General features: G+C 68.7%; 55 protein-coding genes (1 of these 55 running past the window's edge). 35 read left to right on the top strand and 20 right to left on the bottom strand.

From position 1 onward, the window contains the following. Both JHD82_RS08360 and JHD82_RS08355 read right to left on the bottom strand, forming a co-directional pair. Window positions 1-501, bottom strand: partial view of an AMP-binding protein gene (locus tag JHD82_RS08360; protein WP_199135957.1) — the 5' end (the start) only. The gene continues 1,161 nt to the left of window position 1, outside the view; only the first 501 of its 1,662 coding nucleotides appear in the window; the start codon lies at window positions 499-501; its stop codon lies beyond the left edge, outside the window. Then, window positions 498-1,481: a cyclase family protein gene (locus tag JHD82_RS08355; RefSeq protein ID WP_013804533.1), complete on the bottom strand. Its 984-nt coding sequence runs from the start codon at window positions 1,479-1,481 to the stop codon at window positions 498-500. Before JHD82_RS08355 ends, JHD82_RS08360 begins: the two co-directional genes overlap by 4 nt. Before the next feature lie 373 nt (window positions 1,482-1,854). Here JHD82_RS08355 and pyk point away from each other — a divergent pair, with 373 nt between their 5' ends. After that, window positions 1,855-3,291 (top strand): pyruvate kinase, encoded by a 1,437-nt coding sequence (gene pyk / locus JHD82_RS08350; protein WP_012202862.1) that lies wholly within the window; start codon window positions 1,855-1,857, stop codon window positions 3,289-3,291. Window positions 3,292-3,366: 75 nt separating this feature from the next. Here the strand turns inward: pyk and JHD82_RS08345 are convergent, their stop codons facing one another. Next, window positions 3,367-3,936, bottom strand: coding sequence for a phosphatase PAP2 family protein (locus JHD82_RS08345; protein WP_034389851.1), 570 nt, complete (start codon window positions 3,934-3,936; stop codon window positions 3,367-3,369). A 12-nt stretch (window positions 3,937-3,948) separates the two neighbouring features. Further along, on the bottom strand, window positions 3,949-4,725 hold the full coding sequence (locus JHD82_RS08340; protein WP_199135956.1) for a phosphatase PAP2 family protein: 777 nt from the start codon (window positions 4,723-4,725) through the stop codon (window positions 3,949-3,951). Window positions 4,726-4,818: 93 nt separating this feature from the next. On the opposite strand from JHD82_RS08340, the gene JHD82_RS08335 reads away from it, so the two are divergent. From JHD82_RS08335 to fba, 3 genes are all read left to right on the top strand, one after another. Next, window positions 4,819-5,517 (top strand): response regulator transcription factor, encoded by a 699-nt coding sequence (locus tag JHD82_RS08335; protein WP_043783171.1) that lies wholly within the window; start codon window positions 4,819-4,821, stop codon window positions 5,515-5,517. Next, window positions 5,514-6,884, top strand: a complete 1,371-nt coding sequence (locus tag JHD82_RS08330; protein ID WP_012202866.1) for a sensor histidine kinase — start codon at window positions 5,514-5,516, stop codon at window positions 6,882-6,884. The genes JHD82_RS08335 and JHD82_RS08330 overlap by 4 nt, the downstream gene beginning before the upstream one ends. A gap of 129 nt (window positions 6,885-7,013) precedes the next feature. Further along, window positions 7,014-8,078, top strand: a complete 1,065-nt coding sequence (fba, locus tag JHD82_RS08325) for a class II fructose-bisphosphate aldolase (protein WP_013804528.1) — start codon at window positions 7,014-7,016, stop codon at window positions 8,076-8,078. A 56-nt stretch (window positions 8,079-8,134) separates the two neighbouring features. On the opposite strand, the gene JHD82_RS08320 is transcribed toward fba, so the two are convergent. Further along, on the bottom strand, window positions 8,135-8,971 hold the full coding sequence (locus tag JHD82_RS08320) for a sulfite exporter TauE/SafE family protein (protein WP_012202868.1): 837 nt from the start codon (window positions 8,969-8,971) through the stop codon (window positions 8,135-8,137). A gap of 132 nt (window positions 8,972-9,103) precedes the next feature. Beyond that, complete coding sequence (locus tag JHD82_RS08315; RefSeq protein WP_199135955.1) at window positions 9,104-9,889, bottom strand: nucleotidyltransferase family protein; 786 nt, start codon at window positions 9,887-9,889, stop codon at window positions 9,104-9,106. Window positions 9,890-10,006: 117 nt separating this feature from the next. Here JHD82_RS08315 and tkt point away from each other — a divergent pair, with 117 nt between their 5' ends. From tkt to JHD82_RS08295, 4 genes are all read left to right on the top strand, one after another. Continuing rightward, on the top strand, window positions 10,007-12,052 hold the full coding sequence (gene tkt, locus JHD82_RS08310; RefSeq protein WP_199135954.1) for a transketolase: 2,046 nt from the start codon (window positions 10,007-10,009) through the stop codon (window positions 12,050-12,052). A 109-nt stretch (window positions 12,053-12,161) separates the two neighbouring features. Next, window positions 12,162-13,163, top strand: coding sequence for a type I glyceraldehyde-3-phosphate dehydrogenase (gene gap / locus JHD82_RS08305; protein WP_199135953.1), 1,002 nt, complete (start codon window positions 12,162-12,164; stop codon window positions 13,161-13,163). A gap of 124 nt (window positions 13,164-13,287) precedes the next feature. Further along, on the top strand, window positions 13,288-13,824 hold the full coding sequence (locus JHD82_RS30280; RefSeq protein WP_012202872.1) for a hypothetical protein: 537 nt from the start codon (window positions 13,288-13,290) through the stop codon (window positions 13,822-13,824). Window positions 13,825-13,878: 54 nt separating this feature from the next. After that, window positions 13,879-14,238: a tRNA-binding protein gene (locus tag JHD82_RS08295; protein WP_016449831.1), complete on the top strand. Its 360-nt coding sequence runs from the start codon at window positions 13,879-13,881 to the stop codon at window positions 14,236-14,238. A 28-nt stretch (window positions 14,239-14,266) separates the two neighbouring features. Here the strand turns inward: JHD82_RS08295 and JHD82_RS08290 are convergent, their stop codons facing one another. From JHD82_RS08290 to JHD82_RS08280, 3 genes are all read right to left on the bottom strand, one after another. Continuing rightward, complete coding sequence (locus JHD82_RS08290) at window positions 14,267-15,241, bottom strand: tripartite tricarboxylate transporter substrate binding protein (protein ID WP_199135952.1); 975 nt, start codon at window positions 15,239-15,241, stop codon at window positions 14,267-14,269. Continuing rightward, a complete protein-coding gene (locus JHD82_RS08285; protein ID WP_199135951.1) occupies window positions 15,238-16,491 on the bottom strand; it encodes a M20 aminoacylase family protein in 1,254 nt (417 codons plus the stop codon). Before JHD82_RS08285 ends, JHD82_RS08290 begins: the two co-directional genes overlap by 4 nt. A gap of 142 nt (window positions 16,492-16,633) precedes the next feature. Continuing rightward, window positions 16,634-17,527 carry a LysR family transcriptional regulator gene (locus JHD82_RS08280; RefSeq protein WP_199135950.1) on the bottom strand — a complete coding sequence of 298 codons (894 nt, stop codon included), beginning with the start codon at window positions 17,525-17,527 and terminating at the stop codon, window positions 16,634-16,636. Window positions 17,528-17,667: 140 nt separating this feature from the next. Between JHD82_RS08280 and dkgB the strand changes: the two genes are divergently transcribed. Continuing rightward, a complete protein-coding gene (gene dkgB, locus JHD82_RS08275) occupies window positions 17,668-18,489 on the top strand; it encodes a 2,5-didehydrogluconate reductase DkgB (protein ID WP_199135949.1) in 822 nt (273 codons plus the stop codon). A gap of 156 nt (window positions 18,490-18,645) precedes the next feature. Beyond that, a complete protein-coding gene (locus JHD82_RS08270; protein WP_012202878.1) occupies window positions 18,646-20,325 on the top strand; it encodes a long-chain-fatty-acid--CoA ligase in 1,680 nt (559 codons plus the stop codon). 68 nt (window positions 20,326-20,393) lie between these two features. On the opposite strand, the gene JHD82_RS08265 is transcribed toward JHD82_RS08270, so the two are convergent. Further along, window positions 20,394-20,591 (bottom strand): hypothetical protein, encoded by a 198-nt coding sequence (locus JHD82_RS08265; protein ID WP_192812337.1) that lies wholly within the window; start codon window positions 20,589-20,591, stop codon window positions 20,394-20,396. Window positions 20,592-20,608: 17 nt separating this feature from the next. Between JHD82_RS08265 and JHD82_RS08260 the strand changes: the two genes are divergently transcribed. From JHD82_RS08260 to JHD82_RS08235, 6 genes are all read left to right on the top strand, one after another. Continuing rightward, a complete protein-coding gene (locus JHD82_RS08260; RefSeq protein WP_307838081.1) occupies window positions 20,609-20,926 on the top strand; it encodes an Lrp/AsnC family transcriptional regulator in 318 nt (105 codons plus the stop codon). Window positions 20,927-21,111: 185 nt separating this feature from the next. Continuing rightward, on the top strand, window positions 21,112-21,642 hold the full coding sequence (locus tag JHD82_RS08255; RefSeq protein WP_016449821.1) for a cupin domain-containing protein: 531 nt from the start codon (window positions 21,112-21,114) through the stop codon (window positions 21,640-21,642). A 164-nt stretch (window positions 21,643-21,806) separates the two neighbouring features. Then, complete coding sequence (locus JHD82_RS08250) at window positions 21,807-22,661, top strand: alpha/beta fold hydrolase (RefSeq protein WP_199135948.1); 855 nt, start codon at window positions 21,807-21,809, stop codon at window positions 22,659-22,661. Window positions 22,662-22,683: 22 nt separating this feature from the next. Beyond that, the gene (locus JHD82_RS08245; protein ID WP_012202883.1) at window positions 22,684-23,490 is read left to right on the top strand and encodes an IclR family transcriptional regulator; all 807 of its coding nucleotides are present in this window, start codon (window positions 22,684-22,686) and stop codon (window positions 23,488-23,490) included. 54 nt (window positions 23,491-23,544) lie between these two features. Next, a complete protein-coding gene (locus JHD82_RS08240) occupies window positions 23,545-24,342 on the top strand; it encodes an aspartate dehydrogenase (protein ID WP_096914719.1) in 798 nt (265 codons plus the stop codon). 111 nt (window positions 24,343-24,453) lie between these two features. Further along, a complete protein-coding gene (locus tag JHD82_RS08235) occupies window positions 24,454-25,209 on the top strand; it encodes a 5'-methylthioadenosine/adenosylhomocysteine nucleosidase (protein WP_012202885.1) in 756 nt (251 codons plus the stop codon). Between the two features lie 367 nt (window positions 25,210-25,576). Here the strand turns inward: JHD82_RS08235 and JHD82_RS08230 are convergent, their stop codons facing one another. Then, the gene (locus tag JHD82_RS08230; RefSeq protein WP_012202887.1) at window positions 25,577-25,852 is read right to left on the bottom strand and encodes a hypothetical protein; all 276 of its coding nucleotides are present in this window, start codon (window positions 25,850-25,852) and stop codon (window positions 25,577-25,579) included. 808 nt (window positions 25,853-26,660) lie between these two features. Between JHD82_RS08230 and JHD82_RS08225 the strand changes: the two genes are divergently transcribed. The 12 genes from JHD82_RS08225 (at window position 26,661) to JHD82_RS08170 (ending at window position 39,139) form a co-directional block, all read left to right on the top strand. Next, the gene (locus JHD82_RS08225) at window positions 26,661-27,431 is read left to right on the top strand and encodes an SDR family oxidoreductase (protein WP_012202888.1); all 771 of its coding nucleotides are present in this window, start codon (window positions 26,661-26,663) and stop codon (window positions 27,429-27,431) included. 12 nt (window positions 27,432-27,443) lie between these two features. Then, on the top strand, window positions 27,444-28,355 hold the full coding sequence (locus JHD82_RS08220) for an IclR family transcriptional regulator (protein ID WP_065348025.1): 912 nt from the start codon (window positions 27,444-27,446) through the stop codon (window positions 28,353-28,355). Continuing rightward, window positions 28,348-29,145, top strand: coding sequence for an SDR family oxidoreductase (locus tag JHD82_RS08215; RefSeq protein ID WP_199135947.1), 798 nt, complete (start codon window positions 28,348-28,350; stop codon window positions 29,143-29,145). The genes JHD82_RS08220 and JHD82_RS08215 overlap by 8 nt, the downstream gene beginning before the upstream one ends. A 34-nt stretch (window positions 29,146-29,179) precedes the next feature. Next, window positions 29,180-30,886 carry a thiamine pyrophosphate-binding protein gene (locus JHD82_RS08210; protein ID WP_199135946.1) on the top strand — a complete coding sequence of 569 codons (1,707 nt, stop codon included), beginning with the start codon at window positions 29,180-29,182 and terminating at the stop codon, window positions 30,884-30,886. Window positions 30,887-30,921: 35 nt separating this feature from the next. Beyond that, window positions 30,922-32,397, top strand: coding sequence for an aldehyde dehydrogenase (locus tag JHD82_RS08205; RefSeq protein WP_012202892.1), 1,476 nt, complete (start codon window positions 30,922-30,924; stop codon window positions 32,395-32,397). A 12-nt stretch (window positions 32,398-32,409) separates the two neighbouring features. Next, window positions 32,410-33,372, top strand: a complete 963-nt coding sequence (locus tag JHD82_RS08200; RefSeq protein ID WP_199135945.1) for a VOC family protein — start codon at window positions 32,410-32,412, stop codon at window positions 33,370-33,372. Window positions 33,373-33,423: 51 nt separating this feature from the next. After that, window positions 33,424-34,401 (top strand): tripartite tricarboxylate transporter substrate binding protein, encoded by a 978-nt coding sequence (locus JHD82_RS08195; RefSeq protein ID WP_199135944.1) that lies wholly within the window; start codon window positions 33,424-33,426, stop codon window positions 34,399-34,401. Between the two features lie 38 nt (window positions 34,402-34,439). Then, on the top strand, window positions 34,440-34,661 hold the full coding sequence (locus tag JHD82_RS08190) for a recombinase-like helix-turn-helix domain-containing protein (RefSeq protein WP_012202895.1): 222 nt from the start codon (window positions 34,440-34,442) through the stop codon (window positions 34,659-34,661). A 24-nt stretch (window positions 34,662-34,685) separates the two neighbouring features. Next, window positions 34,686-35,711 carry an aromatic ring-hydroxylating dioxygenase subunit alpha gene (locus JHD82_RS08185; protein WP_012202896.1) on the top strand — a complete coding sequence of 342 codons (1,026 nt, stop codon included), beginning with the start codon at window positions 34,686-34,688 and terminating at the stop codon, window positions 35,709-35,711. Beyond that, on the top strand, window positions 35,708-36,667 hold the full coding sequence (locus JHD82_RS08180) for a PDR/VanB family oxidoreductase (protein ID WP_012202897.1): 960 nt from the start codon (window positions 35,708-35,710) through the stop codon (window positions 36,665-36,667). Before JHD82_RS08185 ends, JHD82_RS08180 begins: the two co-directional genes overlap by 4 nt. A gap of 79 nt (window positions 36,668-36,746) precedes the next feature. Further along, window positions 36,747-37,814 (top strand): porin, encoded by a 1,068-nt coding sequence (locus JHD82_RS08175; RefSeq protein ID WP_199135943.1) that lies wholly within the window; start codon window positions 36,747-36,749, stop codon window positions 37,812-37,814. Between the two features lie 29 nt (window positions 37,815-37,843). Continuing rightward, window positions 37,844-39,139: an MFS transporter gene (locus JHD82_RS08170; RefSeq protein ID WP_199135942.1), complete on the top strand. Its 1,296-nt coding sequence runs from the start codon at window positions 37,844-37,846 to the stop codon at window positions 39,137-39,139. Window positions 39,140-39,145: 6 nt separating this feature from the next. On the opposite strand, the gene JHD82_RS08165 is transcribed toward JHD82_RS08170, so the two are convergent. Continuing rightward, window positions 39,146-40,054, bottom strand: a complete 909-nt coding sequence (locus JHD82_RS08165) for a LysR family transcriptional regulator (RefSeq protein WP_199135941.1) — start codon at window positions 40,052-40,054, stop codon at window positions 39,146-39,148. 72 nt (window positions 40,055-40,126) lie between these two features. On the opposite strand from JHD82_RS08165, the gene JHD82_RS08160 reads away from it, so the two are divergent. The 3 genes from JHD82_RS08160 to JHD82_RS08150 are packed head-to-tail and all read left to right on the top strand — an operon-like array spanning window position 40,127 to window position 42,357. After that, on the top strand, window positions 40,127-40,801 hold the full coding sequence (locus JHD82_RS08160; RefSeq protein WP_199135940.1) for an HAD family hydrolase: 675 nt from the start codon (window positions 40,127-40,129) through the stop codon (window positions 40,799-40,801). Window positions 40,802-40,829: 28 nt separating this feature from the next. Next, complete coding sequence (locus JHD82_RS08155; RefSeq protein WP_199135939.1) at window positions 40,830-41,972, top strand: DSD1 family PLP-dependent enzyme; 1,143 nt, start codon at window positions 40,830-40,832, stop codon at window positions 41,970-41,972. Then, entirely contained in the window at window positions 41,962-42,357 is a 396-nt protein-coding gene (locus tag JHD82_RS08150; protein ID WP_012202904.1) for a RidA family protein, read from the top strand. Before JHD82_RS08155 ends, JHD82_RS08150 begins: the two co-directional genes overlap by 11 nt. Before the next feature lie 32 nt (window positions 42,358-42,389). Here the strand turns inward: JHD82_RS08150 and corA are convergent, their stop codons facing one another. The 4 genes from corA to tsaB form a co-directional block, all read right to left on the bottom strand. Beyond that, the gene (corA, locus tag JHD82_RS08145) at window positions 42,390-43,376 is read right to left on the bottom strand and encodes a magnesium/cobalt transporter CorA (protein ID WP_012202905.1); all 987 of its coding nucleotides are present in this window, start codon (window positions 43,374-43,376) and stop codon (window positions 42,390-42,392) included. Window positions 43,377-43,549: 173 nt separating this feature from the next. Next, entirely contained in the window at window positions 43,550-44,461 is a 912-nt protein-coding gene (locus tag JHD82_RS08140; RefSeq protein ID WP_199135938.1) for a uracil-DNA glycosylase family protein, read from the bottom strand. Continuing rightward, on the bottom strand, window positions 44,452-44,976 hold the full coding sequence (gene rimI, locus JHD82_RS08135; protein ID WP_013804496.1) for a ribosomal protein S18-alanine N-acetyltransferase: 525 nt from the start codon (window positions 44,974-44,976) through the stop codon (window positions 44,452-44,454). Before rimI ends, JHD82_RS08140 begins: the two co-directional genes overlap by 10 nt. Further along, window positions 44,973-45,713, bottom strand: a complete 741-nt coding sequence (tsaB, locus tag JHD82_RS08130) for a tRNA (adenosine(37)-N6)-threonylcarbamoyltransferase complex dimerization subunit type 1 TsaB (RefSeq protein WP_199135937.1) — start codon at window positions 45,711-45,713, stop codon at window positions 44,973-44,975. Before tsaB ends, rimI begins: the two co-directional genes overlap by 4 nt. A 102-nt stretch (window positions 45,714-45,815) precedes the next feature. Here tsaB and dacB point away from each other — a divergent pair, with 102 nt between their 5' ends. From dacB to JHD82_RS08115, 3 genes are all read left to right on the top strand, one after another. After that, the gene (gene dacB, locus JHD82_RS08125; RefSeq protein WP_233174666.1) at window positions 45,816-47,351 is read left to right on the top strand and encodes a D-alanyl-D-alanine carboxypeptidase/D-alanyl-D-alanine-endopeptidase; all 1,536 of its coding nucleotides are present in this window, start codon (window positions 45,816-45,818) and stop codon (window positions 47,349-47,351) included. A 252-nt stretch (window positions 47,352-47,603) separates the two neighbouring features. Continuing rightward, window positions 47,604-48,737 (top strand): SGNH/GDSL hydrolase family protein, encoded by a 1,134-nt coding sequence (locus JHD82_RS08120; protein WP_199135935.1) that lies wholly within the window; start codon window positions 47,604-47,606, stop codon window positions 48,735-48,737. Between the two features lie 31 nt (window positions 48,738-48,768). Continuing rightward, window positions 48,769-49,440 carry an OmpW family protein gene (locus tag JHD82_RS08115; protein ID WP_012202911.1) on the top strand — a complete coding sequence of 224 codons (672 nt, stop codon included), beginning with the start codon at window positions 48,769-48,771 and terminating at the stop codon, window positions 49,438-49,440. Window positions 49,441-49,504: 64 nt separating this feature from the next. Here the strand turns inward: JHD82_RS08115 and JHD82_RS08110 are convergent, their stop codons facing one another. After that, on the bottom strand, window positions 49,505-51,043 hold the full coding sequence (locus JHD82_RS08110; protein WP_013804491.1) for a CoA-acylating methylmalonate-semialdehyde dehydrogenase: 1,539 nt from the start codon (window positions 51,041-51,043) through the stop codon (window positions 49,505-49,507). An 82-nt stretch (window positions 51,044-51,125) separates the two neighbouring features. On the opposite strand from JHD82_RS08110, the gene JHD82_RS08105 reads away from it, so the two are divergent. Next, on the top strand, window positions 51,126-52,112 hold the full coding sequence (locus tag JHD82_RS08105) for a LysR family transcriptional regulator (RefSeq protein WP_199135934.1): 987 nt from the start codon (window positions 51,126-51,128) through the stop codon (window positions 52,110-52,112). Between the two features lie 13 nt (window positions 52,113-52,125). Here JHD82_RS08105 and JHD82_RS08100 read toward each other — a convergent pair whose 3' ends face one another. The 3 genes from JHD82_RS08100 to iolB are packed head-to-tail and all read right to left on the bottom strand — an operon-like array spanning window position 52,126 to window position 55,016. Further along, window positions 52,126-53,106: a tripartite tricarboxylate transporter substrate binding protein gene (locus JHD82_RS08100; RefSeq protein WP_199135933.1), complete on the bottom strand. Its 981-nt coding sequence runs from the start codon at window positions 53,104-53,106 to the stop codon at window positions 52,126-52,128. 42 nt (window positions 53,107-53,148) lie between these two features. Beyond that, window positions 53,149-54,168, bottom strand: coding sequence for a tripartite tricarboxylate transporter substrate binding protein (locus JHD82_RS08095; RefSeq protein WP_199135932.1), 1,020 nt, complete (start codon window positions 54,166-54,168; stop codon window positions 53,149-53,151). Window positions 54,169-54,212: 44 nt separating this feature from the next. Then, the gene (iolB, locus tag JHD82_RS08090) at window positions 54,213-55,016 is read right to left on the bottom strand and encodes a 5-deoxy-glucuronate isomerase (RefSeq protein ID WP_199135931.1); all 804 of its coding nucleotides are present in this window, start codon (window positions 55,014-55,016) and stop codon (window positions 54,213-54,215) included. Window positions 55,017-55,046: the final 30 nt, after the last annotated feature.

The following is a 55,046-nucleotide window of genomic DNA, read 5'->3' as shown; positions in this document are numbered from 1 at the left end:
ATCGCCGCGCGTCTGCCAGTCCAGCGCCGATGTGGTGACCACGGTGGCCAGCGGCAGGCCGCCGGCCGCATGCACTTCGCGGGCCACGTCCAGGAACAACTGGTCCAGGCACAGCAGGGCCTGGGCGCCCGCGTTGTGCAGGATGTAGTGCAGCTCGCGCTGCCGGTTCATGGGATTGACCGGCACGGCGATACCGCCCAGCTTCCAGGCCGCCACCAGGCCGATGACGAAGGCCGGATTGTTCTGCGTATAGAGGGCCAGCCGGTCGCCGGCCGCAAAGCCCCGCGCCTGCAGCGCATGGGCCAGCGCGCTGGCGGCCTGGTCGAGTTCGCGCAGGTTCAGCCCGCCGTCGAAGTAGCGCACGATGGCGCAGCCGGGTGCCGCAGCCAGCGAGGCTTCGAACAGGTCGAGCATGCTGCCGAACTGCGGCCGCATCTCGGCCGGCTGGCCCGGCGCGTAAAGGCCCAGCCAGGGCCTGTCGTGCGATGGGGCTGCGCTCATTTGATCACCACGGGATTGACGGGCGAGCCCGTGGCGCGGTGGATCTTCAGCGGCGCGGCCACGTACAGAAAGGTGTAGCGGCCGTCGCGCGCGCAGCTGTCGGCCAGGGCCTCCAGGTCGCAGATCTCGGTCAGCGTCACGCCCAGGTTGCGCATCAGCGCGCAGTGAAGCGGCAGGGCCACGCCGTGCACGGGGTCCATGGTGACTTCGTTGGCGATGGTGTCGGTGACCAGGTTGGGGATCTCCATCGCATGGAACCAGTCCACGAGTTCGGGCGAGTAGGTCAGGCCGGGCTCGCAGAAGTCGTTGTAGAAGCTCGCCTGGTCTTCGTAGAAGCCCGACAGGAAATTGGTGCGCACGATCAGGATGTCGTGCTTTTCTATGGTGTGTCCCTGGGCCTTGGCGCAGGCCATCAGGTCTTCGTGCGTGAAGGTCTCGGCACGCTCCAGCGCTGCCTTGCCGCGGTGGCGCGCCATGTCCAGCAGCACGCCGCGCCCCACGATGCCGCGCGCGCCCAGCGCCTCCACGCTGGCCTTGTCCAGCCCGCCGACGGTGGTGCGTGCGTCATAGCCATTCCAGATGCGCCCGCCGTACCAGACATGGCCCAGCGCGTCGTACTGGGTCGATCCCTGCAGGAAGGCGTCCAGCTTGTCATCGGCATAGTGCAGGCCGCCGGGGAACCGGGGTGCATCGGGGCCGTCCCAGCTGGACTCGTCAAACACCATGGTGCGCTCGGCCGGTGTGCGGCCCGGCCAGACCGGATCGCCGCGCGGGTCGCCGATCAGCCGCTGCAGCGTGAAGGTCTCGCCCGAGCGGATGTGGGACACGCCGCGCAGCACCTCGGCGGGCGTGAGGAAGTTCAGCGCCCCGACCTCGTCGTCGGGTCCCCAGCGGCCCCAGTTGCTGGGGGCGTTCCTGAGCAGATCCTCCATCAGCGGGGCGTCGTCGTGCGTGTGTCCATGGTCGTGGGCATGTCCCATGTCTGTCTCCTGTCGTTGGTTTGTCGAACAAGGCGCGCAGGGCATTCAAACGCCAGGAGGGGCGCGAGGCTGTCGCGGGTTCGACACGCGGGCGGCAGGCATTGCGAACGTCCCGGGCAAAACTGCTTTCACAGGCGGCAGGCATGGCGGCGTGCCTGCGCCGGCGATGCTGCGTTGCAGCATCAAAACCCATAGCGGCAAAGGCCAGGCGCCACAGTGCTTTGCGATGCGCTGCGTGCCGCGCCTGCACGATCTGCGGTGTGCCTGGGGCCTGGCTTTCGGCCCCTGGCCGCATGCCGGAATGTTGCCTTCATGTAACCGCATTCGTGTGAGAATTGAAACCCGATTACAAACCCTGAGCGAGAGACATTCCATGCAAGTCCGCCGTGCCACCAAGATCGTCGCCACCCTGGGCCCCGCTTCCAGCGACCCGCAACTGCTGGAACAGATGGTGCGTGAAGGCGTCAACGTGGTGCGCCTGAATTTCAGCCACGGCAAGGCGCAGGACCACATCGACCGTGCCACCATGGTGCGCGAGGCGGCCCAGCGCGCAGGCCGCGAGGTGGCCATCATGGCCGACCTGCAAGGCCCCAAGATCCGCGTCGGCAAGTTCGCCGAAGGCAAGGTCATGCTGGAGCCCGGCGCGCGCTTCGTGCTCGACGCATCGCGCACCGCGCCCGGCGACCTGGGCGGCGTGGGCCTTGACTACAAGGAGCTGCCGCGCGACGTGAAGCCCGGCGATGTGCTGCTGCTCAACGACGGCCTGATCGTGCTCACCGTGGACCATGTGCGCGGCGACGAGGTGCACACCACCGTCAAGCTGGGCGGCGAGCTGTCCAACAACAAGGGCATCAACAAGCAGGGCGGCGGCCTGACGGCCCCGGCGCTGACGGCCAAGGACATGGAGGACATCAAGACCGCCATGAGCTTTCAGGCCGACTACGTGGCCGTGAGCTTTCCCAAGAACGCCACCGATATGGAGATGGCGCGCCAGCTGTGCAACGTGGCTGCTGCCCAGTACGGCCACAAGCCCGGCCTGATCGCCAAGATCGAGCGCGCCGAGGCCATTCCGCGCCTGGAAGAGATCCTGCATGTCTCCGACGGCATCATGGTCGCCCGTGGCGATCTGGCCGTGGAAGTGGGCAACGCGGCCGTGCCCGCGCTGCAAAAGAAGATGATCCGCATGGCGCGCGACATGGACAAGTTCGTGATCACCGCCACGCAGATGATGGAGAGCATGATCACCAACCCCGTGCCCACGCGCGCCGAGGTCAGCGACGTGGCCAACGCCGTGCTGGACGGCACGGACGCCGTCATGCTCAGCGCCGAGACCGCCGCCGGCAAGTACCCGCTGGAGACCGTGCAGGAAATGGCCAAGATCTGCGCCGCCGCAGAAGCCGCCGAAGACCCGGACAGCGATGCCGAGTTCACCGGCCGCCAGTTCTCGCGCATCGACCAGTCGATCGCCATCGGCGCGCTGTTCACGGCCCACCACCTGGGTGCCAAGGCCATCGTCGCCATGACGGACAGCGGCTCCACCGCGCTGTGGATGAGCCGCCACCGCATCCACATCCCCATCTACGCGCTCACGCCCAAGATCTCCACGCAGCGCAAGATGGCCATGTACCGCAATGTGCGCCCCCTGCTCATGGACACCAGCGCCGACCGCGACACCGCGCTGGACCAGGCCGAAGGCCATCTGCGCGCGCGCAACATCGTGCAAAGCGGCGATGTCTATGCCATCACCTGCGGCGAGCCCATGGGCCAGCCCGGTGGCACCAACATGCTGAAGATATGTCGTGTGAACTGATGCGCACGCATCCGCTGCGCGTCAGTGATTGAACCGACCCGGGACAGGCCCACAGGCCTTCCCGGGTTCTTTGTTTCAGAGCGTGCCTGAGCCCAGGCGTGCCAGCAGCGGCCCGCCTGCACGGCGGCGCCACAGCGCGGCATGCCAGACCAGGGTGGCGCTGCAGATGCCCACGATGGCGCCGCCGACCACATCGGACGGGAAGTGCACGCCCAGGTGCACGCGGCTCCAGGCCATGCCCAGGGCCAGCGACCAGGCTGACACCATGACCCAGCGGCGGTGACGCGTGCAGCCCAGGGTCAGCGCCTGGGCCAGGGCAAAGGCGCCCGTGGCGTGCATGCTCGGAAAGCTGGACCGCAGCGCGTGTTCCACCCATTGCACGCCCATGCCCAGCTGGGCAGGACGCGGCGCCGGGAAGCCCCAGCGGATCAGCCGCGCCACGGCCCAGGCGGCCAGCATGGACAGCAGGGCCAGCACCAGGGTGCGGCGCAGGGCGGGCGAGCCGCGCAGCAGCCCGGCCATCACGGGAAGGGCGCACAGCGAGGGAAGCCAGGACGAGATGGCGCGCGCCGCCTCGATCGAGATGGCGGGCGTTTGCGCGTTGGCGTTCAGCAGCGTGAACAGGGCGGGGTCCAGGGGCAGCATGGCAATGCTCGATCAGGGTGCGGAAGGCGGAAGGCTGGCGGCGGGCCACAGGGAGTCGGGCGCGCTGTCCCGGGTGCGCAGCGCACGCGTGACCGCCAGGTCGAAGAGCCAGCCCGCCGTCCAGCACAGCCAGCCGGTCCACAGCGTGTGGCTCATGAAATGGGCACCGCGCATCTGCTGGGCCAGGCCCATCAGCAGGCCTGCGGCCAGCGAGACGGCCAGCCAGATCCAGGCTGCGCGCGGTGCATGGCGGCGCAGCGCGAAATAGCCGGCCAGAAAGGCAAAGCCCGCCGAGGCATGGCCTGCGGGAAAGCAGCGGCCCGGGCCGCCATCGGCCAGGCCCAGCGACCAGTGCGAGACATGGCGCGCCACGCCGCCGAACTCGGCCAGGTCCCAGGGGCAGCTGGTCGCGCTGGTGTACTTGAGCAGCGAGATCAGGGCCAGCGACAGCAAGATGCCCGCCACCAGCTGCACGCGCCGCCCATGGGGCAGCAGGCGCAGCGGGCCCACGGGCCGCCAGACGCACAGCGTCAGGCCCAGCACCACCAGCCAGGCCAGGCGGCGTGCGCTTTCGTGGGCGATGTTCACGAAGAACCAGTCCGAACGCAGCGCAAAGCCATCGGCGTCGCCAAACCAGCGGGCCATGGCCAGGTCCAGGGCGCTGGCATCCCAGGCCAGGACCACGGCCAGGGCCGCCAGGGTCCACAGCAGGGTGCTTTTGAAGGAGGGGCCCTGCGCGGGGGCGGCGGAGAAATCTCGGGGTTCAGGTGTCGGCATGGCCGGCAGCATGAGAAGCGCGGCTTAAACCCGTCTTAACGCATGCGCCGGCGTGCGGCCATCGTCTGGCGCCGCAGCCGGCAGCGGTCATTGCACAATGCGCGCATGCGAATACTGGTCGTCGAAGACAACGCGGGCATTGCCGCAGGCCTGCAGGCCAATCTGGAACAGCGCCGCTACGCGGTCGATGTGTGCACCACCGTGGCCGAGGCCTGGCATGCGCTGGAGATGGAGCGCTTCGATGCCGTGCTGCTGGACCTGGGCCTGCCCGATGGCGACGGCAGCGAAATCCTGCGCCGCCTGCGGGGCCCGCGCCGCCCGGGTGGCGACAGCCAGGCCCTGCCGGACCCCAACACGCCCGTGCTCATCCTGACCGCGCGCGACCAGGTGCGCGAGCGCATCGCCGGGCTGGACCTGGGTGCCGACGATTACCTGGTCAAGCCCTTCGACATCGACGAGCTGGAGGCGCGGCTGCGCGCCATGCTGCGCCGCGCAGGAGGCCAGGCGGCACCCGTGATCCGCCATGGCGAGCTGGAGGTCGACCCGGCCGCGCGCACCGTGCGCCGCGACGGGAAGCTGGTGGAGATGTCGCCGCGCGAGTTCTCCGTGCTCTGGGTGCTGCTGCAGGCGCGCGGGCGCGTGCTCTCGCGCCAGCAGATCGAAGAGCACCTCTACAGCTGGGGCACGGCCGTGGAAAGCAATGCCGTCGAAGTCCACATCCACCACCTGCGCAAGAAGCTGGGCAATGCCAGCATCGTCACCATGCGTGGCGTGGGCTACTTCCTGCCCGTGGAGAACACATGAGCACTGCGCCGGACCGCCGCCCCTCGCTGATCTGGCATCTGATGGCCTGGATGCTGGGCGCGCTGGTCGTGGTCTGGGCCAGCTTCGTGGCGTTGGGCTACCAGACCGGCGTGCACGAGGCCGACGAGCTCACCGACGGCCACCTGGCCGGTGTGGCCGCACTGGTGCTCAACCTCCACGTGGATGGCGCGGTGGACCACGGTGAGGCTACGCCCGTGCACGAGCCGCCGGGCCTCATGGCCCACGACTACCAGCAGTCGCTGAGCGTGGCCCTGTGGGATGGCTCGGGCCGGCTCATCTCGCGCACGGGCGATGCGCCTGAGCCCTCCTTCGACACCGAGCAGGGCTTTGCCACGCTGCGCCTGGGCCCGGAGCGCCGCGCCTGGCGCAGCTTCACCCAGTGGAGCCGCGACCATGCGCGCAAGGTCAGCGTGATGATCGAGCTGCAGGAGCGCGACGAACTGGCCGACGACATTGCCGGCCAGATGGTCGAGCCCGGCCTGTGGCTGCTGCCCGTGGTGGCGCTGGCGCTGGGGCTGGCCATTCGCCGGGGCATGCGGCCGCTCAACGAACTCTCGCGCGAGGTGGAGCGCCTGGATCTGGCCCAGGCCGAGCGCGTCTCGCACCGCCACGCGCTGCGGGAATTCATGCCCGTGGTGAACTCCATCAATACCTTGCTGGACCGCCAGCAGGAGGCGCTGGAGCGAGAGCGCAGCCTGGCCAACGAAGTGGCCCATGAACTGCGCACGCCGCTGGCCTCCATCGCCTTGCAGGCGCGGGCCCTGGGCGATGCGCCGGCCGGCGCCATGGACGCCCCGGCCCAGCGCCAGGCGCTGGCGCAGATAGGCCGGGACGCGCTGCACGCCGGCCATGTGCTCAACCAGCTGCTGGCACTGGCGCGCGCCGGCCGCGCCATGCTGGCCGAGCCGCCCGTGCCCGTGGACCTGGCAGCGCTGGCCCGGCAGGTGGTGGCCGCCCATGCGCAGGCGGCCTGGCAGCGCGACTGCAGCCTGTCCGTGCAGGCGCCTGAGGCACTGGGCGTGATGGGCAATGCCGTGCTGCTGGAGCTGGCGCTGCGCAATCTGGTGGAAAACGCCCTTAAGCACACGCCGCACGGCACGCAGATCGAAGTGCAGGCCGGGCAGGGGCCGGATGGCGAGGTCTGGCTGCAGGTCTGCGACGACGGCCGCCGTGACGGCGCAGAGCGCGCGGCAGCGCCCGTGGACAGCCTGCACCTGGGCCACGAGATCGTGGCGCGCGTGCTGCGCGCCCACCAGGGAAGCTTTGGCGAGGCCGCGCCGCCCGAAGGCTTCACGACCTGCTACCGCATGGGAATGCCCGGGACAGGGTTGGCGGCAGCTGGTTAAAATCGCCAGTTACCAAGCGGTTACTGCCGCGATCCCCCGGCCGTGGCCCCGCAGCGCACCCATGACGCAGCGGCGGCTGCCATGCGGCAGGGGCATCCCCCTCTCAACAACTTGATACGGACCCTACACATGCCTCTCGTTTCGATGCGCGAACTGCTGGACCACGCTGCCGAAAACGGCTACGGTCTTCCCGCCTTCAACGTCAACAACCTGGAGCAGGTGCAAGCCGTGATGTCGGCCGCAGACGAAGTGGGCGCGCCCGTCATCCTGCAGGCCAGCGCAGGCGCCCGCAAGTACGCCGGCGAGCCCTTCATCAAGCACCTCATCCAGGCCGCCGCCGAGCAGTATCCCCACATCCCTCTGGTCATGCACCAGGACCACGGCACCTCGCCCGCCATCTGCCAGGGCGCGCTGAACCTGGGCTTCGGCTCGGTGATGATGGACGGCTCGCTGATGGAAGACGGCAAGACGCCTTCCTCCTTCGAATACAACGTGGACGTGACCCGCAAGGTCGTGGAAATGGCCCACAAGCTGGGCGCCACTGTCGAAGGTGAACTCGGCTGCCTGGGCTCGCTGGAAACCGGCATGGCCGGCGAGGAAGACGGCGTGGGCGCCGAAGGCGTGCTCGACCACTCGGCCCTGCTGACCGATCCCGAGGAAGCGGCCCAGTTCGTCAAGGCCACGCAGCTGGACGCGCTGGCCATTGCCATCGGCACCAGCCACGGCGCCTACAAGTTCACGCGCAAGCCCACGGGCGACATCCTGTCCATCCAGCGCGTCAAGGAAATCCACGCGCGCCTGCCCAACACCCACCTGGTCATGCACGGCTCATCCTCCGTGCCCCAGGAACTGCTGGAAATCATCCGCCAGTACGGCGGCGCCATGAAGGAAACCTACGGCGTGCCCGTCGAGGAAATCCAGGAAGCCATCAAGCACGGCGTGCGCAAGATCAACATCGACACCGACATCCGCCTGGCGATGACCGGCGCCGTGCGCAAGTTCCTGGCCGAGAACCCCGAGAAGTTCGATGCCCGCGAATGGCTCAAGCCTGCCCGCGAAGCCGCCAAGCAGATCTGCAAGGCTCGCTACATCGAGTTCGGCTGCGAAGGCCAGGGCGCCAAGATCAAGGGCTACACGCTGGAGCAGATGGCTGCCAAGTACGCTGCCGGTTCGCTGCAGCAGGTCGTGAACTGATCGGTTCCTTCCCCTTCAAAAAAGCCCGCCGGTCCGCCCGGCGGGCTTTTTTGCTTTCAGCGCGGCGCGGGGGCCGCAGCCGGTGACCGCTGGGGTACGGCCATGGCCATCTCGTCATCGGGCACCACGGGCTGGGGGTGGCTGGCGTTCCAGCCCGACACCAGCAGGCTGGTGCCCGACAGCACCAGCAGCAGGCAGACCATCCATTCGACCAGCCGCTTGGGCAGGGCGGGCGGATGGCGCATGTGCAGCCAGGTCACCACCGTCACCACGGGAAAGGCCAGGGCCGCCGCCAGCAGCACGCTGGCGGTGATCTCGCCCTCCCAGGCCACCATCGCCAGGCGCAGCAGCGCGCAGGTGAGGAACATGGCAAACAGGCACTGGCGCACCACCAGGCGGTCCAGCGGCTGGCGGTACAGGTGGTAGACCATGGGCGGGCCCGGCGTGGCAAACAGCCCGCCCAGCACCCCCGATGCCACACCGGCCACCCACAGCGACACCGGCCCCGACACCTGCGCGTTGACCTGCTTTTGCAGCAACAGCAACAGCGCGCATGCCACGATGGCCAGGCCCAGCAGCATGCGCAGCCCGCTCAGCGCATTGCCGCTGAGCCACTGCAGCAGCAGCACGCCGCCGATCACGCCGATGACGCTGCTGATCAGCATGGGCTTGAGCAGCGTCCACTGCGGCACCTGGCGGTGGGCGCGCAGGTAGGCCACGCCGTTGACCACGGACAGCAGGCAGGCCACGTTGGCCGCATCGCCAATGCCCATCAGGTGCGTGGCACCGGCCACGCCCACGAAGATCAGCCCGAAGGCAAAGCCCGTCAGGTTCTGGCAAAACGTCGCCAGGCCCACCAGGGCCAGGAACATCACATACTGGATCACGCTCATCGAAAGGCTTTCTGGCGCGCCGCTGCGCCGAACCGGCGACGCTATCACGAAGCGCGCGCCGCTGCCTGCAGGCGCAGCGGGCAGGGCGCCAAGCCGCCGATCGCCAGGCCGCACTCACCGACGCGCGGTGTATCAGCCCGGCGCGTTGAGGCGTTCCAGCCGCTCGGGCGTGCCCACGTCGGTCCAGCGGCCGGTATACGGGCTGGCCCCCACCTGGCCGGCCGCCATGGCGCGGCGCAGCAGCAATACCAGCGGCACGCGCCATCCCTCGGGGTTGCCGGGCGGGATGTCGCACCAGGGCGCGGCAAACAGCTCGGCGCGCAGCAGCGCAATGGTGCCGTAGGTCTGGCGCGGGCGGGCGTCGCCCTCGGGCCAGTCGCAGGCCAGGCCCAGTTCGTCCACGCCGAAGTCGCCACGCCGATGGTGCTCGGGGTTGGGCACCAGCCACAGATGGGCCAGGCGGCCGCTGGCCGCGAATTCCCGGGCGGCCTCGAACGGGAAATCGAAGTCCGGCGCGTAGACGTCGCCGGCCGCCAGCCAGAACACATCGCCCAGCAGCGGCAGCGCGCGCGCAATGCCGCCGGCGGTCTCCAGCGCCTGCTCGGGCTCGGGGGAATAGGCCAGTTGCAGCGGCTCGCCCCCGTTGTCAGGCACGAATTGGGGGCCGAATCGCGCCGGAATCTGCGCGCCCAGCCAGCCCGTGTTGACCACCGCGCGGCGCACGCCGGCCTGCGCAAGGGCCTGCAGGTGGTGCTGCAGCAGCGGCCGGCCCTGCACCTGCAGCAGGGGCTTGGGTGTGGTGTCGGTCAGCGGCCGCATGCGCTCGCCACGGCCTGCGGCCAGCAGCATGGCAGGCGGCTGTTCGGTGAGGGAAATCGCCTTGGCGGCGGGGAACGGCGGGATGGGCTGGGCGGTCATGGAGGGCAACTGTAGACCATTGCCAGCGGCCATTGCCCCGCGCGCGGGAGCCGAAAACCCCAGTCCTTTAAAATGGCCGGCTTATTTTGATTACCCCCTCCTTCACGGAGCGCCCTGATGGCCAACACTCAACAAATGGCGAATGCGATCCGCGCACTCGCAATGGATGCCGTTCAACAAGCCAACTCCGGCCACCCCGGCGCCCCCATGGGCATGGCCGACATGGCCGTGGCACTGTGGAGCCGTCACCTCAAGCACAACCCCGTCAACCCGCAATGGGCTGACCGTGACCGCTTCATCCTGTCCAACGGCCACGGCTCCATGCTGATCTACGCGCTGCTGCACCTCACGGGCTACGCGCTGCCGATCGACGAGCTCAAGAACTTCCGCCAACTGCACAGCAAGACGGCCGGCCACCCCGAAGTGGGCATCACCCCAGGCGTGGAAACCACCACCGGCCCGCTGGGCCAGGGCATCACCAATGCCGTGGGCTTCGCACTGGCCGAAAAGCTGCTGGCTGCCGAATTCAACCGTCCCGGCCACGCCATCGTCGACCACCACACCTACGTGTTCCTGGGTGACGGCTGCCTGATGGAGGGCATCAGCCACGAGGCCGCGGCCCTGGCCGGCGCCTGGAAGCTGGGCAAGCTGGTGGCGCTGTACGACGACAATGGCATTTCCATCGACGGCAAGGTCGCCCCCTGGTTCATCGACAACACGCCCGCCCGCTTCGAAGCCTATGGCTGGAACGTGATCCGCGACGTGGACGGCCACAACGTCCAGGCCCTCGATGCCGCCATCGCCGCTGCCAAGAAGAACAGCTCCAAGCCCACGCTGATCTGCTGCAAGACCAGCATCGGCAAGGGCTCGCCCAACCGCCAGGACACGGCCAAGGCCCACGGCGAGCCCCTGGGCGCCGAGGAAATCGCGCTGACCCGCGCGGCCCTGGGCTGGGAGCACGGCCCCTTCGACATCCCCGCCAGCGTCTACGGCGACTGGGATGCCAAGGCCGCCGGCGCCAAGGCCGAAGCGGCCTGGAACAGGAAGTTCGCCGCCTACGCCAAGGCCTTCCCCGAACTGGCTGCCGACTTCACGCGCCGCATGGCCGGCGACCTGCCTGCCAACTTCGGCGAGATCGCCGCGCAGATCGCCTCCGACGCGCATGACGCAGGCGCCACCGTGGCCAGCCGCAAGGCCAGCCAGCTGGCCCTGGAAGGCCTGACCGCAGCCCTGCCCGAACTGCTGGGCGGCTCGGCCGACCTGACCGGCTCCAACCTGACCAACACCAAGAGCACGCCTTCGCTGCGCGTGGACGACAAGGGTGCCGTGGTCCTGACCGAAGACGGCAAGATCGGCCGCCACATCAACTACGGTGTGCGCGAGTTCGGCATGGCCGCCATCATGAACGGCATCGCCCTGCATGGCGGCTACATCCCCTACGCAGGCACCTTCCTGACCTTCAGCGACTACAGCCGCAACGCCATCCGCATGGCCGCGCTGATGAAGCAGCGCGTGGTCCACGTCTTCACGCACGACTCCATCGGCCTGGGCGAAGACGGCCCCACCCACCAGTCCATCGAGCACGCCGCCTCGCTGCGCCTGATCCCGGGCCTGGATGTCTGGCGCCCTGCAGACACCACGGAAACCGCCGTCGCCTGGACCGTGGCCCTGAGTCAGAAGAACAAGCCCACGGCCCTGCTGCTGTCGCGCCAGAACCTGGCCTACGCAGCCAAGACCGAAGACGCGCTGGACGACATCGCCTGCGGCGCCTACGTGCTGTCCGAGCCCAAGGCCGTCGGCCTGAACAAGAAGGCCCAGGCCGTCATCATCGCCACCGGCTCCGAAGTGCAGCTGGCCCTGGCAGCCCAGAAGCTGCTGGCCGAGCGCAAGGTCGCCGTGCGCGTGGTCTCCATGCCCAGCACCACCACCTTCGACAAGCAGGACGCCAAGTACAAGAGCCAGGTGCTGCCGGCCAACCTGCCGCGCATCGCCGTGGAAATGGGCGTGACCGACTTCTGGTGGAAGTACGGCTGCGCCGCCGTCGTCGGCATCGACACCTACGGCGAATCGGCTCCAGCGCCCGTGCTGTTCAAGCACTTCGGCTTCACGGCCGAGAACGTGGCCGACACCGTGCAGGCTGCGCTGCAGCGCGCCGGCAAGTAAAGCTGCGAGAAGGGGCCTGTGGCCCCTTTTTGCCGCCCGCCAGGCCCGGCCTGGCCCTCACCGTTTCAGTTTTTCCGTTTTTCGCAATCCGTCAATCCAAGAGGCAAATATGACGATCAAGATCGGTATCAACGGCTTCGGCCGCATCGGCCGCATGGTGTTCCGCGCTGCCGTGCAGAACTTCAGCGACATCGAAGTCGTGGGCATCAACGACCTGCTCGAGCCCGACTACCTGGCCTACATGCTCAAGTACGACAGCGTGCACGGCCGTTTCAAGGGCGAGGTCTCGGTGGAGGGCTCCAACCTGATCGTCAACGGCAAGACCATCCGCCTGACGCAGGAGCGCGACCCCGCCAACCTGAAGTGGAGCGAAGTCGGCGCCGACATCGTGATCGAGGCCACCGGCCTGTTCCTGACCGACGAGACCGCACGCAAGCACCTGGCTGCCGGCGCCAAGAAGGTCATCATGTCCGCGCCTTCCAAGGACAGCACCCCGATGTTCGTCTTCGGCGTGAACTGCAAGACCTACGCCGGCCAGGACGTGATCTCCAACGCCTCCTGCACCACCAACTGCCTGGCTCCCGTGGCCAAGGTGCTCAACGACAAGTGGGGCATCAAGCGCGGCCTGATGACCACCGTGCACGCTGCCACCGCCACGCAAAAGACTGTGGACGGCCCCAGCAACAAGGACTGGCGCGGCGGCCGCGGCATCCTGGAAAACATCATTCCCTCCAGCACGGGCGCAGCCAAGGCCGTGGGCGTGGTGATTCCCGAGCTCAACAAGAAGCTGACCGGCATGTCCTTCCGCGTGCCCACCTCCGACGTGTCGGTGGTGGACCTGACGGTGGAGCTGAACAGCGAAGCCAGCTACGAAGAGATCTGCGCCGAAATGAAGGCCCAGTCGCAAGGCGCGCTCAAGGGCGTGCTGGGCTACACCGAAGACAAGGTCGTGGCCACGGACTTCCGCGGCGAGTCCTGCACCTCGGTGTTCGATGCCGAAGCCGGCATCGCCCTGGACAAGACCTTCGTGAAGGTCGTGTCCTGGTACGACAACGAGTGGGGCTACTCGAACAAGTGCCTGGAAATGGTGCGCGTGGTCGCCGCCAAGTAATCCTGGCGCGAACCGCTGCGGGGCCTGTCGAAGGGCCCTGCACCAGGCCGGCATCGGACGCGATGCCGGCCTTTTTCATGGAAGCTGCGACACTGGCGGCTTGTGCGCCACACCGGAGGTTCCCATGGCTGTCCACGCGAGTTCCACCACGCTGATCGTGCTGCTGCCACTGCTGGTCTGGCGCCTGCACGCGCGTTACCGGCGGCTCGTGGGGCGCCAGCGCACGAACAAGTACCGGCCCTGGATCACGCTGGGCATCTACACCGTGCTGCTGGGCCTGGTGGGCTGGGTCGCCTGGGGCCACTGGCCTGCGCTGGCGGCGCTGGGCGGCGGGCTGGTCTGCGGCGGGCTGCTGTCGCGCTGGGCCTGGTCGCGCACGCAGCTCGAACCGACTCCACAGGGCCTGTACTACACGCCGCATACCCATCTGGGCATTGCCCTGTCCCTGCTGTTCCTGGCGCGCATCGCCTGGCGCGTGGTGCAACTGGCCTGGCTGTCGCCGGGCGCCGATACCGGCCTGCATGGGTTCATTGCCAGTCCGCTCACACTGTCGGTGTTCGGGCTCATGGCGGGGCACAGCACGGGCTATGCGATTGCGCTGTATCGCTGGCGCCAGCGCGTGCTGGCCGCCAAGCGGGCGCGCGAGGCGGCCCAGGTCTAGCACTGCAAGCGTTGCTCGACAAAGCCGGCACCGGCGGCGCGGCATCATGGCCGCATGACTACTTCATCCGCATTGCACGAGACCATTGGCTTTGACGACTTCCTCAAGGTGGAGCTGCGCGTGGGCCGCATCGTGGACGCCCAGGTGTTCAAGGAGGCGCGCCGACCCGCCTATGTGCTGCAGGTCGACTTCGGCCCGGCGCTGGGCCTGCGCAAGTCCAGCGCCCAGATCACGGCGCTGTACCGGCCCGAGGAACTGATAGGCCGCCAGGTGGTGGCTGTGCTGAACTTTCCCAGCAAGCAGATCGGGCCCATGCGCTCGGAATGCCTGGTCACGGGATTCCACAACGAGAACGGCGAGGTGGCGCTGTGCGTGCCCGACCGCGAGGTGCCGCTGGGTACCAAGCTGCTGTGACGGCCTGGGTGACTGTTGGCCTGGGTGACTATTCGATGCGCACGTCGGCCGCCTTGACGATGCGCCCGGACGCTTCCCAGTCGTCCTTGAGCAGGCGCTGGAATTCGGCGGCCGGCAGGGTGGCGGCTTCCACGCCCACGCGGGCCAGGCGCTCCTGCACCACGGGCTCGGCCAGCACCTTGCGCACGGCGGTGTTGATGCGCTCCACTTCGGCGGGCGGCGTGCCGGCCGGTGCCAGCAGGCCCAGCCAGGAGTCGAAGGCATAGCCGGGCACGCCGGACTCGGCCACCGTGGGCAAATCGGGCAGGAAGCGCGACCGTTGCTGGCCCGAGTAGGCCAGCAGCTTCACGCGTGGATCCTTCTGGAAGGCCAGCATGCCGATGGTGGCGCCCGTGACCAGCTGCACGCGGCCGGCCAGCAGTTCGGTCGTGGCGTCGCCCGTGGATTTCATGGGGATGTGCTGCAGCTTGATGCCCGCCTGCGCGGCCAGCGAGGCCGAGGCCAGGTGCGAGGCGCTGCCATTGCCGGCCGACGCATAGTTGAGCTGGCCCGGCTGGGCCCTGGCGCGCTGCAGCAGCTCGCCCAGGGTCTGCACGCCCGAGGCGGCCGGCACGCCCACCACATAGCCCGTGCGGCCCAGGAAGGACACGCCCACGAAGTCCTTGAGCGGGTCATAGGGCAGCTTCGCGTACAGATGGCCGGCCAGGTTGTGGCTGGCCGCAGCCAGCACCAGGGTGTTGCCGTCCGGCGCGGACTTGGCCACCTGGGCCGTGCCCACGCTGCCACCCGCGCCCGCCCGGTTTTCCACCACCACGGTGGCGCCCAGGGCCTGGCCCAGTTCATTGCTGAAGGTGCGTGCCACCGTGTCTTGCGTGGCGCCTGCGCCGAAGGGCACGACGATGCGGATCACGCGTTCGGCATGCACGGCCGGTGCCAGTCCCAGGGCCAGGACTGCTGCCAGCAGAACGCGGCGGGTGACGGGAGAAGGGTGAGAGGTTTTCATGGGGAAGTTTCCTGGGGGACGGCAAGCCACCGCTCCACCAGCCGCACGAAGTAGCTGGCGCCGATGGCAAGGATGTCGTCGTTGAAGTCGTAGGAGCGGTTGTGGATCAGGCAGGGGCCGTCGCCATGGCCGGGCAGTCGGTGATCGCCCTGGCCGTTGCCGATGAAGGCGTAGCAGCCGGGCCGCGCCTGCAGCATGTGGGCGAAGTCCTCGGCCGCCAGCACGCCGGGGAACTGCGTGTCCACGGCGTCGTCGCCCGCGATCTCGCGCATCACGGCGGCGGCGAAGGCGGCCTCGGCCGCGTGGTTGACCAGCGGCGGCGAGGCGCGCCGGAAATGGATCTCGGCCCTGCAGCCATGGGCCAGGGCCGTGTGCTCGGCCTGGCGGCGCAGGGCGGCTTCGAGGATGTCCAGCGCCGCCACGGAGAAGGTGCGCACCGTGCCGCCCACCCAGGCGCTGTCGGGAATCACGTTGGGCGCGTCCGAGCCCTGGATCTGCGTCACCGCCAGCAGCGCGCGTTCGCGCGAATCCACATGGCGCGCGACCAGGGTCTGCAGCTGCTGGGCCAGGTCAATGGTGGCGGCCACCGGGTCGATTCCCGTGTGCGGCAGCGAGGCATGCGTGCCCTGCCCGTGCAGCACGATGCGGAAGGTGTTGCTGGAGGCCATGAGCGCGCCCGGGTTGAGCGCGAAGCTGCCCACGCGGTCCAGCGCGAAGTTGTGCAGGGCGAAGACCGCATCGCAGGGAAAGCGCTCGAACAGGCCTTCGTCGATCATCCTGCGTGCCCCGGCCTTGCCCATCTCTTCGGCCGGCTGAAAGATCAGGTGCACCGTGCCCGCGAAGTCGCGCGTGCGCGCCAGATGCCAGGCCGCGGCCAGCAGCATGGTGGTGTGGCCGTCATGGCCGCAGGCATGCATGCGGCCTGCGTGCTGCGAGCGGTGGGCGAACCGGTTTTCTTCCTGCAGCGGCAGCGCATCCAGGTCGGCGCGCAGGCCGATGGTGCGCGTGCCGTGGCGTGCGTCCGTATGCCTGCCGCGCACCACGCCCACCACGCCCGTGCCGGCCAGGCCGGTGTGCACCTCCACGCCCCAGGCGGCCAGGCGTTCGGCCACGATGGCCGAGGTGCGGTGTTCCTCGAAGCCCAGCTCGGGGTGGGCATGCAGGTCGCGCCGCAGGGCCACGAAGGGCGCCATGTCGGCAAAGCTTTCGATCAGGTGGGGCAAGACGGTCTCCGGCCGCAGCCGGCCCATGCCTGCTGCGGCTAATCCCGGATTCTGTAAAGCCGCCGGCCCTGCGGCAACGAAGCAAAACGCATATGCATGCGCCCTGCATGCACAAGCCGAACGGGCCGACCAAGCCGTTCAGGCCGTTCAGGCGGACGTCACAGGGCCCTCAGGACTGCGCCATGCGCTGCGCGAGAAAGTCCAGGAAGGCCGTGATGCGCGCGGCCAGGGCCGTGTTGCGGTAGTAGACGGCGTGGATGGGCTGGCGCTGCTGCACGGTCTCGCGCGCCAGCACCTGCACCAGTTCGCCCTGGGCGCGATCGCGCACGGTCATGAAGTCGGCCAGGCAGACCACGCCCTGGCCGGCCAGGGCCAGCTGGCGCATGGTCTCGCCGCTGGAGGCCGTGAGCTGGGGCGCGGCATCCCAGCGGTCGCCGCCCTCGGGCGTGCGCAGCGGCCAGTGGTTCAGGCCGGGCACCTGGCTGTTGCCAATGCGCTGGTGGCGCGCCAGCGCGACCACGCTCGCCACGGGGCCATGGGCCTGCAGGTAGGCGGGGCTGGCCAGCACGCGCAGCACGCTGTGGCACAGCAGCCGAGCATGCAGCGTGGAGTCGCGCAGCTCGCCGATGCGGATGGCGATGTCGGTGCGCTGGGCCAGCAGGTCGATGTGCAGGTCATCGGTGTTCAGCTCCAGCGTGATCAGCGGATAGAGCGCGCGGAACTCGCCGACCAGCGGCACGATGGCATGCAGCATGAAGGGCGAGGCCGCGTTGACGCGCAGCAGCCCGGCCGGCGCCTGGCGCCGCGCGGCCAGTTCCTCCTCGGCCGCGTCCAGGGCCTGCAGCACCTCGCGCGCGCGGGCCAGGAAGCGCTCGCCTTCCTCGGTCAGTTCCAGGCTGCGCGTGGTGCGCCGCACCAGGGTGGTGGCCAGTTTTTTCTCCAGGCGCGACAGGCTGCGGCTGATGCCCGAGGTGGTCTGTCCCAACTGCTCGGCTGCCGCCGTGATGCTGCCGCAGTCGATCACGGCGCGAAAGGCCTGCAACTCGTCCAGGGTGGTTTTCATGGGGCGCCAGCTTGGCGCAATTGTTGCTGCAGCGTCAAATATTTTCTGCTGATACCAGGCTTTATCTGCAAGCGTTAACCCGCCAGACTGCAGTCTTCGGGGCGTGGTTCCGCGCCTTGTTTGCTTTTTGAAAGACCTGCATGACATCGACTGCCTCTCTCGCTTCCGTGGTGCCCGCGTTCGGCCTGGGCACCTTCCGCCTCAAGGATGAGGTGGTGCGCCACTCCGTGGGCCAGGCCCTGGAGGTGGGCTACCGCGCCATCGACACCGCCCAGATCTACGGCAATGAGGCCGATGTGGGTGCCGCCATCGCCGCCAGCGCCGTGTCGCGCGATCAGCTCTTCCTCACCACCAAGATCTGGACCGAGAACCTGTCCGCCGACGCGCTGATCCCCAGCCTGGAGCGCAGCCTTGAGGCCCTGCGCACCGACCATGTGGAGCTGACGCTGATCCACTGGCCCTCGCGCAGCGTGCCGCTGGAGGACAGCCTGGGCGCGCTCATGCGCGCCAGGGAGCAGGGGCTGACGCGCCACATCGGCGTGTCCAACTTCAACATCGCGCTGCTGCAGCAATCCATTGCCGCCGTGGGCGCCGCGAACATCGCCACCAACCAGATCGAACTGAGCCCCTATCTGCAAAACCGCGCCGTCACCGACTTCGCACGCCAGCAGGGCATTCACACCACCTCGTACATGACGCTGGGCTACGGCAAGCTGCTGGCCGATCCCGTGCTGGCCGACATCGCCGCCACCCACGGTGCCACGCCCGCCCAGGTGGCGCTGGCCTGGGCCATGGCCATGGGCTATGCCGTCATTCCCTCGTCCACCCAGCGCGCCCACCTGCAGGCCAACCTGGACAGCTGCCGGCTGGTGCTGGGCGCCGAAGACATGCAGCGCATCGCCGCGCTGGAACGCGGCGACCGCCAGGTCAGCCCTGACGGCCTGGCTCCCGCCTGGGATTGAGCGGGGCTGGTATCGGGGGCCTGCGCGGCCCGGCGGGCTTTGACCTGGAGCAACGCAATGGTGACCCTAGGGGTAGTACTAGGGTTATCACAGTATCGAACGACCGTGCTTTTTATGAGAATGCACGTTCAATCGAGAAACCAGGAGACGAGCAGCATGAGTGACCGCCCATGGCTGGGTGCCTATCCGGCAGGTGTGCCCGCCGACATCGATCCCTCCCAATACCCCTCGCTGGTGGCCCTGATGGAGGAGGCCTTCAGCCGCTACGCGGACCGCGTGGCCTATTCCTTCATGGGCAAGGAGCTGACCTACTCGCAGGTCGATGCGCAAAGCCGCGCCTTCGCCGCCTATCTGCAGAGCCTGGGCCTGGCCCGCGGCGACCGCGTGGCGCTGATGATGCCCAACATTCCCCAGTACCCCGTGGCCGTGGCCGCCGTGCTGCGCGCGGGCTTCGTCGTGGTCAACGTCAACCCGCTGTACACGGCGCGCGAGCTGGAGCACCAGCTCAAGGACTCGGGCGCCAAGGCCATCGTCATCATCGAGAACTTCGCCCATACGCTGCAGGCCTGCAAGGCCGCCACGCCCGTGCAGCACATGGTGCTGTGCACCATGGGCGACCAGCTGGGCATGCTCAAGGGCGCCATCGTCAATTACGTGGTGCGCAAGGTCAAGAAGCTGGTGCCGCCGTTCTCGCTGCCGGGGGCCGTGCGCTTCAACGACGCGCTGTCCAAGGGCATGCGCTCGCCCTTCCAGGCGCCGCAGCTGCAGGCCTCCGACATGGCCCTGCTGCAGTACACGGGCGGCACCACGGGCGTGAGCAAGGGCGCCGTGCTGCTGCACAGCAACATCATCGCCAACGTGCTGCAGTCCGAGGCCTGGAACCTGCCTGCCATGGGAAAGGTGCCGGCCGGCGAGCAGCCCACCAGCATCTGCGCGCTGCCGCTGTACCACATCTTCGCCTTCACGGTGAACATGATGCTGTCCATGCGCACGGGCGGAAAGACCATCCTGATCCCCAATCCGCGCGACCTCAAGGCCACGCTCAAGCAGCTGTCCACGCAGCGCTTTCACAGCTTCCCCGCCGTGAGCACGCTGTTCAACGGCTTGGCCAACCACCCGGACTTCAATACCGTGGACTGGTCGCACCTGAAGGTCTCGGTCGGCGGCGGCATGGCCGTGCAAAGTGCCGTGGCCCAGCTGTGGCTGCAAAAGACCGGCTGCCCCATCTGCGAGGGCTATGGCCTGTCGGAGACCAGCCCCACGGTCAGCTGCAACCCGGTCACCTCCACCGAGTTCTCGGGCACCATCGGCGTGCCCTTGCCCAGCACCTATCTCAAGCTGGTCGATGACGACGGCAACGACGTGACCGAACTGGGCGCGCGCGGTGAACTGGCCATCAAGGGCCCGCAGGTCATGGCCGCCTACTGGCAGCGCCCCGACGAAACCGCCAAGGTCTTCACCGCCGACGGATATTTCCGCACCGGCGACATAGGCACCATGGACGAGCGCGGCTACTTCAAGATCGTGGACCGCAAGAAGGACATGGTCCTGGTCAGCGGCTTCAACGTCTATCCCAATGAAGTGGAAGACGTGGTCTCCAACTGCCCCGGCGTGCTCGAATGCGCCGTGGTCGGCGTGCCCGACGAGAAGACCGGCGAGGCCGTCAAGCTGGTCATCGTGCGCAAGGACGACAGCCTCACCGAACAGGCCGTGCGCGACTTCTGCCACGACAACCTTACGGGCTACAAGCGGCCCCGCGTGATCGAGTTCCGCACCGAGCTGCCCAAGACCCCGGTGGGCAAGATCCTGCGCCGGGAGCTGCGCGACAGCAAGTAACGCGGGCGGCTTGCCGTGTTTGAAAAGAGGCGCTGCGGCGCCTCTTTTCATTGGAAGGGAGCACGTCTTCAGAACACGCCCAGACCCGCCATGACCAACGCCGCCAGCGCCGCCAGCGCCACGGCCGCCGCATTGAGGCAGGCCAGCGCAAAGCCGAAGCGCACGAGTTCTCCCTCTTCCTGGGCATTGGTCCGTGCCAGGCCCAGCACCAGCATCACGATGGACAGGGAGCCCAGTGCCGCATGCCCGGCGGCGCTGTTGTGCACGGCGGCCAGCAGCAGGCGTGATCACCGGCCAGGCCGCCACCGTGGACCCCACGCGCGTGGGCCGGCCCATCACCATCATCGTGGAGGTCATGACCGAGCGCACCAGCATCGACGCGCTCAACGCTATGAAGTCGCACTTCGCCGTGCCCGAGGTCCAGCAGTGCTACTACGTCACGGGCGAGGTGGACTTCGTGCTCGTGCTCACCGTGGCCACCATGCAGGAGTACGAGGCCCTGGCGCGGCGCCTGTTTGCCGAGAACCCCAACGTCAAATGGTTCAAGACCATCGTGGCGCTGGACCGCGTGAAGGTCGGGCTGGAGATCCCCTGCGAATGAGTCCATTGCCGGCGCAGCCGGGATCTTGTGCACCGGATGGAAAGGGCCGCCCATGCTCCTGCATGGCGGCCCTTGTTGCATGCGATCAATCTTCCTATAATTGTTTTACCCCATGAACTGTGATTCATGGATAAAACAAATGGCGCCTTCCCCGCCATGATCCACCGACGTTGATGGAGAGACACATGTCCGAATCCGCTCAGAACACGCCCCGCACCTGGGACCAGCCCGAAGGCTCCAGCTTCGAACAATGGATGGAATCGCGCGTGGCGCGATTTTCCACGCGCAAGTACGACTTCGATGCTCTGAAGTTCCAGGCCGACTTCGACCCCAAGTACCGCCGTGGCCAGATGCGCTACATCGGCACGGGCGGCACGGGCGTGGCTGCGGACAGCAACACCATCCCGGCCGAGCACTTCACCTTCTCCACCATGGTCATCCCGGCCGGCAATGAAGGCCCCTCGCACCTGCACACCGATGTGGAGGAAGTCTTCTTCCTGATCCGCGGCAAGCTCAAGCTCGTGCTGGAGAAGGACGGCCAGCGCTTCGAGACCATCCTCACCGACCGCGACGTGGTCTCCGTGCCGCCCGGCGTGTACCGCGAGGAAATCAACATCGGCGACGAAGACGCGCTGATGTGCGTGATGCTGGGCGCCAAGAAGCCCATCACGCCCACCTATCCCCCAGAACACCCTCTGGCAAAAATCAAACGTTAGAAATGGAGCACCCCCTGAGGCGCTTCGCGCCTTCCCCCTTGAAAGGGGGACGACAGCCTCGCGGCGGGGCGGTGCAGCCGGCGCAGGCCCTTGCTTGCTGTCCCTGGCTTGGATCGTGCCAGTCTCATGGCTGAAGGGCCATGCCATCGCCATGGATAACTGAAATGACCCCCTCGGTAACAGCATGCATGGAGCAGCGCCTTCAGGCGCAGTTCCCCGAACATCTCATCGCCCTGCCCGGTGGCGCCCAGGTCGCCTGGCGCGAGGCCGGCGACACGGCCTCGGACTTTGCCGTGGTGATGCTGCACGGCATCAGCTCGGGCGCCGCCTCCTGGCTGGACGTGGCCCTGGCGCTGGCGCCGCGCACGCGTGTGCTGGCCTGGGACGCGCCCGGCTATGGCCGCTCCACGCCGCTGGCACCCGACGCGCCCACGGGCGCCGACTACGCCCGCGTGCTGGAGCAGTCGCTGCAGGCGCTGGGCGTGCGCCGCTGCCTGCTGGTGGGCCACTCGCTGGGTGCGCTCATGGGCACGCCCTGGGCGGTGCAGGCCGGTGCCGGGCGCGTGCAGCAACTGGTGCTGATCAGCCCCGCTGGCGGCTATGGCGCACCCGGCATGGGCGAGCAGCAGGCCAAGGTACGCCAGGGCCGTCTTGCGGCCCTGCTGGAAAAAGGCATCGAAGGCCTGGCCGCCGCCATCGACCAGCGCCTGGTCTCGCCCGCCGCGCCCGAGCCCGTGCGCCAATGGGTGCGCTGGAACACAGCGCGCCTGCATGCTGCCGGCTACGCCCAGGCCGTGGAGCTGCTGTGCGGCAGTGACCTGGGGCAGGCGGCGGGGCAACTGGCCATGCCGGTCGAGGTCTGGGTGGGCGAGCACGACGTGGTCACTCCGCCCGCTGCCTGCGCGGCCTGGGCCGCAAGGCTGGGCGCGCGGTACGTTACGCTTGCGGCAGCCGGCCATGCCTCTGTCGTCGAACAACCTGCGGATGTCGCACAGAGGCTGGCCACCCTGCTGACCTGATGGCCTACCGGCCCGAATTGCGATGAGCGACACCTCCGAAACCCTCTCGAACGACAACGACCGCTACACCGTCCCCGCGCTGGAGCGCGGCCTGCGCCTGCTGGCCTGCTTCACGCCTTCGCAGCCCGTGTGGAGCGCGCCCGACCTGGCGCGCACCCTGGCGCTGCCGCGTTCCACGGTGTTCCGGATGCTGACGACGCTGGAGAACATGGGGTATCTGCAACGCTCGGGCACCGAGTACCGGCTGGGCCTGTCCGTGCTGCGCCTGGGCTACGACTACCTGTCCACCCAGCCGCTGGCCCAACTGGCCGAGCCCGTGCTGCAGGCGCTGTGCGAGCGCCTGGGCTTCACCACCAACCTGGCGCTGCTGGACGGCACCTCCGTGGTCTACGTGGCGCGCATTGCGCCGGCCGGCGCCTTCCAGGGCGCCGTGCGCGTGGGCTCGCGCCTGCCGGCCCATGCCACCGTGCTGGGCCGCGCCCTGCTGCAGGACATGGACGCAGACCAGCTGCGCGAACTCTTCGGCGGCAGCGAACTGCCGCAATTCTCGGAAAGCACGCCGCGTGACGTGCAGCAACTGCAGCAGCTGCTGCTGCAGGACCGCGAGCGCGGCTACGCCATGGGCGAGGGCTTCTACGAGCCCGGCGTCTCCAGCATTGCCGCACCCGTGCGCGATGCGCAGGGCCGCATCATCGCGGGCCTGGGCATGGCCGTGGCCTTTACCGAAATCGCACCCGGGCGCATGGCGCACTGGGTGGAACAGGTGCGCGAGGCCGCCGTCGAACTGACGGGCCACCTGCGCACCCAGCATCCTGGTTTTCTGCGCTGAGGAGACGGTGCCCCCACCGGCCTTCAGCGCGTTCTTGCTCAGAAAGAAATGACGATGAATATTGCTGTGATTGGCTGCGGTGCGATTGGCGCCAGCGTGCTCGAACTGCTCAAGGGCCATGCCGCGGTGCAGGTGGGCTGGGTGCTTGTGCCCGAAGTGACGGACGCCGTGCGCGCCACCCTGGCCCGGCATGCGCCCCAGGCGCGCGCACTGCCTGCGCTGGCGGCGGAAGACCGGCCCGACCTCATCGTCGAATGCGCAGGCCATACCGCCATCGAAGAGCATGTGCTGCCCGCCCTGCAGCGTGGCATTCCTGCCGTCGTGGCCTCCATCGGCGCACTCAGCGCCCCCGGCATGGCCGAGGCCGTGCAGGCCGCGGCCGAGGCCGGAGGCACCCAGGTGCAATTGCTGTCGGGCGCCATCGGCGGCGTGGATGCGCTGGCCGCAGCCCGCATCGGCGGCCTGGACGAAGTGGTCTACACCGGCCGCAAGCCGCCCCTGGCCTGGACCGGCACGCCCGCAGAACAGCGCTGCGACCTCGCCAGCCTCAAGGAAGCCTTCTGCATCTTCGAAGGCAGCGCACGCGAGGCCGCCCAGCTCTACCCCAAGAACGCCAACGTGGCCGCCACCCTGTCGCTGGCCGGCATGGGCCTGGACCGCACCACGGTGCGCCTGTACGCCGACCCGGCCGTGGACGAGAACGTGCACCATGTGGCCGCGCGCGGCGCCTTCGGGTCCATGGAATTGACCATGCGCGGCAAGCCGCTGGAGGCCAACCCCAAGACCTCGGCCCTCACCGTCTACAGCGTGGTGCGCGCCGTGCTCAACCAGGCCACGGCCATCGCCATCTGAGCCGCACCGGGCACAGGCTCGCGGCACAATGGGCGCTTTCGCCCCGCAGGCGGCCCCCGGGCCGCCTTTGCTTTTTGCCTGTGCCGTTGAAACGTTGAAAGAGAAGCCACCATGACCATCGCCATCCTCAGTGCCCTGCCGCAGGAACAGGAAGGCCTGGTCCATGCCCTGTCCGACGCCCAGGGCACGGCCCACGCCGGCCGCATGTTCTGGCGCGGGCGCCTGCATGGGCACGACGTGGTCTGCGCGCTGTCGGGCATAGGCAAGGTGGCGGCGGCCACCACGGCCACGGCGCTGATCGAGCGCTTCGGCGTGCGCCGCATCGCCTTCACCGGCGTCGCCGGTGGCCTGGGCGAAGGCGTGCGCGTGGGCGATGTCGTCGTGGCCGACGAATACCTGCAGCACGACCTGGACGCCTCGCCCATCTTCCCGCGCTGGGAAATGCCCGGCTACGGACGCACGCGCCTGCCCTGCGACCCTGAAATGACCGCCGCGCTGCTGGCAGCTGCCCAGGCCTGCGTGGCCGAGGCGGGCGAAGACCTGCGCGCCGCCCACGCCACCACGGCGCCGCGCGCGCACCAGGGGCTGATTGCCAGCGGTGACCAGTTCGTGGGCACGGCGGGCGCCTCTTCCGCGCTGGCGCAGGGCCTGCGTGCTGCAGGGCATGAGGTGCTGGCGGTGGAAATGGAAGGCGCCGCCGTGGCGCAGGCCTGCCTGGACTATGGCGTGCCGTTTGCGGCCATGCGGACGGTTTCCGATCGGGCGGATGACAGTGCGCATGTGGACTTTGCGGAGTTTGTGAGGGTGGTGGCGAGTCGGTATGCGTTGCGGGTTGTTGATGGGTTTTTGCGGCGGCTTGCTGTTTGATTTTTTACCCTGGCGGGGGCGTTTTTTGATCCTGCCGGGGGGGTGTTTTTCGAGGCCGGGTTTCGGCCCGGCGGCCGACCTACTTTCTTGTCTTGCTACAAGAAAGTAGGCAAAGAAAAGCACCCCGAATGTCCGCGACCCCTTCGCTGCGCTACGGGGCAACCTGCGTCGGGCCACCTGCGGGGTTCGCCGTGAAACTCACTTCGCGCTGCGCGCTACGTTCAGACAATCACGGCGAGTCAGATGACGAAGCAAGCCTGTCCTTCGGCAGGCTTGCAACCCCGCAGGCGGCCCGACGCAGGCGCTGACATACGGGGAGTTTGCTCGGGCCTTCGCTGCGCTCGGCCGGATGTGGCCGCACTCGTGGCTATGGGCTTTGAGTGTGGTCGCAACCTACGCTTCTGGCTTCGCCTTGCACATAGTCGGCCAGTGACTCAGCGCCGTCGCGGATGGCGCGCAGTGCGTGAGCCATGGCTTGCGGACGTCGCAAGTCTTCTGGTGCATTGAGGCTGGCCAACACAAGTTGGGCCAGGGCCCATATTTCGTTGCAGCCTTCCTGTACCCATCCATTGGTGTCGGTGATGGTGCGAGCCAGTTGCTCGAAGCTGGCGCGCGTGGGAAGAGCGGTGCGCTGATCGTTCATGTTTTCGTACTCCTGTGCGAGACGGAAACACCCGACCTGCGTTTTCAAGCGCAGAAAGGGTGGATGGGATGTTGAAAACACGCACACAGACGTGCGGGCAGCCTTGCGGGTAGCCCCATCCCATCCAAAACCGTGTGGACGTGCGGGTGCGATGCCCACTGTCCAAGTGTTCAGACGTGACGAGGCCTCTCTTTCGGGGAGGCTCTGCCGCTGTGTGTTGATGGTGTTTTCAAGCACCAGCCCCGTAACAGGGGGCCACCGAAATCATAGAGGCATTCCACAACCCCGCCTCAAACCCCAGGCCGAGCGAAGCGACGGCCCGCACCCACTCCCCGTATGAACGCGCCTGCGGCGTGGTGGTTGCGGGGTTGCAGTCCTGCCGAAGGACAGGACTGCTTCGTCAACTGACTCGCTGCGGTTGTCTGAGCGGAGTTCACGCAGTGAACGCAGCGAGTTCCGCAGCGAACCCCGCAACCGCCACGACGCAGGTTGCCCCGGAGCGAAGCGCAGGGGTCGCGGGCATTCGGGCGCGTTTCTTTGCCTACTTTCTTATCGCGCGATAAGAAAGTAGGTCGGCCGCCGGGCCGAAACCCGGCTCCCGCCCGCAGGGCGGGCATGTCCTCACAAGCCGTAAAAAGCCCCCATCCAAAACACACCCAGACACACCTCTGTCATCCATTTCCCACACGCCTCCGTGTTTTCCCCAATCCCACCCCGAACCATCAGTCCTAAACTCACGCTTGTTTCAAGAAAAAAGTGTCATTTCAAATTTGAAACAGACACAAACCCCCTTCGATTGAGGTACGCCATGAACACCACGCCCTCCACAGGCCAGCTTGCCGGCCGCCGCATCCTCGTCACAGGCTCGGCGCGCGGCCTGGGCTTTGCGTTCGCCAAGGCCTTTTGCGAGCAGGGCGCGCGTGTCGCCATGGCCGATCTGCGCGAGGAGCTGCTGGCCGAGTCCGTGGCCCGGCTGCGTGCGCAGGGCTTCGAGGCCCATGGCTTCGGGCTGGATGCAGGCAATCCGGAGTCGATAGAGCGCTGCGCGCAGCAGGCCGTGCAGGCGCTGGGCGGGCTGGACGGCCTGGTGAACAACGCGGCCGTGACCGATTCGGGCGGCAAGGGCATGGACGACATCGATCTGGACAAGTGGGACCAGGTGATGAACGTGAACGTGCGCGGCGTGTGGCTGATGACGCGGGCCTGCCGCGCCGCGCTGCGTGACAGCGGCCGGGGCGCCATCGTCAACCTGGCTTCCGACACCGCGATGTGGGGCGCCCCGAACCTGATGGCCTATGTGGCCAGCAAGGGCGCGGTGATGGCCATGACGCGTTCCATGGCGCGCGAGCTGGGCGCCGACGGCATCACCATCAACGCCGTGGCGCCGGGCCTGGTGCTGGTGGAGGCCACGGAGTACGTGCCCGAGCACCGCCACCGCCTGTACATCGACCAGCGCGCGCTGCAGCGCGAGCAGCGGCCCGAGGATGTGTCGGGCGCCGTGGCCTATGCGCTGTCCGATGGCGCGCGCTTCGTGACGGGGCAGGTGCTGCCCGTCAACGGCGGCTTCGTCATGAATTGAAGGGGGTTCGCCATGACCGACACCACCCCTTCCGGGAATGCCGAGAGCGCCGAAAGCGCGGACAACGGCGCCGACAAGTACATGGTGCCCGCGCTGGAGCGCGGCCTGCGCCTGCTGCAGGAGTTCGGGCGCGGCAATGCCACGCTGGGCGCGCCCGAGCTGGCCCGCCGCCTGCAGCTGCCGCGCGCCACGATTTTCCGCATGCTCAACACGCTGGAGGCCATGGGCTTTCTGCAGCGTGCCGAGGGCAGCAATGACTACCGGCTGGGCCTGTCCGTGCTGCGCCTGGGCTTCGAGTTCCTGTCGTCCATGGACCTGACCGAGCTGGGCCAGCCCGTGATCGCGCGGCTGTGCGGCGAGATCCGCTATCCCTGCAACATCGTGGTGCGCGACGGCCGCTCCATCGTCTATGTGGCCAAGGTCACGCCGCCCACGCCGCTGACCAGTTCGGTGCGTGTGGGCACGCGCCTGCCCGCCCATGCCACGGCCCTGGGCCGCGTGCTGCTGGCCGACCTGTCCCTGCCCGAGCTGCGCGCGCTCTATCCCGAGGAGCACCTGGAAGCGCACACGCCCAAGACGCCGCGCACGGTGCTGGACCTGTTCAACCTGGTCGAGGCCGACCGCGAGCGCGGCCATGTGTTCAGCGAAGGCTTCTACGAAAGCTCCATCTGCACCATCGCCGCCCCCGTGCGCGACCACAGCGGCCGCGTGGTGGCGGCGCTGGGCACGACGGTTCCCGCGCCCCATGTGGAGGAGGGCCGTGCCGAGACCCTGATCGCCGGCGTCTGCGACGCGGCGGCCGAGCTGTCCGAGCTGCTGAACTACCGCCCGCAAACGCAAACGCAGACGCAAACGCAAACGCAGACGCAGACGGCACAGCTGCTTTCCCTCAATTCCCGGCGCGCAGGAGGCGGCCATGTTTGATTCCCAACTCAAGGACACCATGGCCGTCGTCACCGGCGGCTCTTCGGGCATTGGCCTGGCCACGGTCGATCTGCTGCTGTCGCAGGGCGCGCGTGTCGCCCTGTGCGGGCGCAGCGCCGAACGCCTGGAGCAGGCCGTGCAGCAGCTGCGCGGGCGCCATCCCGAGGCCCGCCTGTTCGCCCAGGCCTGCGACGTGCTCGACGCTGCCCAGGTGCAGCAATTTGCGCGCGACAGCGAGGCTGCGCTGGGTCCGGCCTCCATCCTCGTGAACAACGCGGGCCAGGGCCGGGTCTCGACGTTTGCCAGCACCGACGATGCGGCCTGGACCGAGGAGCTGCACCTGAAGTTCTTCTCGGTGCTGCATCCCACGCGCGCCTTCTTGCCGCAGCTCGAGCGCACGGCGCAGCCGGCCATCGTCTGCGTCAATTCGCTGCTGGCCTCGCAGCCCGAGCCGCACATGGTGGCCACCTCGGCCGCGCGCGCCGGCCTCAAGAACCTGGTGCGCTCCATGGCCACCGAGTTCGCGCCCAAGGGCGTGCGCGTCAACGGCATCCTGGTCGGCCTGATCGAGTCCGGCCAGTGGCGCCGCCGCTTCGAGGCGCGCGAGGACCGCAGCCAGGACTGGAACGCCTGGAGCGCCGACCTCGCCCGCAAGAAGTCCATTCCGCTGGGCCGCCTGGGCTCGCCCGACGAGGCCGCGCGCGCCATCTTCTATCTCGCCACGCCCCTGTCCTCCTACACGACCGGCAGCCACATCGACGTCTCCGGTGGCCTTGCACGGCAAGCGTAGTGCTTCAGCCCCTTCACCCGATTCAAAGCAGAACATGACTTCTTCCGCATCCAAAATCACCGTCGGCGCCGTTGTGGCCCAGTTCCTCGAACACTGCGGCGTGCAGGCCGCGTTCGGGGTGATCTCCATCCACAACATGCCCATCCTGGACGCGATGAATGCGCGCGGCCATGTCCGCTTCGTGATGGCGCGCGGCGAGGCGGGCGCCGGTAACATGGCCGATGCCTGCGCGCGTTCCACCTCCAGCCTGGGCGTGTGCATCACCAGCACGGGCCCGGCCGCCGGCAACATCGCCGGCAGCCTGGTGGAGGCCTATACGGCCGGCACGCCGCTGCTGCACATCACGGGCCAGATCGAGACGCAGTACCTGGACCAGAAGCTGTCGTACATCCACGAGGCGCCCGACCAGCTGACCATGCTGGGCGCCGTGTCCAAGGCGGCGTTCCGCGTGCGCAGCGCCGAAACCTGCCTGTCCACCCTGAAGGCCGCCGTGCAGGCCGCCATGACCGCGCCCACGGGCCCGGTGAGCGTGGAGATTCCCATCGACATCCAGCAGACCGTGATCGACATGCCGGCCGACCTGTCGCCGCTGCCGGTGGCCGTGCTGGCCCCCAGCGAGGCATCGCTGGATGCGCTGGCCGACACGCTGGCCAAGGCACGCCGCCCGCTGCTGTGGCTGGGTGGCGGCGCACGCCACGCAGTCGCTGCCGTGCAGCGCCTGAAGGCGCTGGGCTTCGGCATCGTCAGCACGGGCCAGGGCCGCGGCATCGTGGCCGAGGACGATCCGGCCTCGCTGGGCGCCTACAACATCCAAAAGCCCGTGGAGGCCTTCTACCAGCGCTGCGACGCCATGCTGGCCGTGGGCACGCGCCTGCGCAGCAACGAGACGCTGAAGTACGAACTGAAGCTGCCGCGCCCGCTGCTGCGCATCGATGTGGACGCCGCCCAGCAGGGCCGCTGCTACGCCGATGACGGCTTTGTCTGCGGCGACTCGGCCCTGGCGCTGACGGGCCTGGCCGACCGGCTGGAGGCGCGTGGCTACAAGGCCGACCCCGAGCTGCTGGCCGACCTGCGCCAGGTGCACGACGAGGCCGTGGCCACCATGCGCGACGGCCTGGGCCCGTACAGCGTGCTGGTGCAGGAGCTGCAAAAGGCCGTGGGCCGCAACTTCAACTGGGTGCGCGACGTGACCGTCTCCAACAGCACCTGGGGCAACCGCGAGCTGCGCTTTTTCGAGCCCAACGCGGGCGTGCACGCCACGGGCGGCGGCATCGGCATGGGCATGCCCATGGCCATCGGCGCGGCCGTGGGCGCGGCGGTCAGCGGCTCGGGCCGCAAGACGCTGGGCCTGGCGGGCGATGGCGGCTTCATCCTGAACCTGGGCGAGCTGGCCACGCTGGTGCAGGAAGAGTGCGACACCCTGATCGTGCTGATGAACGACCAGCGCTACGGCGTGATCCAGAACATCCAGGACGCCTCCTACGGCGGCCGCCGCTGCTATGTGGAACTGCACACGCCCGACTACGCGCAGCTGTGCGCCTCCATCCAGCTGCCCCATGCCCGCGTGCAAAACCTCAAGGAGCTGCCGGCGGTGCTGCAGTCGGCCTGGACGAAGAAAGGCCCCTTCCTGCTGGAGATCGACATGCGCGCCATCGGCAATTTCAAGGCCACGTTCTCGGGCCCGCCGGTGAACAAGCTGGACCAGATCCCGGCCACCACCACGGCGTCCAAGGCCGCCTGAGGCGGCTGGATTCGAACGAACGAGAGAGGCTCACCATGTCGAACCTGGAACTGCTCCCCATCAATATCGCCGGCGAATGGCGCCTGGGCGGCGGTGGCGAATCCACCACGCTCTATCCCGCCACCGGCGAAGTGGTGGGCCGCCTGCGCGCGCCCAGCCTGGAGGATGTGGAAGAGGCCATCCAGAAGGCCGACCACGCCTTCCGCACCAGCGGCTGGGCCCAGAAAAAGCCCCATGAGCGCGCGGCCGTGCTGCACCGCGTGGCCCAGCTGATCCGCGAGCGCGCCGAGCCCCTGGCCCAACTGCAGCGCCTGGACAACGGCAAGCCCATCAAGGAAACACGCATGCTGGTGGCCAGCGCCGCCGCCACCTTCCAGTTCTTTGCAGCCGCCTGCGAGACCATGGAGGAAACCATCACGCCCTCGCGCGGCGACTTCATGACCATGAGCGTGTACGAGCCCATGGGCGTGGTGGCGGCCATCACGCCGTGGAACTCGCCGATCGCCAGCGAGGCGCAAAAGCTCGCTCCGGCGCTGGCCGCCGGCAACGCCGTGGTCGTCAAGCCCGCCGAGGCCACGCCGCTGCTGGCGCTGGAGCTGGCCAGGATCTGCGAAGAGGCCGGCGTGCCCAAGGGCCTGGTCAGCGTGCTGCCGGGCCGGGGCTCGGTGATCGGCGACGCCATCACCAAGCATCCGCTGGTCAAGCGCGTGTCGTTCACGGGCGGCACGTCCACGGGCAAGCACATCGCCCACATCGCGGCCGACAAGATGATGCCGGTCTCGCTGGAGCTGGGCGGCAAGTCGGCCACCATGGTGCTGGCCGATGCCGACATCGACCATGCCGTCAACGGCGTGCTCTACGGCATCTTCAGCTCCTCGGGCGAGTCGTGCATCGCGGGCTCGCGCCTGTTCGTGGCGCGCAGCCTGCATGCCGAATTCATGCAGCGCCTGACGGCCAAGGCCGCCGCGCTGCAGGTGGGCGACCCCGCCGACGAGCGCACGCAGATGGGGCCGTTGATCACCGCCAAGCACCGCGAATCCATAGAGAGCTATGTGGCCCTGGGCCTGTCCGAGGGCGGCCGGCTGCTCACGGGCGGCCAGCGGCCCGAGGGCGCGCAGTTCGAGCGCGGCTACTACTACCGCCCGACCATCATCGACGGCGTGAAGAACGACTGGCAGATCTGCCAGCAGGAAATCTTCGGCCCCGTGCTCGTGGCCATGCCCTTCGACAACGAGGACGACCTGCTCGCCCAGGCCAACGACAGCGTCTACGCGCTGGCTGCCGGCATCTGGACGCGCGACTACAAGAGCGCCTGGCGCATTGGCCGCGCCGTGCAGGCCGGCACGGTCTGGATCAACACCTACAAGCAGTTCTCCATCTCCACGCCCTTCGGCGGCTGGCGCGACAGCGGCCTGGGCCGCGAGAAGGGACGGCTGGGCATACAGCAGTACATGGAGCAAAAGAGCATGTACTGGGGCTTGAACGACCAGCCTTTGGCCTGGGCGAACTGAAAGGGAATCGACATGAGCGTACTGGGCATAGACGAAATCACCTACGGCGCGGACGACCTGGCCACCTGCCGCCGCTTCTTCCTGGACTGGGGCCTGGCGCTGGTGCAGGAAGCGGACGACCGGCTGGTGTTCGAGACCCTCAACGGCTGCCGCGTGATCGTGGCCGCCGTGGACCATCCCGATCTGCCGCCCGCCATCGAGGCCGGCCCCACGCTGCGCGAAGTGGTCTGGGGTGTGGAAAGCGAGGCGGACCTTGCGCTGTACGCCAGCCGCATTGCCGCGCTGCCAGGCTTCTCGCAGGGCCAGGGGCGCATAGGCTGCACCGACCCCAACGGCCTGTCCGTGCGCCTGCAGGTCACGCAAAAGCGTGATGTGGATGTGCAAGGCGCCGCCTACAACACCTGGAACCGCAAGGACCGCGTCAACCAGGCCAGCCCCGCCTACGAACGCGCCCAGCCCATCGAGGTCGGCCATGTGGTGTTCTTCGTCAAGGACGTGCAGGCCTGCGAGCGCTTCTACGTGGACAACTTCGGCTTCGCAGCCTCGGACCGCTACCCCGAGCGCGGCGCCTTCCTGCGCTGCGCACCCGACGGCGGCCACCACGACATCTTCCTGCTGCAGCGCCCGGCCAAGGACGCGGGCCTGAACCACGTGGCCTTCACGGTGCGCGACATCCACGAGGTCTTCGGCGGCGGCATGCACATCTCGCGCCGCGGCTGGGATACCCAGCTGGGCCCGGGCCGCCATCCCGTGTCCTCGGCCTATTTCTGGTACTTCCGCAATCCGGCCGGCGCCCTGGTCGAGTACTACGCCGACGAGGACCAGCTCACCGCCGACTGGCAGCCGCGCGAGTTCGAGCCCGGCCCCACGGTGTTTGCCGAATGGGCCATCGATGGCGGCATCGACGGCAACACCCGGCGCCAAAAGGGCGTGGGTACCAGCGACGGGAAATTCATCACCGACAAGCGGCATTGAGACCGCGCCTGACGGCCTACCCCCACAACCCAACCACCCCACGGCCTCCCCATGAACAAGACACGTCGCCAGGTTTCTCTTGCCGCTGCATTCCTGGCTGCAGCCACGCTGTCCGGCACCGCGATGGCCCAGGCCTATCCGGCCAAGCCCATCACCATCATCGTGGCCTATCCGGCCGGTGGCGACACCGATGCCATGGCGCGCCTGTATGCCGAGAAGCTGTCCACGCGCCTGGGCCAGCCCGTGCTGGTGGACAACCGCCCCGGTGCCAGCGGCACCATCGGCAGCGTGCATGTGGCCAAGGCCGCGCCGGACGGCTACACCCTGCTGCTGGCGCCCAATACCTTCGCCATTGCGCAGTTCGTGCTCAAGACGGCCTCGGGCTCCAGCTACGACGTGCTGCATGGCTTCACGCCTATCGTGCAGACCAGCGTGCAGCCCATGTTCGTGGCCACCAACCAGGCCTCGGGCATCAAGGACATGAAGACCCTGATCGCCCAGGGCAAGCGCGACGGCCTGACCTATGCCAGCCCCGGCAGCGGCTCGCCCATGCACATCCTGGGCGAGATGTTCAACCGCGCCGCCGGCACGCGCATCGCCCACATCCCCTACAAGGGCGTGGCACCCGCCGTCAACGACCTGATCGGCGGCCATGTGCCCACGACCTTCATGACCTGGGGTCCGATTGCGCCCTACATCGGCGGCAAGGTCACCGCCCTGGCCGTGGCAGACAGCCAGCGCAGCGCGCTGGCCCCCAATGTGCCCACCCTGGCCGAGCTGGGCGTCAAGGACGTGGAAGTGTCCGCATGGCAGGGCCTGTTCGGCCCCAAGGGCATGTCGCCCGAGACCGTGAAGCTGCTGAACACGCACCTCAACGAGATCCTGAAGATGCCCGACGTGGTCTCCAAGATGGCCACCTTCGGCGCGCTGCCCGCAGGCGGCGATCCCGCGAGGCTTGAGAAGACCAATGCAGCGGACTTCAACCGCTTCGGCAAGCTCATCAAAGACCTGGATATCAGGGCTGATTGAGCACCCCCCACACAAGACAGTTTTCGAAGGAGAGAACCATGGCCGCTGATCGCTATCTCGAGCCGCACCAGGCGCGCGAACGTGCCCCCACCCTTATGGAAGACCTGCTGGGCGATTCCATCGAACGCGCCTTCGGCGAAGGCGTGCAGACCCTGCCCGAACTGGTGGCCTATCTCAACCGCAGCGGCCCCGCCGGCGAGAACGGCCAGGCCTGGACCGAAGACAGCTTCCAGGCGCTGATGGCGCGGCTGGGCTATTGATACCGAGCAGGACTGGAGAGCCCCATGAACGTACAAACCATCACCATCGATCCGGTGGACGGCCTGCTCAACAAAGGCCTGAAGAACCTCTGGTACGCGGTCTGCCCCTCGGACTTCGTGAAGACCCAGCCCGTGTCGGTGCGCCGCTTCGGCCGCAAGATCGCGCTGTGGCGCGATGCCGCCGGCCAGGTCCACGCGCTGGAAGACCATTGCCCGCACCGCGGCGCGCCGCTGTCTCAGGGCGTGATCCTGGGCGACCGCCTGGCCTGCCCCTACCACGGCGTGGAAGTGCGCGGCGACGGCACGGTGACCAAGGTGCCCGGCAGCCCCGGCTGCAAGCTCGAAGGCTCGCGCGCGGCGCTGGCCTTCCATGCGCGCGAGGCCCATGGCGCCATCTTTCTCTACAACAGCGACAAGGCCGTTGACGAGGCGCCCGAGTTCACGCTGCCCGAGGAGCTGACCTCGCCCGAGTACTCCAACTTCCTGTGCTATGCCGAGTGGCGCAGCGACTACCGCTATGCGCTGGACAACGTCATGGACCCCATGCACGGCACCTTCCTGCACAAGCAGTCGCACTCCATGGCCGAGGGCGACAGCAAGGCCACGTTCCAGGTGCGCGAGACCGATGACGGCTTCGTCTTCGAGAAGGTGGGCCAGCGCGGCGTGAACTTCGACTGGACCGAGTGGGGCAGCACGGGCGTGCACTGGATGCGCCTGGAGATTCCGTACCCCAAGACCGGCGGCCCCGGCGGCAACTTCGCCATCGTGGCCTGCGTCACGCCCATCAGCGCCGACCTGTGCGCCGTGTTCTTCTGGCGCTGCCGCAAGGTGCAGGGCTGGATGCGCGACACCTGGCGCTTCCTCTACCGCAACCGCCTGGAGGCGCGCCACTGGGCCGTGCTGGAGCAGGACCGGATCATGATGGAGCAGATGGAGCTGGACGCCAACGAGCGCGAGAACCTCTACCAGCACGACATCGGCCTGGTGCGCCTGCGCCGCCACCTGCGCCGCCTGGCCCAGGAGCAGATCGACGAAGGCGCCGCATCATGAGCACCAACCTCCAGGCCTTCGTGCACACGCTGCGCTTCGAGGCCCAGGACACCATCAGCGTGGACCTGCGGCCCGTGGCGGGCGGGGAGCTTCCCGCCTTCACGCCGGGCTCGCACATCGATCTGCACCTGCCCAACGGCCTGGTGCGCAGCTACTCGCTGAGCAACCCCAGCGAGGAGCGCCACCGCTACGTGGTCGGCGTGCTGCGCGACCGCGCCAGCCGCGGCGGCTCGCGCTGCGTGCACGAGTCGCTGCGCGTGGGCATGCCCATCACCATCTCCGAGCCGCGCAACCATTTCGCGCTGGACGAAAGCGCCGCGCACACCGTGCTGGTGGCCGGCGGCATCGGCATCACGCCGCTGCTGTGCATGGCGCGCCGGCTCAAGGGCCAGGGCCGCTCGTTCGAGATGCTGTACTTCGCCCGCGAGCGCAAGGGCGCGGCCTTCCTGGAAGAGCTGCAGGCGCTGGGCATGCCGCTGCACCTGCACTTCGACAGCGAGGCCGGCGGCCCGCCCGACCTGCGCGCGCTGCTGGCCCAACGCCAGCCGGACGCGGGCACGCACCATTACGCCTGCGGCCCCACGCCCATGCTGGACGCCTTCGAGAAGTTCTGCGCCGAGCTGGGCCACGCCAACGCCCACGTCGAGCGCTTCACGCCCGTGGAGGTCAAGGCCGCCGACGACGCGCGCAGCAACTACACGGTGGAGCTCAAGCGCAGCGGCCGCTTCATCGAGATCACGCCCGAGAAATCGCTGCTCGACACCCTGCTGGATGCCGGCATCCAGATGGACCACAGCTGCTGCGAAGGCGTCTGCGGCTCCTGCGAGACGCGCGTGCTCGAGGGCATTCCGGACCACCGCGACTCGGTGCTCAGCCCCAAGGAAAAGGCCAGCAACAAAGTGATGATGGTCTGCGTTTCCGGCTGCAAGAGCGAGCGACTGGTCCTGGATATCTGAGCAGGCAATCAGACCTGCAAGGCAACAACCCACCACCCCCAAGCCACCCCAAGCCACCACCCCCAGAGGAGACAACCCCATGAAAACCATCCATACGCCCATGCTGGGCGTGGCGCTAGCCTGCCTGGCATCCTTGCCCGGTGCCGCTTCGGCGCAGTCCAAGGTCGAGATCTTCGGCGTCGTCGATGTCGGCGTCACGCACCTGAACGGCTCCGGCCCCTCCAAGACCGGCCTGTCCACGGGCGGCGCCAACATCAGCCGCATCGGCTTTCGCGGCACGGAAGAGCTGGGCGGCGGCCTGCGTGCGGGCTTCTGGCTGGAGGCGGGCATGGACGTGGACAGCGGCTCGGGCAAGGCCAGCGGTGGCGGCCTGAGCTTCAACCGCCGCTCCACCGTGAGCCTGTCGGGCGACTTCGGCGAAGTGCGCCTGGGCCGCGATGACTCGGCCACCTTCCTGAGCACGCTGATCTTCGACCCCTTCCTCACCAACGGCGTGGGCGGCACCATGGGCTTCACCATGCTGGGCATTCCCGGCACGGGCACGGCCACGGGCGGCGCGCCCATCCAGATCAGCAACGCGGTCAGCTACTTCCTGCCGCAGAACCTGGGCGGCTTCTACGGCCAGGTGCAGGTGGCCATGGGCGAGCAGGCGCGCAGCGCACCCAACAAGAACCAGGGCGACTACCGCGGCCTGCGCTTCGGCTACCGCCAGGGCCCCTTCAACGGCGCGCTGGCCACGGGCAAGTTCTATGGCGACAGCGATGCGACCAACCTCACGGCCAGCAACGTGGGCCTGAGCTGGGACTTCGGCGTGGCCAAGCCCATGCTGCTGTGGGCCAGCGAAAAGCGCGGCGCCCTCAAGGTCACCGCCCTGCAGCTGGGCATGACCGCGCCCGTGGGCATGGGCGAGTTCAAGGCCTCCTACGGCCACTACAACACCGACGGCAGCAATGCCGACTGGAACAAGATCAGCGTGGGCTACGGGCACAACCTGTCCAAGCGCACCCAGGTCTACGGCACGGTGGCCTTCCTCAAGAACAAGGACGGCGCGGCCAAGTCCATCGGCGTGCAGGGCCTGTCGGCCCCGGGCACCACGCTGGGCGGCCGCTCCTCCGGCTTCGAGGTGGGCGTGCGCCACTTCTTCTGATACAGCCCATCGGGCGATAGAGACTTGCCATGAAAGATATGCGTGCGGCCCGCTGGTGGGGGGTGATCAGCCTCTTCATCATCGTCGCCATCTCCTATGTGGACCGGATCAACCTTTCGATCCTCATCCTCGACCAGGGATTTCTGGACCACATCGGGCTGACGCACGACGACCGCACGCGCCAGGGCCTGCTGGCCACGGCCTTCATGGTGGGCTACGGCGTTTCTTCCTTCGTGTTGACGCCGTTTTGCGCGGCGCTCTTCGGCGTGCGCCGAAGCCTGGTGGTCGGCCTGCTGCTGTGGGGCGCCGTGTCCTTTCTGTCCCCGGCCATGAACAGCTACGGCCTGCTGCTGGCCTCGCGCATCCTGCTGGGCATCTCCGAAGGGCCGCTGTACTCGCTGGCGGGCAGCTACATCAAGGCGCATTTCCAGAGCCACGAGAACGGCCTGCCCAACTCCTTCGTGAACATGGGCACGGGCCTGGGGCTGGCGGTGGGCTACCCGCTGATCGGCTACCTGGTGGCCGGCCATGACTGGCAGACCTCGTTCCACGTGCTGGGCCTGATCAATGTGGCCATCGGCATCCCGCTGGTGCTGGCCTTCATCCGCATGCCCCGCGTGGACGCCGGCATGCCGCGCCCGCGCTCGCTGGGCGAGGCGGTGGGCCAGGTCGGCCAGATCGTGCGCGGCGCCATGCACACGCGCTATCTGGTGCTGGTGGCCGTGCTGTCGGCGGCCTTCTTCTCCTACCTCTGGGGCAGCAGCAACTGGCTGCCGGCCTATCTGGAATCGCGCGGCTTTTCGCTGCGCGAGATGGGCTGGCTGGCCTCGCTGCCCCAATACGCCACGGTGCTGGCCGTGCTGGTCGGCGGCATCGTCATCGACCGCCTGCCGCGCCGCCAGGTGCCGCTGATCTTCGTCGGCGGCAGCCTGGGCCTGGCGCTGGCCATCTGGCTGGCCATCCACATGGACGACCGCTACGCGGCGGCCTACTGCCTGATCGCCGCCAACTTCTGCTGGGGCCTGATGAGCCCGGCCATTCCCAGCACCGTGCAGTACTGCGCGCGGCCCGAGCATGTGGCCAGCGCCTACGGCGTCGTCAACGGCACGGCGACCCTGGTGGCGGGCTTCATGCCTGCGCTCATGGGGGCCGTCATCGGCTGGACCTCGCATTCGGCCGGTGGCGGGTTCGTCGCAGGCTTCAGCCTGCTGGTGGGCACGCAGCTGGTGGTCATGGTCTGTGGCCTGGTGCTGTGGCTGCGCGAGCGCGGCCAGGGCGCCGACGGTGCCAGCGATGCCCGGGACACCTCCGCGCGCACGGCCTGATCTGCACTACAGCGCGCCCGCTGCGGCGCACTGCTCCAGAAACGTCACCAGGGCCTGCACGCGCGCCGTGCGGCCCTTGCGCGTGGGCACCAGCAGGGTGACGGGCGCGCTGCCGAAATGCCAGTCGGGCAGCACGCGCACCAGCCGGTCCTCGGCAATGGCCTGCTCCATGTCCCATTGCGAACGCAGCACCAGGCCCAGGCCCTGCTCGGCCCAGTGGCGGGCCACGCCGCCATCGTTGGTGACGTAGGACGGCGTCACGCGCAGGGTCTGGCCGTCCACGGCACGCCGGCTGGTGGCGGGGCGCAGGTGCCACAGCGTCACATCCTCCTCGTTCTCGCGGATGCAGATGCAGGCGTGCTCCAGCAATTCTCGCGGCGTGGCGGGCGTGCCGTGGCGGCGCAGGTAGTCGGGGCTGGCGCACAGCCAGCGGTCATTGGCGGCCAGTTCGCGCGCGACCCAGGAGGAGTCGCGCACCGCGCCGATGTGGACCACGGCGTCGGCATCGTGGCGGTCCGGGAAGGGCGTTTCGCGCAGGTCCAGCTGCAGTTTCAGTTGCGGGTGCTGGCGCGTGAAGGGCACCAGGGCCGGGGCCAGCCGGCTGCGCCCGTAGCCAAAGGGCGCGGCAATGCGCAGCGTGCCGCCCAGCTGGCAGGCATCGCCGTGCAGCGAGTCGCGCAGCTCCTCGATCTGGCCCAGCAGCCGCACGGCCTCGCGGGCGAAGCGCTCGCCCTCGGGCGTCAGCGCCAGGCGCCGCGCGCTGCGGTTGGCCAGGGACAGGCCCAGTTCGGCCTCCAGCCGGCGCAGCCGCATGGACAGGGCGGGCGGTGTCACGTCAAGCGCACGGGCTGCCGCGCTCAGCGAGCTTTCGCGCAGCAGGGCGGCGGCAAGCTGCAGGTCTTCGATGGCAATCATTCAATTTGCCTTAACGATTGATGACGGCGGATTTAACCACGGGCACAGGTTCCATCCGTACAGTTCCAGGCCATGAACACCCCAGCCCCACTGACGGAACCGACCGCCGCCGCCTGGCCCCGTGCCGTGCTTTTCGACCTGCTGACCGCCTTGCTCGACTCCTGGACGGTATGGAACAGCGCTGCCGGCAGCGAGGCCGCAGGGCGCGACTGGCGCGCCGAGTACCTGCGCCTGACCTATGGCTGCGGCGCCTACCAGCCCTATGAAGACCTGGTGCGCGAGGCGGCCCGCAACCGGGGCCTGCCCGCCTCGGCCGCCGACCGGCTGGAGGCGCAATGGGACCAGCTGCAGCCCTGGGATGGCGCGCGCGAGCTGCTGGCCGCCCTGCGCCCGCACTGCCGCCTGGCCGTGGTGACCAATTGCTCCGAGCGCCTGGGTCAGCGTGCCGCTGCGCTGCTGGGCGTGGAGTGGGACGTGGTGGTGACCTCGGAAGCAGCGGGCTTCTACAAGCCCGATCCCCGGCCCTACCAGCTGGCGCTGGACCGGCTGGGGCTGCCTGCGGACCAGGCCGCCTTTGTGGCCGGATCGGGCTATGACCTGTTCGGCACCTCGGCCGTGGGCCTGCGCACCTTCTGGCACAACCGCGTGGGTCTGTCACGGCCCGATGGAGCGCCTGCCGCCGAAGCTGAAGCTTCCACGCTGGCCCCCGCCTTGCCCTGGCTGCGCGGTTTTGCCGCAGGCCGCTGACTGTGCCAAGTCTTTTTCAGGAGCCGCCATGCAAGACACTCTTTTGACGCTGGACACGCCCGCTGCCGTGATCGACCTCGACCGCATGCAGCGCAACATCGCCCGCATGCAGCAGCGCATGGACGCGCAGGGCGTGCGCCTGCGCCCCCATGTGAAGACCAGCAAGAGCGTGCCCGTGGCCGCCGCGCAGCGTGCGGCCGGGGCCTCGGGCATCACGGTCTCCACCCTGAAGGAGGCCGAGCAGTTCTTTGCGGCAGGCACCACCGACATCCTCTATGCAGTCAGCATGGCGCCGCACCGCCTGCCGCAGGCCCTGCAACTGCGCCGGCGCGGCTGCGATCTCAAGCTCATCGTGGACAGCGTGGCGGCGGCCCAGGCCATTGCCGCGTTCGGCCGCGAGCAGGGCGAGACCTTCGAGGTGTGGATAGAGATCGACACCGACGGCCACCGCTCCGGCGTGGGCGCAGACGATACGCCGCTGCTGCTGGCCATTGGCCGCACGCTGCACGACGGGGGCATGCGCCTGGGCGGCGTGCTCACGCATGCGGGCTCCAGCTACGAGTTGGACACGCCCGAGGCGCTGCAGGCCCTGGCCGAGCGCGAGCGCGCCGGCTGCGTGCAGGCTGCCGAGGCCCTGCGCGCGGCCGGCCTGCCGTGCCCCGTGGTCAGCGTGGGCTCCACGCCCACGGCGCTGGCGGCCAGCCGGCTGGACGGCGTGACCGAGGTGCGCGCAGGCGTCTACGTGTTCTTCGACCTGGTGATGCGCAACATCGGCGTGTGCACGGCCGAGGACGTGGCGCTGTCGGTGCTGGCCACCGTGATCGGCCACCAGGCCGACAAGGGCTGGGCCATCGTGGATGCGGGCTGGATGGCCATGAGCCGCGACCGCGGAACGGCCCGGCAGAAACAGGATTTCGGCTACGGCCAGGTCTGCGACCTGCAGGGGCGGGTGATGCCGGGCTTCGTGCTCACGGGCGCCAACCAGGAGCACGGCATCCTGGCCCGGGCCGATGGCACGGCGGAGGCCGACATCGCCACGCGCTTTCCCCTGGGCACGCGGCTGCGCATCCTGCCCAACCATGCCTGCGCCACGGGCGCGCAGTTCCCGGCCTACCAGGCGCTGGCGGCAGATGGCTCGGTGCAAACCTGGGAGCGGCTCCATGGCTGGTGAAAACGGGATCGATCTGCGCCATGCATCGCCGAACCTGCCTGCGCCGGGCGGCCACTACAGCCACACGGCCACGGGCCAGGGGCTGGTCTTCGTGTCAGGGCAACTGCCCATACGGCCCGACGGCACGCGCCTGGTGGATGCCGGTTTCGAGGACCAGGCCCGGCAGGCGCTGGCCAACCTGGCAGCGGCGCTGGAGCTGGCCGGCAGCGGCGTGCCGCGGCTGCTGCAGGTGCGCGTGTACCTGGACGACATGGCGCACTGGCCAGCCTTCGACCGCATCTACGCGGACTGGGCCGGCACGCACCGGCCCGCGCGCGCCGTGGTGCCCACGGGGGCGCTGCATTTCGGGTTGAAGGTGGAGATCGAGGCCGTGGCGCTGGCCTGAAGAAAACCCCGGCCCGAGGGGGCCGGCTGCCGCTACTTCAGCCAGCCGCGCTTGCGGAAGTAGAGCATGGGCCCCACGGCGCTGAGCACCATGAGCGCGATGACGTAGACGTAGCCGAACTCCCATTCCAGCTCGGGCATGAAGCGGAAGTTCATGCCGTAGACGCTGGCGATCAGCGTGGGCGGCAGCAGGGCCACGCTGGCCACCGAGAAGATCTTGATGATCTTGTTCTGGTTGATGTTGATGAAGCCGACCGTGGCATCCATCAGGAAGTTGATCTTGTCGAAGAGGAAGGCCGTGTGGCTGTCCAGCGATTCGATGTCGCGCAGGATCTGGCGCGCTTCCTCGAACTGCTCGGCATTGAGCATCTTGGAGCGCATCATGAAGCTGACGGCGCGGCGCGTGTCCATGACGTTGCGGCGGATGCGGCCGTTCAAGTCTTCCTGGCGCGCGATGGCGCCCAGCACCTCGCGGGCCACGTCGTCGGTCACGTCGCCGGACAGCACCATCTGGCTGGCCTTTTCGAGGTCGTCGTAGATGCGCTCCAGCGTGTCGGCCGAGTATTCGGCGTCGGCGTCGAAGAGCTTGAGCAGCACGTCCTTGGCCTCGTCGATCAGGCCCGGCGCGCGGCGTGCGCGCATGCGCAGCAGCCGGAAGACCGGCACGTCCTCGTCGTGGATGGAGAAAAGCACGCCGCAGCTGCGCAGGTTCTTGTTGTGCTCGTTGACGATGAAGGCCACGCGCACCGAACGCGGGTCCTCGTCATCGTCGATCAGGAAGTCGCTGCGGATGTGCAGCTCGCCGTTGTCTTCCTCGTAGAAGCGGGCCGATTCCTCGATGTCGTCGTCCATCGCATCCTCGGGGATGGACAGCTCGTAGTGCTGCTTGATCCAGCGCTTTTCCTCGACCGTGGGCGACTCCAGGTCCACCCAGATCGGCTTGAAGCGGGACAGCTCCTCCAGCGACTCGATCTCTTCTTGAACCAGGCGGCCATTGGCCAGCGTAAAGATGTTGAGCATAGGCTCACTCCAGGTGTTCTTCTCAGGCGTGCGGGGTATCGGAGGTGCTTTCAACCCCACAGGCCAACCGGGAGTTGAAAGCTACCAACTGGGGTAGGTTTCCACGGAGCTTTCTCCAAGATGCAAAGCGTTGGATTATGCAGCGTTGCGCTGCAGCATGCGGGCCGGCTGCGCTATTCGGAAGCGGCTCCAGGGGGCATCTGGCGGCCTGTCACAAAAGCCTGCGCATGGCACAGGTCGGCCCAGGCGCCGGCCTTGGCCTGGGGGGCGCGCAGCAGGTAGTTGGGGTCGTAGCTGACCACGGCGGGCACGCCCGCAATGCGGTGCGGCTCGGCGCGCAGGCGGCCCAGCGCCTCCTGGCGCTGCAGCACGGCGCGCGCCGTGGCCAGGCCCAGCACCAGCACGCAGGCCGGGCGCAGATCGCGCAGCAGCGCCTCCAGCGATGGCTGCAGCGCCGGGACCTCAGGCGCCTCCTGGCCTTCGGCCGCAGGCTCCACGCGGTGCAGGGCGGCGCTGTACAGGCGCGGATGGTCCTGCAGGTTCAGCGCGCGCAGCATGTTGTCCAGCAGCCGGGCCGCGTCGCCTTCCAGCGCGGTGCGCGCGCAGTCGGGGCCGGGGCGCTGGGCGGGTGGCAGGGGCAGGGAGTTGGCGGGCGGCTCCAGCAGGATCAGCCAGCCGCCTTCGCCGCCATCACCGGCAGGCGGCGTTGCCGCATACACGGGCCGCACGGGGCCCAGGCGCCAGCCCAGCCCCGGGGCGCCGGCGACGGGCTGCTGCACGTAGCGGCGCGGCGGGCGTTCGCGTTCGGGAATGACGGGTGCGGGAGAGGCGTGCACGGGTGCGGGAGGCGGTGGCGCCTGGACAGGCGCCGGTGCAGCAGGCGTCGGGGGGGGCGCCTCCTGCACGGGCGGCGGCACGGGGCGGGCCGCCGGCGGCTCTGCCAGGGGCGCCGCTGCAGGCGCATCGGCGGGCGCAGCCAGGGCCTCGGACAGCACGGCAGGTGCGGTCTCGGGCTCGGGCAGCCAGACGGTGATGCCCATGGCGTGCAGCATGGCCCGCTGGCGGGTGTCTAGATTCAGGGCCATAGCTTGAGGCTCATGAGCACGGCATGCTCGCGCGGGCCGTCGTGCATGGGGTAGTAGTTCTTGCGCAGGCCCACCTCCTGGTAGCCATGCGCGGCGTAGATGCTGCGTGCGCGGACATTGCTCTCGCGCACTTCCAGCCAGATCCATTGGGCCTTGCGCTGGCGCGCCCACAGGGCCAGCGCGTCCAGCAGGATGCGGGCCCAGCCCTGGCGCTGGCGCGACGGGGCCACGGTGATGTTGAGCAGGTGGACCTCGTCGAGCACGATCATGGCGACGAAGTAGCCCACCAGTTCGCCCCGCGCATCGACCAGCAGCTGCGCTTCATTGCCGGCCGCCATGGCATCGATGAAGTTGCCACGGGACCAGGGATGCGAGTAGGCCTGCTGCTCCACGGGCAGCAGCATGTCGAGCGACAGCACGTTCAGCGGCTCGAAGCGCACGCTGTCCCGCTCGGGCGCCGGAGCGTCGGTCAGGGGCGGCTGCGGCCGCGAGGGCTGTGGCGTGTGCGTGCTCATGGTGCGGGTGGGGTGGCCTCTGGAGTGGGCGTGGCCAGGGCCAGCGCGGCGGCGGCCTTGGCAGCCTCCCGCTCGGCCGTGGTCTGCGCGACTTTATCGCGGATGTAGCGCGGCAGGGCCTGGTCGGCCGGCAAGGCGCGGTCGGCCGCCAGCAGGGCCGGGGCCAGGCGCAGCATGGCGGCGGCGGTGGGCAGGGCGGCCAGGTGGCTGGCCTGGGGCGCCAGGCGCTCGCCGTAGGCGGCCAGGGCGTTGCCGGCCACCACGGTGCCGGGCGGAAGTTGCAGGCCCTCGGGCGCGCACAGGCCGAAGTCGCCGCTTTGCTCGCCAATGTCGTTCCAGCGGCCGTCGCTCCAGTGGTAGGCGGCGTGGTAGACCTCGTTCATGCGCGCATCGATCACGGCGATGAGGTCGGTGCAGCCGTATTGCACGCGCGCCTGCTCGGCCACGGCCAGAAGGCTGTCCATGGGCAGCACGGGCACGCGGGCGGCAAAGGCCAGCCCCTGGGCCACGGAGCAGGCCGTGCGCAGGCCCGTGAACGAGCCCGGACCCCGGCCGAAGACGATGGCCTGCAGCTCGGCGAATTCCAGGCCGGCCTGGGCCATCAGCGCCAGGATGGCGGGGATCAGCTCGGTCGAGGTCTGCGGGCCACCGGGGCCGCTGTGCTCCCAGACGGCATCGCCGCGCTGCACGGCGATGGAGAGGGTGTCGGTACTGGTGTCTAGGGCAAGAAGATTCATGGCTTGGGGCAGGCGGCGGTGCCGCAGCAAGTGCAGGATTATCGGTGCCTCGCCCGTCCCGCGCCCGGCAGGGCTGCAATGACCGGCGTAGACTTGCCTGCCATGTTGCATCTTTCGACGTCTTCTTCCCTTATTTCCTCGATTTCCTCCGCCTTCTCACTCGGAACGCCGCGTTCACGCCGGGGCCTGGCGGCCGCGCTGCTGGTGGCGTCTGTCCTGCCCGGCGTGGCAAGCGCCCAGGCAGATGCGCCCACCTCGCCGGCCTCGCTGTCCACCAAGACTGCACGCGAAAGCCGGCTGCCCCCGGCCGTGGAGGCGGCGCTTGCGCGCGCCAAGCTGCCGCGCGACGCGGTCTCGGCCCTGGTGGTCGAGGTCGATGGCCGGGCCGCCCCGCGCCTGGACTGGCAAAGCCATGTGGCCATGAACCCCGCCTCGGTCATGAAGCTGGTCACCACCTATGCGGCGCTGGACCAGCTGGGTCCCGCACATGTCTGGCGCACGCCCGTCTTCCTGGGCGGGCCGGTGCAGGACGGCGTGCTGCGCGGGCCGCTGTACATCCAGGGGCAGGGCGATCCCAAGCTCGTGATGGAGCGGCTTTGGCTGATGCTGCGCCGCCTGCAGGGCATGGGCATCAAGGTCATCGTGGGCGACATCGTGCTGGACCGCAGCGCGTTTTCCGTGAGCGGCCATGACGCGGCCACCTTCGACAACGAACCCTGGCGCCCCTACAACGTGGCGCCCGACGCGCTGCTGGTCAACTACAAGGCGGTGACCGTGGGCTTCACGCCCGACGCGGCGGCGGGCGTGGCGCGGCTGCAATACGATCCGCCGCTGGCCGGCATCCAGCAGCAGGAAACCGTGCCGCTGGCGCCGGCCGGCAGCGAATGCGGCGACTGGCGCGCCCGGCTGCAGCTGGACATGACCGACCCGCTGCGCATCGCCTTTGCCGGCCCGTTCCCGGCCAGCTGCGGCGACAAGAGCTGGTCGCTGGCGCCGGCCCAGCCCGAGGCCTTCGCGGCCCGCGCCATCGAGGGCATGTGGCGCGAGCTGGGCGGCAAGCTCACCGGTACCGTGCACGACGGCCGCGTGCCGGCCGGGCTGCAGCCAGCGTTCCAGAGCGAATCGCCCTCGCTGGCCGAGGTGGTGCGCGACATCAACAAGTACAGCAACAACGTCATGGCCCAGCAGGTGTTCCTGACCATGGGCATGCAGCGCACGGGCGTGGCCAGCTTCGAGTCCTCGCGCCAGGCCCTGGGCCAGTGGTGGCAGGCGCGCTGGGGCGCGGCCGAGCAGCCCGTGGCCGACAACGGCGCGGGCCTGAGCCGCGAGGCGCGCATCACCGCCTCGGGCCTGGGCCGCATGCTGCAGCAGGCCTGGGCCTCGCCGGTGATGCCGGAGTTCGTGGCCTCCATGCCCATCGTCGGCGTGGATGGCACGCTGCGCCGCAGCCTCAGCCGGGCCCAGGGCATGGCGCATCTGAAGACCGGCACGCTGCGCGATGCCTCGGCCCTGGCCGGCTATGTGGACGGGGCCAGCGGCCGCCGCTACGTGCTGGTGGCCATGGCCAACCACGCCAACGCCCCGGCCGCGCGCGCGGCCTGGGATGCGCTGGTGGACTGGACGGCGCGCGACCGCTGACCGGGCGCCTTCGCGTCTTGTGCAGGGCCTGCTTTCGCAGGCCCTTTTTCATTGTTTTTCCAGCAAGGACGTTGTCCTACCCACGGGCGATGCGGCGGTCCTTATCGTCTGTTCGCCCGCGTGCGAATTGCCTTGTCGGCGTGCGATTCCTATCCGTAGTTGCCCGGTGTCGCCAATGCGCAAGTGTCGTTACGATGGCTTTAGCAAAAAAGCACGGTCGTGCTATTCATAACACTTCACGGAGATTCCATCTTGGCAAATCGTTATCGAATCCTCGCGGCCGCTCTGGCCACGGCCGGCCTGCTGGCCGCATGCGGCGGCGGCAGCGGCGCTGACACCACCCCCCGCGCCAAGATCACCTCCGTCAAGGTGATGGGCGACAGCCTCTCCGACAGCGGCACCTTCGGCTACAAGTTCACCGTGCAGAACGCCACGCTGACGGGCGCCGGCTCCAACCAGGTCTGGGCCGAGCGCGTGGCGGGCCTGTACAACATCTCCCTGTGCCCGCGTTTCAACGGCACGGCCTTCACGCCCAACACGGCCTGCAACAACTACGCCGTGGGCGGTGGCCGCATCAACTACACCAGCGCGCCCACGGCGCCCATCTCCATCACGCAGCAGATCCTGCTGGCGGGTGCGGCGGGCTTCACGGCCGATGACCTGGCGGTGATCGACGGCGGCGCCAATGACGCGGCCGACGTGGTCGGCGCCTTCCTGGCCGCCTCCAGGGACCAGGGTGCGAGCTTCAAGGCCCTGCTGTCCACCAAGATCGACGCGGCCACGCTGGGCGCGCTGCTGCAGCAGGGCCAGGCCGGCATGGCCCAGGCCGGTGGCCTGTACATGCAGAACCTGGCCAAGGGCTTTGTCTCCAGCATCCAGACCAATGTGCTGGGCAAGGGCGCCACGCGCGTGGCCATCCTCAACGTGCCCGCCATCACGCTGACGCCGCGCTTCCAGCTGGTGCTGCAGTCCGTGGCCCAGCAGCAGGGCTCGGCCGCCGCCGCGCAGCTGGAGACCGTGTTCGACGGCTGGGTCAAGGCCTTCAACCAGCAGGTCGCGGCCGGTTTCACGGGTGAGAACCGCGTGGCCATCATCGACTTCTACAGCGAGTTCCGCCAGCAGATGGCCGACCCCGCCCAGTACGCCTACACCAACGTGAAAAAGCCGGCCTGCCCGGCCACCGGCGTGGGCGCCGACGGCCTGCCCACCTACAGCTTCCCGACCTGCACCGAGGCCGCGCTGTCCGCCTCCATTCCCGTGGGCGAGACCAGCGCCAACTGGTGGAAGAGCTATGCCTTTGCCGACAGCTTCCACCCCACGCCTTACGGCCACCAGCAAATGAGCCAGCTGGCCTCCCGCACCCTGGCCCGCGCCGGCTGGCTGTGATAGCAGACACGCAGCACGAGGAGACACATCCATGAAGACATTCCTGCGTATCACCGCCGCCGTGGCCATGGCCACGGCCTGCATGGCCGCCACCGCCCAGTCCGCCGGCACCTGGAGCGTGCGCCTGGGCGCCACGCGCATCGATCCCCAGACCAGTAGCGGCTGGCTGAGCACGCCCAGCTTCCCCGACACCCGCGTGGACGTGAAGGCCAACAGCCAGCTCACGGGCGGCGTGACCTACATGGTCACCAACAACTGGGCCATCGACGTGCCCGTGGGTCTGCCGTTCAAGCACGACTTCGTGGGCGATGGCGCCATCTCCGGCACGGGCAAGCTCGGCCGCACCAAGGTGCTGCCCGCCACCGTGTTCGCGCAGTACCGCTTCGGCGAGGCCAACTCCGCCTTCCGCCCCTACCTGGGCCTGGGCGTGACCTATGCCAAGTTCTTCGGCGAGCGCACCACGGCCTCCCTCAACGGCCTGACCGGTGGCACGCTGGCCAACCCCACCACGGCCTCGGTGGACAGCAAGTGGGGCCTGACGCCGCAGATCGGCTTCGTCTACAGCTTCAACGAGCGCTGGTTCCTGGACGTGGCCTACTACAAGAGCTTCCTGAAGACCACGGCACACCTGTCCTCGGGCCAGAGCGTGTCGCTCAAGCTGAACCCGAACGTCTACGCCATCGGCATCGGATACCGCTTCTGACAGGTCGCAGTCCCCAAAGAAAAACCAGCCCGCGGGCTGGTTTTTTCATGGAGCGGGCCTGCGCCTACTTGGCCGTGGGCATCACGAATTCCGCGCCCTTGGGCGTGCTCTCGGGCCAGCGCTGCATGATGCTCTTTTGGCGGGTGTAGAAGCGCACGCCTTCCTCGCCGTAGGCATGCATGTCGCCGAACAGGCTGCGCTTCCAGCCGCCGAAGCCGTGCCAGGCCATGGGAACGGGAATCGGCACGTTGATGCCGACCATGCCGACCTCGATGCGGCGGCCGAACTCGCGCGCCACGTTGCCGTCGCGTGTGAAGCAGGCCACGCCGTTGCCGAACTCATGGTCGTTGACCAGCTGCACGGCCTCGGCGAAGTCCTTGGCGCGCACCACGGCCAGCACGGGGCCGAAGATCTCTTCCTTGTAGATGCGCATGTCGGGCGTGACATGGTCGAACAGCGTGCCGCCCAGCCAGAAGCCGCCCGAGGTGTCGGTGCCCGTGGCGGCGCCGGCCGCCTTGCCGTCGAAGCCCCGGCCATCGACCAGCAGCTGCGCGCCTTCCTTGACGCCCAGGTCGATGTAGCCGCTGATGCGATCGTGTGCGGCGCGGGTCACGATGGGGCCCATTTCCGCGGCCAGGTCCTCGCCGTCCAGCACCTTCAGGGCCTTGGTGCGCTCGATCAGGCGCGGCAGCAGCTGGTCGGCCACGTCGCCCACCAGCACGGCCACGCTGATGGCCATGCAGCGCTCGCCGGCCGAGCCGTAGCCGGCGCCGATCAGTGCGTCCACGGCCTGTTCGATATCGGCGTCGGGCATGACCACCATGTGGTTCTTGGCGCCGCCCAGAGCCTGCACGCGCTTGCCGTGGCGGGCGCCCGTCTCGTAGATGTAGTTGGCAATGGGCGTGGAGCCGACAAAGCTCACGGCCTTCACCTGGGGATGCTCGATCAGCGCATCCACGGCTTCCTTGTCGCCCTGGACCACGTTGAACACGCCGTCGGGCAGGCCGGCCTGCTTGAGCAGGTCGGCGATCAGCAGCGAGGGCGTGGGATCGATGGGGCTGGGCTTGAGCACGAAGGTGTTGCCCGCCGCAATGGCCACCGGGAACATCCACATCGGCACCATCACGGGGAAGTTGAACGGCGTCACGCCCGCCACCACGCCCAGCGGCTGGCGCAGCGTCCAGTTGTCGATGCCGGTGGAGACCTGGTCGGTGAAATCGCCCTTGAGCAGCTGCGGGATGCCGCAGGCGAACTCCACGATGTCGATGCCGCGGCTGACCTCGCCCTGCGCATCGGTGAAGACCTTGCCGTGCTCGGCCGTGATGGCGTGGGCCAGTTCGTCCTTGTGCTGGTTGAGCAGCTCGAGGAAGCGGAACATCACGCGCGCCCGGCGCAGCGGCGGCGTGTCGGCCCACTTGGGGAAGGCCGCCTGGGCGGCCGCCACGGCGGCATCGACATCGGCGCGCGAGGCCAGGGCCACGCGGCCCGTGACCTGGCCGGTGGCCGGGTTGGTCACGTCCTGCTCGCGGCCGCTGGCACCTGCCGTGCGCTGGCCGTTGACGTAATGGACGATGGAAGCGAAGGAGGTGTTTGCGGTGTTCATGCCAGCCAGTCTAGGAGTGCGCCTTCGGCCTGCCTAGGCGCTGCGCTTGAATTGATTGTTCATTTTGCTGAACAATCTCTGCATGGCAAATGAAAAACCCGATGCCAAGGCCGAGGCCTTGTGGAGCCACCTGCACTGGCTGGTCGTGCTGGAGCAGCAAGGCAGCTTCACCTCGGCCGCCGCGCGCCTGGGCGTGAGCAAGGCGGCCATGAGCCAGCGCGTGGCCGAGCTGGAGCGCGCGGCCGGCGTGGCCCTGGTCACACGCACCACGCGCAGCGTGCGCCTGACCGAAGCGGGCCAGCGCCTGGTGGACGAGACGCGCGGCGCCTTCGAGCACATCGCCGACAGCTTTGCGGGCGTGCGCGACCTGGCTGCCGAGCCGCGCGGCCTGCTGCGCGTGACCGCGCCCGTGGCCTTCTCGCGCCAGCAGCTCATGCCCCGGCTGCCGGCCTTCCTGCGCGCCCATCCGCAGATCCGGCTGGAGCTGGACCTGTCTGACCACCTGCGCTCGCTGGCGATGGAGGGCTTCGACATCGCCGTGCGCCATGCCTCCACCCCGCCCGAAACCCATGTGGCCTGGGCGCTGGCGCCCACGCGCTCGCTGCTGGTGGCCAGCACGGACTACCTGGCCGCGCACGGCACCCCGGCCACCCCGCAGGACCTGGCCGCGCACCAGTGCCTGCACTACCCGCGCACCCAGGGCGCCATGGCCTGGAGCTTCGTGCCCGCCTATGCCGGTGCGTACGCCGGTGCGGACGCCAGTGCAGACGCCAGTGCAGACGCAGTACGCACCGTCGTGCCCGTGGCCGGCGGTTTTGCCGCCAACAACAGCGAAATGCTGCGCGATGCCGCCATGGCAGGCCTGGGCATCGCCCTGGTGCCCGACTTCAGCGCCCAGTCGGGCCTGGCCTCCGGCCACCTGCGCGAGGTGCTGCCCGGCTGGCGGCCCGTCGACGCCTTCGGCGAACAGCTGTTCGCCATCCGCCCCTACGCCAGCCACGTGCCGCGCGCGGTGGCGGTGTTCGTGGAGTTCCTGCGGGCGTCGTTTGCGGCAGGGTTCATTCGGTGAAGGCTGCTGCCCCTCAGGCCTTGATCCCCAGCTTGTCCACCAATTGCTTGAACACCGCGTTGTCGCGGTCGATCACGGCCTTGAATTCGGGCTGGTCCAGGTAGCCCTCGCCCATGTTCTGCTTGGCCATGGTTTCGCGCAGGACGGGGTCCTTGAGGGTCAGGGCCATGGCCTTGCGCAGGGTCTGGACCACGGCGTCGGGCGTGTTGCGGGGCACGGCCAGGCCTCGCCAGCCGCCGATGAGCAGGTCGATGCCGCGCTCCTTGAGCGTGGGCACGGCTTCCCAGCCGGCCTGTATGCGCTGCTCGGCCATGATGGCCAGCGGGCGGATCTTGCCGGCCGCCACATAGGTGGCCACCTCCACGGGCGTGACGGCCACGGCCTCGATGTGGCCGCCCAGCAGGTCGAGCACGGCAGGGTTGGCGCCGCGGTAGGGCGCGTGGTTGAACTTCACGCCCGCCTTGTCCTGCAGCGCGGCGGCGGCCAGGTGGCCCAGCGAGCCCGGGCCGGCGTTGCCGATGCGCACCGCTGCCTCGTCCTTGCGCGCGGCGGCGATCAGTTCCTCGATGCTGCGATAGGGCGAGTCGGCACGCACGGCGATGGTGGCGGGGTCGGCGTTCAGGCGGGCCACGGGCAGCACGGCGTCGGAGCTGATCTTGGTCAGTCCCATGTGCGGGATCATGGTCAGCTCGACGGTGATGATGCCGATCTTGTAGCCGTCCGGCCTGGCATTGGCCAGCTCGGTCCAGCCCACGGCGCCGCTGGCGCCTGCGCGGTTGAGCACGATCAGGTCCTGCGGCAGGTGCTTGCGCGCCACCTCGGCCAGCGCGCGTGCCAGCACGTCGGTGCCGCCGCCAGCGGCAAAGGGCACGATGAGTTCAATGGGGCGCTGGGGCCAGGCGCCGGCCGGTGCCTGCGCCATGGCGGGCAGGACCGGCGTTGCGGCCAGGGCGGTCAGCGAGTGGATGAATTGGCGGCGGGATGCGAGGGTCATGGCTTGTCTCCGGGATCTTTTTTATGTGGCGATGTCTGCGCTTCAATCCATTTTGATGTTGGCGGCCTTGATCACGCCGCTCCACAGCGCCTGTTCCGAGCGCACGAAGCCTGCGAACTGCTGCGGCGTCATCTCCATGGGCTGTATGCCGATCTCTTCGAGCTTGGCACGCGTTTCGGGGTGGCGCAGGGCGGTGGCCAGGCTTTTGTTCAGGCGCTCGGTGAGCGCGGGGCTCAGGTGGGCGGGGCCGACGAAGCCCTGCCAGGCATAGGCTTCGAAGCCGGGCACGCCGGCTTCGGCCATGGTGGGCACGTCGGGCAGGATGGGCAGGCGCTGGGGCGTGGCCACGGCCAGCACGCGCAGCTTGCCCGCGCGGATGGCCGAGATGCTGGGCGGCAGGTCCACGAACATGGACTGGATCTGTCCCGCCATGAGGTCCTGCAGCGCCGGGGCCGAGCCCTTGTAGGCCACGTGCAGGATCTGGGTGCCCGTGCGCTGCTTGAACAGCTCCAGCGCCACGTGCAGCGGCGAGCCCGGCCCCGACGAGGCCGAGGAGATGCCGCCCGGCTCCTTGCGCGCCATGGCCAGGAATTCCTGCACGTTCTTCGCAGGGAAGGACGGATGCACGGCCAGCACCAGCGGCATGCGGCCCAGGCCGCCGATGTAGCTGAAGTCCTTGCCCGCGTCATAGCTCAGGCGCGCATACATGGCGGGGTTGAAGGCCAGCGTGCCCGAGTCGGCCGTGCCCAGCGTGTAGCCATCGGCCGGGGCGCGTGCGATCAGCGTGGCACCGATGATGCTGGCCGCGCCGGGGCGGTTGTCCACCACCACGGGCTGGCCCAGGCCCTTGCCCATCTGCACGGCCAGCTGGCGCGCGATCACGTCGGTGGTGCCGCCCGGTGCGTAGGGCACCACCCATTTGACGGGCTGGGTGGGCCAGGCTGGCGCACTCTGGGAGGACGGGGCTGGGGCGGATTGCGCCTGGGCGGTGCCCATGCCCAGCGTCAGCAGGGCGCAGGAAAGCCAGGCCTGGCGGTGCAGGGCCATTGGGTTGAACAGCATTTTTTGTCTCCGGTGGTTTTTATGGGTGTCTGCTGCGCCGTGCGTCAGCGCGGCCGCAGCATCCATTCGTGCGCGGGGTCGTTGCGGAAGGCCCAGCGCCGCTCGGGCCCGGCCATGGTGTTGAGGTAGTAGAGGTCGTAGCCGTGCGGGGCCACGCAGGGGTGGTAGCCGCGCGGCACCATCACGGTGTCGCGGTGCTCCACCGCCATGGCCTGGTCGATGCTGCGGTCATCGGTGTAGACGCGCTGGAAGGCAAAGCCCTGGCTGGGGTTGAGCAGGTGGAAGTAGGTCTCCTCCAGCACGGTCTCGGCGTCCGGCGCGGCGGGGTCGGCGCTGTCGTGCTTGTGCGGCGGATAGCTGGACGAGTTGCCTGCAGGCGTGATGACCTCGACCACCAGCAGGGACTCGGCCGCCTCGGTCTCGGGCAGGATGTCGCAGACATGGCGCGTGTTGCTGCCCTGGCCGCGCACGCTGCGGCGCATGCTTTCGGGCGCGATCACGCGCGTGGCATGGCGGCCCGTGGCGGGTGCGGCGCTCAAGGCAACGTCGGCCGGGCCGCGCGCCGTGATGCGCAGGCTTTGGCCGGGCGGCACGTAGACGGCCGTGGGCGCACCCTCCTCGAACACGCTGGCGCGGCTGCCCAGGGCGCTGAACGCCTGGCTGCCGACCTGCACATCCACCTGGCCGGTGAGCACGGTGATGCAGTATTCAAGCGGGCCCGTGGACAGCTCCTCCTGCTCGCCCGCCTGCAGCCTCAGGGCCTTGAAGTGGATGTGCTTCCAGCCCGCGCTGGCGGGCGTGATGTCGGTGACGACGCGGCCGGGCGCGGCCTTGACGAGAAGGCTCATTGGGAGACCTTCGCCCTCACGGGCTGCGGT

It is taken from the genome of Delftia sp. ASV31 (assembly GCF_016428765.1).
Lineage (GTDB): Bacteria > Pseudomonadota > Gammaproteobacteria > Burkholderiales > Burkholderiaceae_C > Comamonas > Comamonas acidovorans.
This window is presented reverse-complemented; position numbering and strand designations above follow the sequence as displayed.

Bases quoted from the DNA above. Each gene is read 5' to 3' on its own strand.
- JHD82_RS08355 (WP_013804533.1), bottom strand. From the start codon at position 1,481: ATGGGACATGCCCACGACCATGGACACACGCACGACGACGCCCCGCTG.
- pyk (WP_012202862.1), top strand. From the start codon at position 1,855: ATGCAAGTCCGCCGTGCCACCAAGATCGTCGCCACCCTGGGCCCCGCT.
- JHD82_RS08345 (WP_034389851.1), bottom strand. From the start codon at position 3,936: ATGCTGCCCCTGGACCCCGCCCTGTTCACGCTGCTGAACGCCAACGCG.
- JHD82_RS08340 (WP_199135956.1), bottom strand. From the start codon at position 4,725: ATGCTGCCGGCCATGCCGACACCTGAACCCCGAGATTTCTCCGCCGCC.
- JHD82_RS08335 (WP_043783171.1), top strand. From the start codon at position 4,819: ATGCGAATACTGGTCGTCGAAGACAACGCGGGCATTGCCGCAGGCCTG.
- JHD82_RS08330 (WP_012202866.1), top strand. From the start codon at position 5,514: ATGAGCACTGCGCCGGACCGCCGCCCCTCGCTGATCTGGCATCTGATG.
- fba (WP_013804528.1), top strand. From the start codon at position 7,014: ATGCCTCTCGTTTCGATGCGCGAACTGCTGGACCACGCTGCCGAAAAC.
- JHD82_RS08320 (WP_012202868.1), bottom strand. From the start codon at position 8,971: ATGAGCGTGATCCAGTATGTGATGTTCCTGGCCCTGGTGGGCCTGGCG.
- JHD82_RS08315 (WP_199135955.1), bottom strand. From the start codon at position 9,889: ATGACCGCCCAGCCCATCCCGCCGTTCCCCGCCGCCAAGGCGATTTCC.
- tkt (WP_199135954.1), top strand. From the start codon at position 10,007: ATGGCCAACACTCAACAAATGGCGAATGCGATCCGCGCACTCGCAATG.
- gap (WP_199135953.1), top strand. From the start codon at position 12,162: ATGACGATCAAGATCGGTATCAACGGCTTCGGCCGCATCGGCCGCATG.
- JHD82_RS30280 (WP_012202872.1), top strand. From the start codon at position 13,288: ATGGCTGTCCACGCGAGTTCCACCACGCTGATCGTGCTGCTGCCACTG.
- JHD82_RS08295 (WP_016449831.1), top strand. From the start codon at position 13,879: ATGACTACTTCATCCGCATTGCACGAGACCATTGGCTTTGACGACTTC.
- JHD82_RS08290 (WP_199135952.1), bottom strand. From the start codon at position 15,241: ATGAAAACCTCTCACCCTTCTCCCGTCACCCGCCGCGTTCTGCTGGCA.
- JHD82_RS08285 (WP_199135951.1), bottom strand. From the start codon at position 16,491: ATGGGCCGGCTGCGGCCGGAGACCGTCTTGCCCCACCTGATCGAAAGC.
- JHD82_RS08280 (WP_199135950.1), bottom strand. From the start codon at position 17,527: ATGAAAACCACCCTGGACGAGTTGCAGGCCTTTCGCGCCGTGATCGAC.
- dkgB (WP_199135949.1), top strand. From the start codon at position 17,668: ATGACATCGACTGCCTCTCTCGCTTCCGTGGTGCCCGCGTTCGGCCTG.
- JHD82_RS08270 (WP_012202878.1), top strand. From the start codon at position 18,646: ATGAGTGACCGCCCATGGCTGGGTGCCTATCCGGCAGGTGTGCCCGCC.
- JHD82_RS08255 (WP_016449821.1), top strand. From the start codon at position 21,112: ATGTCCGAATCCGCTCAGAACACGCCCCGCACCTGGGACCAGCCCGAA.
- JHD82_RS08250 (WP_199135948.1), top strand. From the start codon at position 21,807: ATGACCCCCTCGGTAACAGCATGCATGGAGCAGCGCCTTCAGGCGCAG.
- JHD82_RS08245 (WP_012202883.1), top strand. From the start codon at position 22,684: ATGAGCGACACCTCCGAAACCCTCTCGAACGACAACGACCGCTACACC.
- JHD82_RS08240 (WP_096914719.1), top strand. From the start codon at position 23,545: ATGAATATTGCTGTGATTGGCTGCGGTGCGATTGGCGCCAGCGTGCTC.
- JHD82_RS08235 (WP_012202885.1), top strand. From the start codon at position 24,454: ATGACCATCGCCATCCTCAGTGCCCTGCCGCAGGAACAGGAAGGCCTG.
- JHD82_RS08230 (WP_012202887.1), bottom strand. From the start codon at position 25,852: ATGAACGATCAGCGCACCGCTCTTCCCACGCGCGCCAGCTTCGAGCAA.
- JHD82_RS08225 (WP_012202888.1), top strand. From the start codon at position 26,661: ATGAACACCACGCCCTCCACAGGCCAGCTTGCCGGCCGCCGCATCCTC.
- JHD82_RS08220 (WP_065348025.1), top strand. From the start codon at position 27,444: ATGACCGACACCACCCCTTCCGGGAATGCCGAGAGCGCCGAAAGCGCG.
- JHD82_RS08215 (WP_199135947.1), top strand. From the start codon at position 28,348: ATGTTTGATTCCCAACTCAAGGACACCATGGCCGTCGTCACCGGCGGC.
- JHD82_RS08210 (WP_199135946.1), top strand. From the start codon at position 29,180: ATGACTTCTTCCGCATCCAAAATCACCGTCGGCGCCGTTGTGGCCCAG.
- JHD82_RS08205 (WP_012202892.1), top strand. From the start codon at position 30,922: ATGTCGAACCTGGAACTGCTCCCCATCAATATCGCCGGCGAATGGCGC.
- JHD82_RS08200 (WP_199135945.1), top strand. From the start codon at position 32,410: ATGAGCGTACTGGGCATAGACGAAATCACCTACGGCGCGGACGACCTG.
- JHD82_RS08195 (WP_199135944.1), top strand. From the start codon at position 33,424: ATGAACAAGACACGTCGCCAGGTTTCTCTTGCCGCTGCATTCCTGGCT.
- JHD82_RS08190 (WP_012202895.1), top strand. From the start codon at position 34,440: ATGGCCGCTGATCGCTATCTCGAGCCGCACCAGGCGCGCGAACGTGCC.
- JHD82_RS08185 (WP_012202896.1), top strand. From the start codon at position 34,686: ATGAACGTACAAACCATCACCATCGATCCGGTGGACGGCCTGCTCAAC.
- JHD82_RS08180 (WP_012202897.1), top strand. From the start codon at position 35,708: ATGAGCACCAACCTCCAGGCCTTCGTGCACACGCTGCGCTTCGAGGCC.
- JHD82_RS08175 (WP_199135943.1), top strand. From the start codon at position 36,747: ATGAAAACCATCCATACGCCCATGCTGGGCGTGGCGCTAGCCTGCCTG.
- JHD82_RS08170 (WP_199135942.1), top strand. From the start codon at position 37,844: ATGAAAGATATGCGTGCGGCCCGCTGGTGGGGGGTGATCAGCCTCTTC.
- JHD82_RS08165 (WP_199135941.1), bottom strand. From the start codon at position 40,054: ATGATTGCCATCGAAGACCTGCAGCTTGCCGCCGCCCTGCTGCGCGAA.
- JHD82_RS08160 (WP_199135940.1), top strand. From the start codon at position 40,127: ATGAACACCCCAGCCCCACTGACGGAACCGACCGCCGCCGCCTGGCCC.
- JHD82_RS08155 (WP_199135939.1), top strand. From the start codon at position 40,830: ATGCAAGACACTCTTTTGACGCTGGACACGCCCGCTGCCGTGATCGAC.
- JHD82_RS08150 (WP_012202904.1), top strand. From the start codon at position 41,962: ATGGCTGGTGAAAACGGGATCGATCTGCGCCATGCATCGCCGAACCTG.
- corA (WP_012202905.1), bottom strand. From the start codon at position 43,376: ATGCTCAACATCTTTACGCTGGCCAATGGCCGCCTGGTTCAAGAAGAG.
- JHD82_RS08140 (WP_199135938.1), bottom strand. From the start codon at position 44,461: ATGGCCCTGAATCTAGACACCCGCCAGCGGGCCATGCTGCACGCCATG.
- rimI (WP_013804496.1), bottom strand. From the start codon at position 44,976: ATGAGCACGCACACGCCACAGCCCTCGCGGCCGCAGCCGCCCCTGACC.
- tsaB (WP_199135937.1), bottom strand. From the start codon at position 45,713: ATGAATCTTCTTGCCCTAGACACCAGTACCGACACCCTCTCCATCGCC.
- dacB (WP_233174666.1), top strand. From the start codon at position 45,816: ATGTTGCATCTTTCGACGTCTTCTTCCCTTATTTCCTCGATTTCCTCC.
- JHD82_RS08115 (WP_012202911.1), top strand. From the start codon at position 48,769: ATGAAGACATTCCTGCGTATCACCGCCGCCGTGGCCATGGCCACGGCC.
- JHD82_RS08110 (WP_013804491.1), bottom strand. From the start codon at position 51,043: ATGAACACCGCAAACACCTCCTTCGCTTCCATCGTCCATTACGTCAAC.
- JHD82_RS08105 (WP_199135934.1), top strand. From the start codon at position 51,126: ATGGCAAATGAAAAACCCGATGCCAAGGCCGAGGCCTTGTGGAGCCAC.
- JHD82_RS08100 (WP_199135933.1), bottom strand. From the start codon at position 53,106: ATGACCCTCGCATCCCGCCGCCAATTCATCCACTCGCTGACCGCCCTG.
- JHD82_RS08095 (WP_199135932.1), bottom strand. From the start codon at position 54,168: ATGCTGTTCAACCCAATGGCCCTGCACCGCCAGGCCTGGCTTTCCTGC.
- iolB (WP_199135931.1), bottom strand. From the start codon at position 55,016: ATGAGCCTTCTCGTCAAGGCCGCGCCCGGCCGCGTCGTCACCGACATC.